Annotated in this window: 71 protein-coding genes and 2 pseudogenes (3 of these 73 only partly in view); 17 read left to right on the top strand and 56 right to left on the bottom strand. The window is 70.9% G+C overall.

Annotated features, from left to right (window positions below; translation table 11 throughout):
- Together E4N62_RS46935 and E4N62_RS49145 are read left to right on the top strand one after the other, a co-directional pair.
- Positions 1–145, top strand: a pseudogene (locus E4N62_RS46935) (ATP-dependent DNA ligase); its annotated part reaches 1,130 nt to the left of the window's first position; the annotation flags it as partial.
- A gap of 198 nt (positions 146–343) precedes the next feature.
- A complete protein-coding gene (locus E4N62_RS49145) occupies positions 344–589 on the top strand; it encodes a helix-turn-helix transcriptional regulator (RefSeq protein WP_308186432.1) in 246 nt (81 codons plus the stop codon).
- A gap of 287 nt (positions 590–876) precedes the next feature.
- On the opposite strand, the gene E4N62_RS46925 is transcribed toward E4N62_RS49145, so the two are convergent.
- The 11 genes from E4N62_RS46925 to E4N62_RS46875 all read right to left on the bottom strand — a co-directional run bounded on the left by E4N62_RS46925 (position 877) and on the right by E4N62_RS46875 (position 11,871).
- Positions 877–1,380, bottom strand: a complete 504-nt coding sequence (locus E4N62_RS46925) for a hypothetical protein (protein WP_230224584.1) — start codon at positions 1,378–1,380, stop codon at positions 877–879.
- A gap of 90 nt (positions 1,381–1,470) precedes the next feature.
- On the bottom strand, positions 1,471–2,718 hold the full coding sequence (locus E4N62_RS46920; RefSeq protein ID WP_230224581.1) for a helix-turn-helix transcriptional regulator: 1,248 nt from the start codon (positions 2,716–2,718) through the stop codon (positions 1,471–1,473).
- A 174-nt stretch (positions 2,719–2,892) separates the two neighbouring features.
- The gene (locus E4N62_RS46915; protein WP_230224579.1) at positions 2,893–3,147 is read right to left on the bottom strand and encodes a hypothetical protein; all 255 of its coding nucleotides are present in this window, start codon (positions 3,145–3,147) and stop codon (positions 2,893–2,895) included.
- Positions 3,144–3,509, bottom strand: a complete 366-nt coding sequence (locus tag E4N62_RS46910) for a hypothetical protein (RefSeq protein ID WP_230224577.1) — start codon at positions 3,507–3,509, stop codon at positions 3,144–3,146. Before E4N62_RS46910 ends, E4N62_RS46915 begins: the two co-directional genes overlap by 4 nt.
- Positions 3,510–3,512: 3 nt before the next feature.
- Positions 3,513–4,358, bottom strand: coding sequence for an N-acetylmuramoyl-L-alanine amidase (locus tag E4N62_RS46905; RefSeq protein ID WP_230224575.1), 846 nt, complete (start codon positions 4,356–4,358; stop codon positions 3,513–3,515).
- A gap of 152 nt (positions 4,359–4,510) precedes the next feature.
- Positions 4,511–4,990: a hypothetical protein gene (locus E4N62_RS46900; RefSeq protein ID WP_230224574.1), complete on the bottom strand. Its 480-nt coding sequence runs from the start codon at positions 4,988–4,990 to the stop codon at positions 4,511–4,513.
- 72 nt (positions 4,991–5,062) lie between these two features.
- On the bottom strand, positions 5,063–8,230 hold the full coding sequence (locus tag E4N62_RS46895; protein WP_230224573.1) for a hypothetical protein: 3,168 nt from the start codon (positions 8,228–8,230) through the stop codon (positions 5,063–5,065).
- A 13-nt stretch (positions 8,231–8,243) separates the two neighbouring features.
- Positions 8,244–10,529 (bottom strand): phage tail tape measure protein, encoded by a 2,286-nt coding sequence (locus tag E4N62_RS46890; protein WP_230224572.1) that lies wholly within the window; start codon positions 10,527–10,529, stop codon positions 8,244–8,246.
- 36 nt (positions 10,530–10,565) lie between these two features.
- The gene (locus E4N62_RS46885) at positions 10,566–10,757 is read right to left on the bottom strand and encodes a DUF5361 domain-containing protein (protein ID WP_268270611.1); all 192 of its coding nucleotides are present in this window, start codon (positions 10,755–10,757) and stop codon (positions 10,566–10,568) included.
- Positions 10,758–10,858: 101 nt separating this feature from the next.
- Complete coding sequence (locus tag E4N62_RS46880; protein ID WP_230224570.1) at positions 10,859–11,212, bottom strand: hypothetical protein; 354 nt, start codon at positions 11,210–11,212, stop codon at positions 10,859–10,861.
- A 95-nt stretch (positions 11,213–11,307) separates the two neighbouring features.
- Positions 11,308–11,871, bottom strand: a complete 564-nt coding sequence (locus tag E4N62_RS46875; RefSeq protein WP_230224568.1) for a hypothetical protein — start codon at positions 11,869–11,871, stop codon at positions 11,308–11,310.
- Positions 11,872–11,954: 83 nt separating this feature from the next.
- Between E4N62_RS46875 and E4N62_RS46870 the strand changes: the two genes are divergently transcribed.
- The gene (locus tag E4N62_RS46870) at positions 11,955–12,305 is read left to right on the top strand and encodes a hypothetical protein (protein ID WP_230224566.1); all 351 of its coding nucleotides are present in this window, start codon (positions 11,955–11,957) and stop codon (positions 12,303–12,305) included.
- Between the two features lie 34 nt (positions 12,306–12,339).
- On the opposite strand, the gene E4N62_RS46865 is transcribed toward E4N62_RS46870, so the two are convergent.
- The 26 genes from E4N62_RS46865 to E4N62_RS46740 form a co-directional block, all read right to left on the bottom strand.
- Positions 12,340–12,543 (bottom strand): hypothetical protein, encoded by a 204-nt coding sequence (locus E4N62_RS46865; RefSeq protein WP_230224564.1) that lies wholly within the window; start codon positions 12,541–12,543, stop codon positions 12,340–12,342.
- Between the two features lie 26 nt (positions 12,544–12,569).
- A complete protein-coding gene (locus E4N62_RS46860) occupies positions 12,570–12,866 on the bottom strand; it encodes a hypothetical protein (RefSeq protein WP_230224562.1) in 297 nt (98 codons plus the stop codon).
- Positions 12,867–12,876: 10 nt separating this feature from the next.
- The gene (locus E4N62_RS46855; protein WP_230224560.1) at positions 12,877–13,263 is read right to left on the bottom strand and encodes a hypothetical protein; all 387 of its coding nucleotides are present in this window, start codon (positions 13,261–13,263) and stop codon (positions 12,877–12,879) included.
- Complete coding sequence (locus tag E4N62_RS46850) at positions 13,260–13,415, bottom strand: hypothetical protein (protein ID WP_230224558.1); 156 nt, start codon at positions 13,413–13,415, stop codon at positions 13,260–13,262. The genes E4N62_RS46855 and E4N62_RS46850 overlap by 4 nt, the downstream gene beginning before the upstream one ends.
- A complete protein-coding gene (locus tag E4N62_RS46845; RefSeq protein ID WP_230224556.1) occupies positions 13,408–13,773 on the bottom strand; it encodes a hypothetical protein in 366 nt (121 codons plus the stop codon). The genes E4N62_RS46850 and E4N62_RS46845 overlap by 8 nt, the downstream gene beginning before the upstream one ends.
- A complete protein-coding gene (locus E4N62_RS46840) occupies positions 13,770–14,399 on the bottom strand; it encodes a hypothetical protein (RefSeq protein ID WP_230224555.1) in 630 nt (209 codons plus the stop codon). The genes E4N62_RS46845 and E4N62_RS46840 overlap by 4 nt, the downstream gene beginning before the upstream one ends.
- Entirely contained in the window at positions 14,392–15,078 is a 687-nt protein-coding gene (locus E4N62_RS46835; protein ID WP_230224554.1) for a hypothetical protein, read from the bottom strand. The genes E4N62_RS46840 and E4N62_RS46835 overlap by 8 nt, the downstream gene beginning before the upstream one ends.
- Entirely contained in the window at positions 15,075–15,722 is a 648-nt protein-coding gene (locus E4N62_RS46830; RefSeq protein WP_230224553.1) for a glycosyltransferase family A protein, read from the bottom strand. Before E4N62_RS46830 ends, E4N62_RS46835 begins: the two co-directional genes overlap by 4 nt.
- Before the next feature lie 8 nt (positions 15,723–15,730).
- Positions 15,731–16,285, bottom strand: a complete 555-nt coding sequence (locus E4N62_RS46825; RefSeq protein WP_230224552.1) for a bifunctional 2-polyprenyl-6-hydroxyphenol methylase/3-demethylubiquinol 3-O-methyltransferase UbiG — start codon at positions 16,283–16,285, stop codon at positions 15,731–15,733.
- Positions 16,212–16,748: a phosphotransferase gene (locus E4N62_RS46820; protein WP_230224551.1), complete on the bottom strand. Its 537-nt coding sequence runs from the start codon at positions 16,746–16,748 to the stop codon at positions 16,212–16,214. Before E4N62_RS46820 ends, E4N62_RS46825 begins: the two co-directional genes overlap by 74 nt.
- A complete protein-coding gene (locus E4N62_RS46815; protein ID WP_230224549.1) occupies positions 16,748–17,758 on the bottom strand; it encodes a DUF5309 family protein in 1,011 nt (336 codons plus the stop codon). Before E4N62_RS46815 ends, E4N62_RS46820 begins: the two co-directional genes overlap by 1 nt.
- Positions 17,759–17,807: 49 nt before the next feature.
- Positions 17,808–18,269 (bottom strand): hypothetical protein, encoded by a 462-nt coding sequence (locus E4N62_RS46810; protein WP_230224548.1) that lies wholly within the window; start codon positions 18,267–18,269, stop codon positions 17,808–17,810.
- 247 nt (positions 18,270–18,516) lie between these two features.
- Positions 18,517–19,272 carry a hypothetical protein gene (locus E4N62_RS46805; protein ID WP_230224547.1) on the bottom strand — a complete coding sequence of 252 codons (756 nt, stop codon included), beginning with the start codon at positions 19,270–19,272 and terminating at the stop codon, positions 18,517–18,519.
- On the bottom strand, positions 19,208–20,752 hold the full coding sequence (locus E4N62_RS46800) for a phage portal protein (protein ID WP_230224546.1): 1,545 nt from the start codon (positions 20,750–20,752) through the stop codon (positions 19,208–19,210). Before E4N62_RS46800 ends, E4N62_RS46805 begins: the two co-directional genes overlap by 65 nt.
- Position 20,753: 1 nt before the next feature.
- The gene (locus E4N62_RS46795) at positions 20,754–20,903 is read right to left on the bottom strand and encodes a hypothetical protein (protein ID WP_230224545.1); all 150 of its coding nucleotides are present in this window, start codon (positions 20,901–20,903) and stop codon (positions 20,754–20,756) included.
- A gap of 13 nt (positions 20,904–20,916) precedes the next feature.
- Positions 20,917–22,599: a Terminase gene (locus E4N62_RS46790; RefSeq protein WP_230224544.1), complete on the bottom strand. Its 1,683-nt coding sequence runs from the start codon at positions 22,597–22,599 to the stop codon at positions 20,917–20,919.
- Positions 22,589–23,128, bottom strand: a complete 540-nt coding sequence (locus tag E4N62_RS46785) for a hypothetical protein (protein WP_230224543.1) — start codon at positions 23,126–23,128, stop codon at positions 22,589–22,591. The genes E4N62_RS46790 and E4N62_RS46785 overlap by 11 nt, the downstream gene beginning before the upstream one ends.
- A gap of 14 nt (positions 23,129–23,142) precedes the next feature.
- Complete coding sequence (locus E4N62_RS46780; RefSeq protein ID WP_230224541.1) at positions 23,143–23,568, bottom strand: HNH endonuclease; 426 nt, start codon at positions 23,566–23,568, stop codon at positions 23,143–23,145.
- A gap of 308 nt (positions 23,569–23,876) precedes the next feature.
- On the bottom strand, positions 23,877–24,461 hold the full coding sequence (locus E4N62_RS46775) for a DNA primase (RefSeq protein WP_230224539.1): 585 nt from the start codon (positions 24,459–24,461) through the stop codon (positions 23,877–23,879).
- A gap of 272 nt (positions 24,462–24,733) precedes the next feature.
- Positions 24,734–25,174, bottom strand: a complete 441-nt coding sequence (locus E4N62_RS46770; RefSeq protein ID WP_230224537.1) for an HNH endonuclease — start codon at positions 25,172–25,174, stop codon at positions 24,734–24,736.
- Between the two features lie 20 nt (positions 25,175–25,194).
- Positions 25,195–25,995 (bottom strand): hypothetical protein, encoded by an 801-nt coding sequence (locus E4N62_RS46765; RefSeq protein WP_230224535.1) that lies wholly within the window; start codon positions 25,993–25,995, stop codon positions 25,195–25,197.
- 103 nt (positions 25,996–26,098) lie between these two features.
- The gene (locus E4N62_RS46760) at positions 26,099–26,350 is read right to left on the bottom strand and encodes a MerR family transcriptional regulator (protein WP_230224533.1); all 252 of its coding nucleotides are present in this window, start codon (positions 26,348–26,350) and stop codon (positions 26,099–26,101) included.
- 270 nt (positions 26,351–26,620) lie between these two features.
- Positions 26,621–26,950, bottom strand: a complete 330-nt coding sequence (locus tag E4N62_RS46755; RefSeq protein WP_230224531.1) for a hypothetical protein — start codon at positions 26,948–26,950, stop codon at positions 26,621–26,623.
- Positions 26,863–27,669, bottom strand: coding sequence for a hypothetical protein (locus E4N62_RS46750; protein WP_230224529.1), 807 nt, complete (start codon positions 27,667–27,669; stop codon positions 26,863–26,865). The genes E4N62_RS46755 and E4N62_RS46750 overlap by 88 nt, the downstream gene beginning before the upstream one ends.
- Positions 27,662–28,069: a hypothetical protein gene (locus tag E4N62_RS46745; RefSeq protein WP_230224527.1), complete on the bottom strand. Its 408-nt coding sequence runs from the start codon at positions 28,067–28,069 to the stop codon at positions 27,662–27,664. Before E4N62_RS46745 ends, E4N62_RS46750 begins: the two co-directional genes overlap by 8 nt.
- A gap of 75 nt (positions 28,070–28,144) precedes the next feature.
- Positions 28,145–28,420: a hypothetical protein gene (locus tag E4N62_RS46740; protein WP_230224524.1), complete on the bottom strand. Its 276-nt coding sequence runs from the start codon at positions 28,418–28,420 to the stop codon at positions 28,145–28,147.
- Between the two features lie 360 nt (positions 28,421–28,780).
- Here E4N62_RS46740 and E4N62_RS46735 point away from each other — a divergent pair, with 360 nt between their 5' ends.
- Positions 28,781–29,008, top strand: a complete 228-nt coding sequence (locus E4N62_RS46735) for a hypothetical protein (RefSeq protein ID WP_230224523.1) — start codon at positions 28,781–28,783, stop codon at positions 29,006–29,008.
- A gap of 57 nt (positions 29,009–29,065) precedes the next feature.
- Here the strand turns inward: E4N62_RS46735 and E4N62_RS46730 are convergent, their stop codons facing one another.
- From E4N62_RS46730 to E4N62_RS46660, 15 genes are all read right to left on the bottom strand, one after another.
- The gene (locus E4N62_RS46730) at positions 29,066–29,905 is read right to left on the bottom strand and encodes a hypothetical protein (RefSeq protein ID WP_230224522.1); all 840 of its coding nucleotides are present in this window, start codon (positions 29,903–29,905) and stop codon (positions 29,066–29,068) included.
- 83 nt (positions 29,906–29,988) lie between these two features.
- On the bottom strand, positions 29,989–31,398 hold the full coding sequence (locus E4N62_RS46725) for a hypothetical protein (protein WP_230224521.1): 1,410 nt from the start codon (positions 31,396–31,398) through the stop codon (positions 29,989–29,991).
- A gap of 29 nt (positions 31,399–31,427) precedes the next feature.
- Positions 31,428–31,643 (bottom strand): hypothetical protein, encoded by a 216-nt coding sequence (locus tag E4N62_RS46720; RefSeq protein WP_230224520.1) that lies wholly within the window; start codon positions 31,641–31,643, stop codon positions 31,428–31,430.
- Positions 31,644–31,657: 14 nt separating this feature from the next.
- Positions 31,658–32,056: a hypothetical protein gene (locus E4N62_RS46715; RefSeq protein WP_230224519.1), complete on the bottom strand. Its 399-nt coding sequence runs from the start codon at positions 32,054–32,056 to the stop codon at positions 31,658–31,660.
- Positions 32,057–32,260 (bottom strand): hypothetical protein, encoded by a 204-nt coding sequence (locus E4N62_RS46710; RefSeq protein WP_230224518.1) that lies wholly within the window; start codon positions 32,258–32,260, stop codon positions 32,057–32,059.
- 72 nt (positions 32,261–32,332) lie between these two features.
- On the bottom strand, positions 32,333–32,626 hold the full coding sequence (locus E4N62_RS46705) for a hypothetical protein (RefSeq protein ID WP_230224517.1): 294 nt from the start codon (positions 32,624–32,626) through the stop codon (positions 32,333–32,335).
- A 265-nt stretch (positions 32,627–32,891) separates the two neighbouring features.
- Positions 32,892–33,785 (bottom strand): hypothetical protein, encoded by an 894-nt coding sequence (locus E4N62_RS46700; RefSeq protein WP_230224515.1) that lies wholly within the window; start codon positions 33,783–33,785, stop codon positions 32,892–32,894.
- Positions 33,782–34,549, bottom strand: coding sequence for a hypothetical protein (locus E4N62_RS46695; protein WP_230224513.1), 768 nt, complete (start codon positions 34,547–34,549; stop codon positions 33,782–33,784). Before E4N62_RS46695 ends, E4N62_RS46700 begins: the two co-directional genes overlap by 4 nt.
- Positions 34,550–34,641: 92 nt before the next feature.
- The gene (locus E4N62_RS46690; RefSeq protein WP_230224511.1) at positions 34,642–34,947 is read right to left on the bottom strand and encodes a hypothetical protein; all 306 of its coding nucleotides are present in this window, start codon (positions 34,945–34,947) and stop codon (positions 34,642–34,644) included.
- Positions 34,944–35,156 carry a hypothetical protein gene (locus E4N62_RS46685; RefSeq protein ID WP_230224509.1) on the bottom strand — a complete coding sequence of 71 codons (213 nt, stop codon included), beginning with the start codon at positions 35,154–35,156 and terminating at the stop codon, positions 34,944–34,946. Before E4N62_RS46685 ends, E4N62_RS46690 begins: the two co-directional genes overlap by 4 nt.
- Positions 35,153–35,356, bottom strand: a complete 204-nt coding sequence (locus tag E4N62_RS46680; RefSeq protein ID WP_230224508.1) for a hypothetical protein — start codon at positions 35,354–35,356, stop codon at positions 35,153–35,155. The genes E4N62_RS46685 and E4N62_RS46680 overlap by 4 nt, the downstream gene beginning before the upstream one ends.
- A gap of 102 nt (positions 35,357–35,458) precedes the next feature.
- Entirely contained in the window at positions 35,459–35,878 is a 420-nt protein-coding gene (locus tag E4N62_RS46675; protein ID WP_230224506.1) for a hypothetical protein, read from the bottom strand.
- Between the two features lie 112 nt (positions 35,879–35,990).
- Positions 35,991–37,166 (bottom strand): hypothetical protein, encoded by a 1,176-nt coding sequence (locus E4N62_RS46670; protein ID WP_230224504.1) that lies wholly within the window; start codon positions 37,164–37,166, stop codon positions 35,991–35,993.
- Between the two features lie 92 nt (positions 37,167–37,258).
- Positions 37,259–37,447, bottom strand: a complete 189-nt coding sequence (locus E4N62_RS46665; RefSeq protein WP_230224503.1) for a hypothetical protein — start codon at positions 37,445–37,447, stop codon at positions 37,259–37,261.
- Positions 37,444–37,680 carry a helix-turn-helix domain-containing protein gene (locus E4N62_RS46660; protein WP_230224501.1) on the bottom strand — a complete coding sequence of 79 codons (237 nt, stop codon included), beginning with the start codon at positions 37,678–37,680 and terminating at the stop codon, positions 37,444–37,446. The genes E4N62_RS46665 and E4N62_RS46660 overlap by 4 nt, the downstream gene beginning before the upstream one ends.
- Positions 37,681–37,878: 198 nt before the next feature.
- Here E4N62_RS46660 and E4N62_RS46655 point away from each other — a divergent pair, with 198 nt between their 5' ends.
- Positions 37,879–38,724, top strand: a complete 846-nt coding sequence (locus E4N62_RS46655; RefSeq protein WP_230224499.1) for a helix-turn-helix transcriptional regulator — start codon at positions 37,879–37,881, stop codon at positions 38,722–38,724.
- Positions 38,725–38,919: 195 nt separating this feature from the next.
- On the top strand, positions 38,920–39,438 hold the full coding sequence (locus E4N62_RS46650; protein ID WP_230224497.1) for a hypothetical protein: 519 nt from the start codon (positions 38,920–38,922) through the stop codon (positions 39,436–39,438).
- Positions 39,439–39,448: 10 nt separating this feature from the next.
- Here the strand turns inward: E4N62_RS46650 and E4N62_RS46645 are convergent, their stop codons facing one another.
- Positions 39,449–41,026 (bottom strand): recombinase family protein, encoded by a 1,578-nt coding sequence (locus tag E4N62_RS46645; RefSeq protein WP_230224494.1) that lies wholly within the window; start codon positions 41,024–41,026, stop codon positions 39,449–39,451.
- Between the two features lie 44 nt (positions 41,027–41,070).
- Here E4N62_RS46645 and E4N62_RS46640 point away from each other — a divergent pair.
- The 4 genes and pseudogenes from E4N62_RS46640 to E4N62_RS46625 form a co-directional block, all read left to right on the top strand.
- Positions 41,071–41,337, top strand: a pseudogene (locus E4N62_RS46640) (ATP-dependent DNA ligase); the annotation flags it as partial.
- Complete coding sequence (locus tag E4N62_RS46635) at positions 41,334–41,801, top strand: NUDIX domain-containing protein (protein WP_230224492.1); 468 nt, start codon at positions 41,334–41,336, stop codon at positions 41,799–41,801. The pseudogene E4N62_RS46640 and the gene E4N62_RS46635, both read left to right, overlap by 4 nt.
- A 63-nt stretch (positions 41,802–41,864) precedes the next feature.
- Positions 41,865–43,250, top strand: a complete 1,386-nt coding sequence (locus E4N62_RS46630) for an NADP-dependent succinic semialdehyde dehydrogenase (protein ID WP_230224490.1) — start codon at positions 41,865–41,867, stop codon at positions 43,248–43,250.
- Positions 43,251–43,275: 25 nt separating this feature from the next.
- Positions 43,276–43,512: a DUF6213 family protein gene (locus E4N62_RS46625; protein WP_230224487.1), complete on the top strand. Its 237-nt coding sequence runs from the start codon at positions 43,276–43,278 to the stop codon at positions 43,510–43,512.
- On the opposite strand, the gene E4N62_RS46620 is transcribed toward E4N62_RS46625, so the two are convergent.
- Both E4N62_RS46620 and E4N62_RS46615 read right to left on the bottom strand, forming a co-directional pair.
- Positions 43,509–44,261 carry a transcriptional regulator gene (locus tag E4N62_RS46620; RefSeq protein ID WP_308186422.1) on the bottom strand — a complete coding sequence of 251 codons (753 nt, stop codon included), beginning with the start codon at positions 44,259–44,261 and terminating at the stop codon, positions 43,509–43,511. The two genes, E4N62_RS46625 and E4N62_RS46620, sit on opposite strands and share 4 nt — an antisense overlap.
- Before the next feature lie 153 nt (positions 44,262–44,414).
- Complete coding sequence (locus tag E4N62_RS46615) at positions 44,415–45,641, bottom strand: acyl-CoA dehydrogenase family protein (protein WP_230224485.1); 1,227 nt, start codon at positions 45,639–45,641, stop codon at positions 44,415–44,417.
- A gap of 173 nt (positions 45,642–45,814) precedes the next feature.
- Here E4N62_RS46615 and E4N62_RS46610 point away from each other — a divergent pair, with 173 nt between their 5' ends.
- Positions 45,815–46,459, top strand: coding sequence for a TetR family transcriptional regulator (locus tag E4N62_RS46610; protein WP_215451349.1), 645 nt, complete (start codon positions 45,815–45,817; stop codon positions 46,457–46,459).
- A 75-nt stretch (positions 46,460–46,534) separates the two neighbouring features.
- Here E4N62_RS46610 and def read toward each other — a convergent pair whose 3' ends face one another.
- On the bottom strand, positions 46,535–47,074 hold the full coding sequence (def, locus tag E4N62_RS46605; RefSeq protein ID WP_230224483.1) for a peptide deformylase: 540 nt from the start codon (positions 47,072–47,074) through the stop codon (positions 46,535–46,537).
- Between the two features lie 152 nt (positions 47,075–47,226).
- Between def and E4N62_RS46600 the strand changes: the two genes are divergently transcribed.
- The gene (locus tag E4N62_RS46600) at positions 47,227–48,465 is read left to right on the top strand and encodes a MurT ligase domain-containing protein (RefSeq protein WP_184896892.1); all 1,239 of its coding nucleotides are present in this window, start codon (positions 47,227–47,229) and stop codon (positions 48,463–48,465) included.
- A gap of 48 nt (positions 48,466–48,513) precedes the next feature.
- Positions 48,514–49,242 (top strand): type 1 glutamine amidotransferase, encoded by a 729-nt coding sequence (locus tag E4N62_RS46595; RefSeq protein ID WP_184896890.1) that lies wholly within the window; start codon positions 48,514–48,516, stop codon positions 49,240–49,242.
- Positions 49,243–49,487: 245 nt separating this feature from the next.
- A complete protein-coding gene (locus E4N62_RS46590) occupies positions 49,488–50,513 on the top strand; it encodes a 6-phosphofructokinase (RefSeq protein WP_230224481.1) in 1,026 nt (341 codons plus the stop codon).
- Between the two features lie 200 nt (positions 50,514–50,713).
- Entirely contained in the window at positions 50,714–51,658 is a 945-nt protein-coding gene (locus E4N62_RS46585; protein WP_230224480.1) for a cytochrome c oxidase assembly protein, read from the top strand.
- A gap of 207 nt (positions 51,659–51,865) precedes the next feature.
- Positions 51,866–53,369: the 5' portion of a PASTA domain-containing protein gene (locus tag E4N62_RS46580; protein WP_230224478.1), read on the top strand. The gene runs 59 nt beyond the window's last position; 1,504 of the gene's 1,563 nt are visible here — the first part of the coding sequence; the start codon lies at positions 51,866–51,868; its stop codon lies beyond the right edge, outside the window.
- Positions 53,365–53,369: the 5' end (the start) of a serine/threonine-protein kinase gene (locus E4N62_RS46575; protein ID WP_230224477.1), read on the top strand. It continues 1,942 nt past the right edge of the window; only the first 5 of its 1,947 coding nucleotides appear in the window; the start codon lies at positions 53,365–53,367; its stop codon lies beyond the right edge, outside the window. Before E4N62_RS46580 ends, E4N62_RS46575 begins: the two co-directional genes overlap by 64 nt.

Below are 53,369 nucleotides of genomic sequence, written 5' to 3'. Positions count from 1 at the left end.
GTGGTTGAAGGTCAAGCCCGTGCACACCCTGGACCTGGTGGTCCTGGCCGCCGAGTGGGGGCACGGCCGCCGCACGGGCCGGCTCTCCAACCTGCATCTCGGCGCCCGCACCGCCGACGGCTCCTTCGCCATGCTCGGCAAGACCTAAAAGGGTCTGTAGGTACGTATGCAAACGACAGCGCCCCCGATCCGAAGACCAGGGGCGCCGCAGCCCTCCCATCCGCCTGGCAGCAGGACAGGGAGGGCCGTCCGTGAGCGGTGCGTTCGCGTCGGCACCGCATCCATTCCATGATCACAAAAAGCTGAGCACATTCCGCCGACAAGCTATCGTGCCCGGTCAAGCGTGTACGGGGTGCGCGATCTACCTGAAGACGATTCGTGGTTCACCCAGCGTCAGGAGGCGGTAGGGAGGCGGGTCGTGGCCGAGCGGCTACGCCAGAACCTGACCCAGGAAGACCTGTTCCTCGCGGCCCGAGTGGACCGTCGCACTCTCCAGGCCCTTGAAGCCGGTCGCGGAAATCCCGTCCTCGCGACGCTGCACCGCATCGCGTACGTCCTCGACGTACCGCTGTCCGACCTCGTGCGGTGAGCCCGCCGCCGCGACGGGGGACGTCAGCGGCGGGCTCACCCAGGCCGCCCCCGACGGCACAGGGGCAGCCACCCGGACACCGGTGTCTCGCGGCCGGCGACCGGGGGTCTCAGGTCTACGTCCAGCGGGTTCCGGTGTACGGATGCCAGTGATCCCTGTACCGGGCCTCGTGCCCGAGCGGCTCGACGCAATGGACGTGCCGGCCGGGGTGCTCTGCCCAGCAGTAGCCGCCCAGGCCGCGCGGCGCGGACGGGGCCTCCGACGGGCGGCGCTTCTTCGCCTCCGGCTTAGGCACGGGCCGCCTCCGCCTGATCGGCCACCACAGCCCGACCCCGCAGTATCAGCTGCTGCACGGCCTCGGGCCGGCACAGGTCACCCTCGAACCGCGGTGGTGCCAGCCAGTACGTGCCCGGCGGCGTGACCCGGCTTATGTGCGGGACGCCCATGTACGTGCCCTCGCCGAGGCACGGAGCCTCCTCGTCGTTCTCCCAGACGACGCCGGCGTGCCACTGGATGAGCGGGTAGTACGGGAGGCCGACCGCGAGGGTGTCGCGGATGACCGGGCCCTGAAGGCGCTCGGTCAGTGTCTCGGCGACCGTGGTGAGGTTGCTGCTGCCGACGGCAGCGTGGACGAGGCGCTCGGGGAGGCGTACGACGCTGAAGCGAGCGCCGAGGGGGAGGAGGGCGACGCCCTGGTCGTTCCAGTCGGCGTGGGCCTGGTGGCGTTTCTCGGGCGGCAGTGATCGGGCGAGCCAGTCGGTGATGAACCTGTCGAGCATGGCTCTGTCCATGAGTGACCCCCTGGCCGTTGCGGTTTGTCCTGCTCAACCGACGGTAGAAGCCAGAGGGTCACTGAAGTACCACAGTCTGTAGTACCTGTGTCACACGACGCCGAGGCGGATACCCAACTCCATCAACTCACCCCGCCGCTTCGTACGGATCATCGTGCCCACCGTCTCCCGCACACCGGCATGCGCACGCGTCGCTTGAGGCGCCAGCCGCTCCGCCTTCAGGAACGCCCTCAGTGCTTCGTCGCGCTGCCCGTTGTAGAAGTAGGCACGCCCGAAGTCGATGTAGAAGTGGGAGTGCCGCTCCTCCGAGTAGTCCGGCGGGAGCTTCACCTTCTCCGCTTGGGCAACTGCGTCCTTGCCACGCCCCAGCTCGACGGGCAGGCTCACCGACCACAGGGCGGTGTTCGTGGGACCGAACTGCATCTGCCAGTGATTCTGATCCTCCCCGAGCTCCTCGGCCGCCTGCTTGGCGTAGCCGAGGTGGCGAACTGCGGTCGTTGGATCCTTCGCCCGTGCCGAGTTCAGGGACGCCTTCAGGTGGAATGCCCCCTTCAGCGAGACCGCCTCCGGGCCGGGCGACGGAATCGCCCCCAGCTCGGTCAGCGCGTCGTCGATGATGGCGCCAGCCTCGTCGTGCTCACCGATCGTGAGGAACTCGCCGGCGTCGTACCAGGACGCGGCGAGCGCGCGCAGTGGGTCGCCGGTTTCTCGGCTGGCCCAGACGACGCGTTCGGTGGCGAGGGTGGCGTCGCTGTTGTGGCCGAGTTTGTACAGGTACTGCATGGCGCACTCGTAGCCGGACGCCAGCAGCCCGTAGACCTGGCGACGCTGGTCTCCGTCAGTGAGTTCGGCGGCGACCTGCAGATCCCGCAACAGGGCGGGCAGGGCAGCGCCGGACTGCGTGAGATCGGCGGCCTGCCGGTAGCCGTTGGCCTCGGTGACACGGCGGCGTAGGCCCGTCAAGTCGACTGCTGCGGCTTCTGCTTCGGTGGGTCGTGCTGGCCGACCGTGGCGCATGAGCGCGCGGCGTACGGCGGCCACCGAGGCGACTGCGGTTTGCCCGTCGCGGTCGGCTTGGGCGGGCATGTACGGGGCTCCGGTGATTTCGGTGGGGTGGCAGTCGAGGGCTTGGGCGAAGGTGAGGACGACGGCTGCGCGGTCAAGGCTGCGGCGTCCCTGTTCGAAGTGGCGGATCGCGGAGAGGCTGTAGCCGGATTCGAGGGCGAGGCGCTCCTGTGTCCAACGGTGACGCTGGCGCAGTCGGGCGAGCCTCTGTCCGTTGGACTCTGCGATGGCGGTGGTGTGGGCCATACTGGTCTCCAGTTCCTTGCTCGACACTTGGAACGGTACGCCTCACGGCCGGTGGTGTGCGTGGGGAAGGCCCTTACGGATTGCGGTCCGCAGGGGTCTTCTCCGTTTCGTGGAGGTGGCCATGGGCGTCCGGGCATGACGAAACGCCCCCTGCACGGCCGCGTGGACCGTGCAGGGGGCGCAGGTTCGGCTTTGGTCGTTTCACTGGCTCATCGCCTGCCACACGGCCAGGCCTAGCGCGCACAGGGCTGTCACCGCAGCGAGCGACGGCAGCGGCCAACGCGCCCGTTCCAGCGCGTCCACCCGGGCCTTGACCTCAGCAATGTCCTGCTCGTACTGATTGCCACGCTGCACCAGCAACGCCAGCTGACCCTGCGTCGTCGCGTTGCCGACATCGACGGCACGGCGGAGCTCGGCCAGCTCCAGCGCGATCGACGTCGACTCCGGCGGCGTCATCTCGGCCCCCGCTCCTCGGCCGCCGCGTTGAGCCTGCGAACGAAGTCGCTGATGTCCTGGTCCATCGCGGCCTGGTCGAACTTCAGCCGGATCGGCGCCTCTACCGGCGTGACGTACTGCGGCGGCCGCGCCCACCCCAGCGCGATACCGGCGAGCAGCTGCAGCGGCCCCCACGACATCCGCTCAGCGAGCTCCTCCAGGAGCCGGAACACGGCGTAATACGCGGCCATCAGACCGACGGAGACCGCGCCGGCCGCCGTCTCACTGTCCACCGGGATACCCAGCCACCCCGTTGCTGTGAGGACCAGACCGGCCACGGCCGGCACGGCGAACCGCATGAAGCTGATGAACAGGTTCTGCATGACTCAGACCTCCTCGACGTCCAGGCGGACGGTCACGTTCTCGATGGCCCGGGTGATCCGCCCCACCAGCTCGTCAGGGTCGACCGCCGCGGTGTTCGCCGCGAGCGTCGCGACGGTACGGGCGAGCTCGGCGATCGTCGCGTGCTGCACGACCGCCTCCGCCTGCAGCGCCCGCACCCGCTTGCCGAGGTCGATCAGGATCGAGGCGGGCTTCCATTCCGTGTTGCCCTTCGCGCCCCACCCGGCGGGGACACCGACCACACCGTCGGTCTCCCACACCGCCCTGCACAGGTCCTTGGTCGTCCACGTCGCCATCGGGTCCTCCTCCTCGCTGTCGGTGGGGCGGGGTGCCCCTGCTTTCACCCAGGCGTAGACCGCGTCGCCCGGGCATGCTGTGGCGTAGCCGTCGCGGTGGCCGCCGAGCCACGTCCCGGCCGGGCCCTTGCTGCGGCAGTACTCGATCGCGTCCCGGCCACCGTGCAGCTGCTCGACGGTCGGCTTCGTCAGCCCTGACGAGCCGACCATCAGCAGCACCGCGTAGTCCTGCTCGTTCAGGCTGGTGTTGCCGTTCGCCGAGTTCCGGCGCGTCAGGCCCCGCCCCTCGTACACCCAGCCGTGCGTGCAGACGACGAAGCTGTAGCCGATGTCCGACCAGCCGTTGCCGTCCATGTGCGAGGCCTGCAGCTGGCGCACGTAGGCGGCGCACCCGGTGTGCGGCCGGTCGGCGTACGGGGTGCCGAGGTAGTGGATTTTGACGCCGCGGCGGGCGCGGCTGTACGGGGTGGCGCCGTTCGGGCGCAGGTAGTCGCGGGCGCCCCACTGCGCGCGCGTGACGAGCTTGATGGCCACGGGGCCTCCAGGGCATGACGAAGCCCCGCACCATGGGGTGGTTGCGGGGCTGGTGACATGAGGGCGGCCCCGGCGGAGAGTTGCCGGGGCCGTGTTCCCCAGCAGGACTCCTGCCGGGGCTTTCTCTCCGCTGCCGACTGTACGCCGCGCGGTCAGGCGATGCGCCGGTACACCAGCCTCGACTGGGCGCGGAAGATGGTCTGGTTGGCGTTGGAGGTCTGCTGGGCGAACTGCACGGTGCAGTTGCCGGCGGTGCCGCCCATGACGATCTGTCCCTCGTCCGAGGCGTAGAAGAAGTCGCCGGGTGCGCCGCCGTCCGCGCTGCCGCCACCGGCGATGATCTCCGTGCCTGTTCCCGGGGAGCGCATGATGACGGCCGCTCCGGTGTTCAGGCCGGCCACTGCGGCGGCTTCCCGGCTGATGGTGAAGCGGCGCGCGGCCGCCCCGGAGGGCACGGACCAGGCGAACTTCAGGTCCGGGGTGACGGTCGCGGAGTACGAGATCTGCAGCTGGTATTCGTAGGTGGCGTTCGCGACTCCGGGCAGGACCAGGTTCGTGCTGACCAGGGTGGTGCTGCTGGTCACGGTCTGGTCGGAGCCCTGCTCGACGAGGATTGTGTTGCGGGCGTTCATGCGCCCTGCGGTCATCCGCATCCCTGCAGGCCACTCGGGGAACGGCAGCGTCATCCGATGCTCCGATCTGTCTCATAGGGCGGTGATCGCCGGGACGGCCAGGCGCAGATCGTCTCCGGTCGCGTGGACCTTGGCGATGCCGTTGGCGGAGCGGGTCACGGTGAACGTCTGAGGGCTGGTGGTTCCGGAGACGGCGGTGACGGTGAGGTCCTCGCCGCCCACGCGGACGGTGAACGGGAACTCCTGCGGGAAGGTGGCGGTGGTGACCCACAGCGGGCCGTCGGTGACCGTGACGGACAGGCTGGTGTCGTCCACGTCAATGCCCGCGGCCAGTTGACTGCCGTCGGTGTCGACGCGGGTGGGGGCGATCCCGGTGAAGGAGAGGTCGTCGATGTGGACGGCGTCCTCACCGGAGGCGGCGCTGTTGTCCTTGGCGTACCGGAAGGTGACGGTGGACTTGCCGGTGACGTCGGCGATGGCCTGCGTCCACCCGGTGGTGCCCTGGGCGCGCAGGATCTGCACGCCGTCGACGAGGACCAGGAGCCGGTCGCCCTCGAAGCCGGGCCCTGAGTTCTCGCTCGATGTCCAGTACCAGAACCGCATCTCGACCGACCCGGCGGGGATCGTGACAATCCAGTCGGAGGTCTGGTTGTTGCCGATGGCCCCGGACCGCAACGACCAGACGCCGGTGTTGAAGTGCGCCTGCGACCGCGCCCACGGCAGGCTGCCGCCGTCGACGGCGGTGACCTCGTAGGTGGTGTCCTCGAAGTCCTCGTACACGGCGAGGCCGGCCACGATGTACGGCCCGAAGGGCACGCAGTTGCCCTGCACGGTCCACCGGGTCGGGGAGAGGGTCTGGGTGTAGCCCTCCAGGAGGAGATCGACGAGATCGGTGGGGTGCTGCGGGGGGAGGCCCGCGACCTGCAGGCGGTCGCCGGTGTCGGTGCGCAGCCAGGTGTCGATCAGGTGCGGGGCGATCGACAGGTCGAAGGAGACGGACGGATAGCGCATGCCGGGCCAGGTGCCCAGGTGCAGCCGCCATCCCGCCAGTGCGGGCAGCTGTGCGTCGCTGTACGCGTTGACGGTGGGGCTGTCGCGGTAGCGGCGTCTTTTGGTCACCGACGCCTCGTCGACGGCGCGTGCGGAGGAGCCGCCCTCGCGGGTGACGGTGATGTCGTTGCGGATGCGCTGGTCGTCCAGGACGGGCGCGAACGGGTTGGCGATCTCGTTGTTGCCCGCGTCGAGGACCAGGCGCGCTGCCTGGTTGTACAGGTCGGCGCGGGTGCGGTACAGCAGGCCGCGTGAGGAGCGGCGCTCGCCCATGCGGCCGCCGTCGAGGGCAGCGCACTCGCCGAGGAGGTCCAGGAACGGGGCGGGGCGCTGGGGGCCCATCGGCTCGCTGTCGTCGGGGTCGCCGACGACGGCGTAGGGGATGCCTTCCTCCTCGCACAGGCGGGCGAAGCGGTTGGCGGCGGTCTCTCCGGCCCATGCGTCGATGGCGCCGCTGTAGGCGCCGGTGAGGTCGATGGGGAAGGCGGAGATGTGGCCGAGCGCCATGCCGTCGAGGTCGGGGCTGTAGCCGTCGGGCGGGGAGGCGACGCCGGTGGGGCGCCCGACGGTGCCGGCGAAGGAGGCGCTGAAGGCTCCGGCGCCGCCGCCGATGTTGAACCAGCTGATGTCCCAGTTGACGTTGCCGCCGTTCTGGGTGGCCATGAACCGCACGAACAGCCAGTCGTTGTACAGGTTGGCGCCGGTGCCGATGTCCTGGGTGAAGACGGTGGCGCCGTCGGAGTCGAGGCCGAAGACGCGGGTGAGGTTGTTGCGCTGCTGGATGTACCACTCGGCGACGGTGCCGGTGGACAGGATCCGCATGAACGTGCGCAGCGTGGTGTTGGCGTTGTCGAGGCGGTAGATGTAGCGCACGGACCAGCTGCTCGGCGCTGTGGCGGGGGCCGGGATACGGCCGAGCATCTGGGCCAGGCTGCTGCCGGAGCTGGCGAGCACGGGCAGGGCGTTGCTGCTGGCGAGGGTGTCCACGCTGGCCCACTCGACCTGGGTGAGCTTGAGCGGGTTGACGCCCTCGACGGGGCTGGAGGCCTGCGTGGCGCTGGCGCCTTCTTCCATCGGCCAGTACGCCAGCGGCCCGAACGAGGGGACGCGGCGGCGCAGGGTGGATTCCAGGGCTTCTTCACCCTGCCCGAGGCGGCGCAGGATGCCGGAGGCGGTGACGGTCACCTGCGCTTCGCCCTCGTAGCCGCTGTCCTCGTCGGAGAGGTCCCCGTACGGCCAGACGGGTTCCCAGCTGTCGACGTGGCCGTTGAACTGGTGGTGCCAGTCGGTGATCTCCGCGCCGCCCGCCAGTGTCCAGGTCAGGCCGGCGCTGTCGGTGAAGGAGGTGGCGCCGGGGCTCTGGGCGGTGAAGTCGGGGTCGGCGACGAGGGTCCCGTCGATCCCGTCGTACAGGCGGAATGCGTGGTAGGCGCCCTGCGGGGCGGTGAATCCGACGCCGGGCACTTCGCCGACGGTGAGGGGCTGGTCGCTGTTGAACAGGGAAGTGGCGCCGGAGGGGGTGGAGGCGTCGCCGAGCTGGACCCAGGGGCCGTCGATGCTGTCGGCGGTGTAGTGGGTGACGACGCCGGTGGTGGTGTCGAGGGTGGAGCGCAGCGCGATCCGGCCGGAGGCGGGCACGGGAACGGGCACGGTGGAGATGTACTGGGGGATCGCGACGCCGTCGGGGGACCAGCGGAAGACCAGGGCCCTGGCGTCGCTGTAGAGCCACAGCCAGGACCGCTGGGGGGTGGTGACGGTGTACTTCCCGGCCAGTTCGATGATGTCGCCGGAGAACCAGTCGTCGAGCTCGATCTCGGCGCGCACGTCGACGGAGCCGGTGATGTCGATGGCCGCCGCGTCGGGGGTGCTCGCGCGGCCGGATCCTTCCAGGCCGAGGTAGGGCGGGCCTTGCACGGAGTACCGCAGCGGCACGCCGAGTTCGATGTCCGGGTAGTGGGCGCCGGCCGGGTTGTCGGGGGTGTAGTCGCCGGAGACGTTGTCCAGGACGAGGCTGATGCTGGTGGGTTCGGCCTGTCCGGCTTCGTTGGCGGTGCCGCGGGTGATGCTGATCTGCTGGGCGTGGATGGCGGCGGTGATGTTGGTCCACGACCAGGTGGTGGGGGATGCGTCGGCGTCGGCGCCGAACGCGGCCTGCAGCCGGTGCACGAGCCGGTCCTCGGGGAACGCCACCACATGCCTCCCTTTACGCTGCAGCGGGCTTCTTGAAGAACTTCTCCGCCGACCCGCCGGCCTCGGTACGGATCGCGGCGCGCAGCCATTCCACGAGGGCGCGGGGCATGCCGTGGGCGTCGAGGACGACCGTCGGTGCGGTGGCCGCGGCGGCGGTGCGGCTGCCCGCGCTGAGCTGCTGTTGCAGAGCCGTGCTCGGCAGGTGCTGCAGCTGGGCGCGCAGGTCCGGGGTCTGGTCGGTGATACCGGTCTGGAAGCCCTGGATGAGGGCGCGGCCGGAGTAGAGGGTGTAGCCGCGCCCGGAGAACGGGCCCCTTTTCGCGGGGCTGAAGGGGAAGTACTCGCGCGCCGCGCTGACCACGCTTGAGGCGGCCGACCGGACCTGTCCGATCTTGTTCTTGATGCCGGTGATGAACCCTTGGATCAGTGCCCGCCCGGACGCGGCGAGGACCTGGCCGATGTTGCCGAGCGCGGACTTCGCCCGTCCGGGCAGGCGCCGTACCCAGGTGAGCAGGTCGGTGGCCTTGCGGGAGGCGGCGTCCTTGAAGCGCTGCCAGGCGCGCGAGGACGTCGACGACAGGTTCCCGCCCAGGGCGCTCAGCGCGCTGACGGCCCGCCCGGGCAGGGCGCGCACCGAGCCGACGAACGACGTCCACTGACGGCCGACGGGGCCTGAGATGTACTTCGACCACAGCCCGCCGAACCAGCGGCCGACAGCGGTGCCCAGCACGGCGAGCACCGACGCGGCGGTGGTCGCTTTCTGCGAGACCCAGCCGGTGAACGCCTGCCACCACTTGGGCAGGTTGTCGTTGAGCTTGGACACCATCTCCTTGACGAACCCGACCATGATCACCGCCACGGCGGCGCTGAGCGCGGCGCCCACGGTGATCGGCAGGGCCACGATCGCCAGGAGGATCGCCGCGGTGATCAGTCCGATCTTCAGGACCTTCCCGGGGTTCGCCGCGATGTAGTCGGCGACCTTCCCCCCGAACGTCATCAGAGCCTCGATGCCCTTCGGCGCCCACTCGACGATCTTCTGCCCGATCTTCACGCCGAGGAGCCGCACGAATTCCGCCGCCCGGTCCGCCGCGCCCTCGGAGCCCTTCCCGGCCTGGTCCCAGATGCCGCCGAGTTCCTTGCCGATGACGCTGCCCGCGGTCGTGACAGCGGGGATCACCGTGCCGCCGAGGAACTCCACCAGGTTCTGCTGCATCGAGTTCTTGAACGCGGTCAGCTTCGCGCCGGCGTTGTCGCGCAGCCCGTCGCCGAGTTCGTCGGCGGCCCCCTTCGCGCCGTCCATGGCCTTGGACGCCTTGCCGACATCGAGGGCGAACAGGGCCGCGCCGAGATCCTCGCCGGGGCCGCCGAACAGGTCCTGAATGGCGACCTTCGCCGTCTGTGATCCGGGGCCCAGCTCCCGAATCTTCGCCAGGACCGACCCCATCGCCTCTTCGCCGCGCTTGCCCCCGGCAGACATGTCGGTGCCGATCTGCTTGGCGTCCAGGCCGAGCGACGTCAGGGCGGCTGCGGAAGCCTCGGAACCGGAAGTGACTTGGAGGGTCAGTTCCTTGAATGCGTCCGCGATCTTGTCGGTGTCCTTGCCCCAGCCGCCCTTGATGGCCTGTCGCATCAGGCCCAGCGCGGTCTGCCCGCTGATGCCCGCGGACTTGAAGATCGGCCCGTACTCGGTGAACGTCTCCATCAGGTCTTCGGAGGCCGGCCCGAGGCCGTTCATCCCGGCGGCGAGCAGGTCGAAGGCCTCGGTGCCGTTCTTCGCCAGCCCGTTCTTCATCATCGTGCCGGCGGCGTTCGCGGCCTGCTGCAGGTCGATGTCGAAGGTGTTCGCGAGATCGGCGGCGTTGGTGGCGATCGACTTGATCTGCTTGTTCGTCGCCCCCGCCGGGACCAGCCCAGACGACATCACGGCGCGGATGGTGTCGGCGCCCTGCTGGAAGTCGGTGACGATCGCCCCCGCGAACAGCTCGCCCGCGATCTCGCCGTACTTCTTGGCCTCCGCCGGTGTCGCGCCGAGCTGCGCGCGGAGCTTGCCGACGATGCGGCCCTGGTCCAGGGCCTCGGTGACACCGCCGATCAGCGCCGCCCCGGCCAGCAGCCCGGCCCCGAGCAGGGCGCCCTTGAAGGCCTGCCCGAACTTGCCGCCCGCCTGGTCCCCGGCCTGCTGCCCGGCGTCGTTCGCCGGGCCGCGCATGGCGTCGTTCATGGCCTGCTGGGCCTCCGGCCCGAACCCCCGCATGGAGGGCACGAGCCGGACGAACGCGACGCCGACCTCTTCGGCCACGACGCTCACCCCCTCTTCAGTTGTGTGGTGCTGAGATCAGGTGCGGGCGGGCCCGTAGCGGGCGAGGAGCGCCTGTACCTCGGCCGGGCTGCGGTCGGTGCGGCCCGTGCGGATGCCGGGCTTCGTCGCCAGCGGGCTGATTGGCTTGGGCCGGTTGCGGCCTTTCTGGCCGTCCTTGGTGCGCTGCCAGTTCGCCGTGCGCAGCTCGTCCACGGCCAGGTACAGCAGGTGCTCGGCCAGCTCGCGGCCGTCGCCGCCCAGGAGGCGGGCGGTGACGCTGGTGGGGTCGGCGCGCAGGGCTTCGTGCAGGACGGCGATCCGGCCGACGGTCAGCGTCTGCGGTTCGACCGGCGAGCCGCGGAGGAGGAGGTCCGCTGCGAGCGCTTCGCGGAGCTGCGGGGTGCAGATGACCTCGATCCCGCTTTTCCCGCGCGGTTGCCGTGCTCCACCCAGGCCTTGGACAGTTCTCCCTGCACGCCGACGGGCATGTCGTCGATGGCGTCGAGGGTGTCCTCATCCGCGATCTCCTCCAGCACGGAGTCATCGCCCTGGCGGAATCGGCGGGCCTGCTCGCCGGTGAGGGTGTTGACGTTGGGCAGTTCGTACTCCTCGCCGTCCAGGCCGGTGAAGACGAACGGTTCGGTGTTCTGCTCGGCGGCGACCTTGCGGGCGTCGAAGACCATGCGCGGATCCCTTCACGATGTGCGCGCGGATGGAGAAGAAGGGTGGGCGTTCCGGGGGCACTCCGCGCGAGATGCCCCCGGAACGCGATCAGGGGTCACGACCCGATGTCCTCGCCCCACGCCGCGGAGTTGGAGAACTTCGTCATGAGGTTGCCGTTGTCGTCCGGGTAGGCGGTGATCGTCACCGGATACATGACGGCCTCCCCGGACTGATAGGGGACCTCGCCGCGCTCGGTGAGTTCCCCGTTGCCGACGTAGAGGCGGATGATCTCCGCGCCGTCGACGACGTTGAGGACGAACGCGCGCGGATCACTGGTGGCGGGCTTGACGTCGATCTTCCACTCGCCGCCGTTCGCCTCCACCTGCGAGCCCGGGTAGAAGAGTTCGAGGTTGCTGCCCCTCGTCTGGATGAGGGTGCAGGCGATCGTGAGCGTGGACTCGGTGCGCGCCGCGCGGACGGTGGTGGCGTTCTGCCAGGCGATGATGTTGTCGACCGAGTCGTCCCAGTTCTCGGTCACGCCGTCCTCGGACACGTAGCCGTGCCCGAGGAACAGCGGGTCCAGCACGCTGACGGCGGTGGTGGGAGCGGCGGTTCCCCGGGGAGCCGACAGCAGCTCCCCGGTGATCGCCACCCGTACTTCATCGGCGGCCAGTGCCATGGCGGTTCTCCTTCGCGAGGGTCTGGGGGTTCACCCGGGCGCGCGGACCACCGGGAGACGAGAGAGGGCGGGTCAGGGGCGGGGTGGACGACGTCGTCCGCCCGCAGGTCCAGGGCGTAGGTCGCCCACGCCACCGGGGAGTTCGTTATGGGGTCGTCGTCCAGGCGCGGGGCGAGGAACTCCTGCACCCGGTAGCAGGGCACCCCGCCCAGCAGGCTGGTGCCCGACAGCGCCCACACGTGGGCGCGCACCAGCAGCGCCAGCGCCATCGCGGCCCGGTCGTCGGCGTCCCAGCACTTCACGTCCAGGCGGGCGGAGTCCCGCACCGGCAGCACGGCGGCGCCGCCGACCCGGCGCACCTGCACCAGCTGTGCGGGCCCGGGGTCGGGTCGGCGGGAGACGACGGGGACGGGGTCGACGAGGGGGTCAGGTAGGCGATCAGGAGGGCGTTGGCGTCGGGGAAGGCCATCAGAGGGCCTCGACTTCGATCGGCCCCAGGATCGTGTGGAGAGGCACCCACAGCAGCCGGTGCGGCTCCAGCTTGAGGATCAGACAGCCCTCCTCCACCCGGGGCGGCTCGATCACCTGCTTCCATCCGGACATGCCGGAGAACTTCGGCCACCGCACCCGAAACGGCGGCGCCGGCGGGCTGCTGCCCTGCTGCATCACCATCGGCCCTGCCCCCTTGTCTGTGCCGGTCAGCTCGCGGCCGACATCGCGGCCCGGAAGTAGCCGTGCTCGCGCTCCACCCGCAGCGAGCCCGGGTGCACGGCGATCGCGGTCGCGCCCGCACGCGACCGGCCGGTGTAGGAGTCGGCGACCATCCGCACCGGCTCCGGGGTACCGGACTGCGCGAGGGCCTGCTCGAACAGCGGGCCCGCCTGGTCGGCCACCGCGCGCGCCCGCCGTTCCAGGTCCGCCCGCACCCCCGGCGACTTCAGCAGGGCCTCGGCCCCGCGCGACTTGATCCGGAACCGCTCGATGGTGCCGGCCATAACGAGCCCCCTATCCGTTGACGATCTTCAGCGTGAGTTCGGTGTGATGCGGCGCCGTGGACGCGGCGGCCGCCATGGCGAGCGGGTTGTAGGCCGGGCCCGGGCGGCCGTCAAGTTCGAAGACCACCGCGCCCTCGGGATGCCCGGCCCACTCGATGCGGGCCCGTCTGGGGACGGGACTGTGGTTGGTGGCCATCAGCCACCGCTCCTCCAGCGGGTCCGCACCGACCTGGGTGACGAGGGTGCGCTGGTCCTGCTGCAGCCACGCCGCCACCGTCGTCCGGGCAGCCCCGGCGCCGTAGTCGTAGACGGTGTTGCCGTAGGAGTCCGTCGACGTTGCCGGGGCGACGATCACGACCTCGTGCGGCAGCAGCCTGTCCGGAAGCTGACTGCTCACCGTCGGCTCCTCGACAGACGGCGGGTCAGGTCCGCGATCGCCTTCTGCGCCCGCGCGGCCGCCGCCTGGTCGCCCTTGCGTAGCGCGGTGGCGAGCTTGGCCTGCTCACGCACCAGCTGGCGGCCCCAGCGGTCGGCCGCGCTGCTAACCACCGCTGCCACCTCCTCGGTGCGGGACCGCTCCCGGAGCATGGTCGAACCAGCGCAGCCGCGTGGGCCGCTCGCCCGGGCCGGCATGGGCCGGGCCGTGTTCGGGGTCGTGGTGGCCTGCCTGCAGCACGCAGCGCACCGTCCCGTACCCGTCAGCGTTGATGACGGCAGTGCAGTCGCCGTTGCCCGATTCGCGCAGCCCCACCGCCTCGGGCCACGTGCGTTCAATCTCGTCGGCCACCCGACGCAGCAGCGCGGCGAGAGACGCGTAGAACTCCGGCAGGGTGTCGGCCTGGACCTGGCCGACGGTCTCCGCCGACGAGCCGACCTTCAGCGCCACGTCCATGTGGACCGTGCTCATCCTGCCTCCACTTGGATGGTTCCGGCGCGGCGGGGACCGTACCGCTTGAGGGCTTTCTCGTCTTGGTCGTCCATGACGACGCGGGCGCCGGTGGCTCCGGCGCCCTGCTGCAGCTGGTAGTTGTAGGCGCCGATCCGCTCGGCGACCATGCCCGGGGTCATGGACGGTGAGAGCAGGGTGCGCAGCACCATGTCGCACACCACCTTGACGACGATGGCCGGGATCGTGGCGTCGCCGTGGTCGTAGTCGACCTGGTAGGTGTCGGGCTGGCACCGGTCGCGCCACGCGTCGGAGGCGAAGTCGGCGCTGTACGTGGCGTACGTCAGGTCTATCTTGTCGACGCCGTCGAACGACCAGCCCGACATCACCGCCGTGGCTGTCCCGTCGGGGGCGACGGCGGCCACCGAGTTCACGGCGGTCACCGGCCGCTGCGGCAGGCGCAGCAGCACACCGACCGGGCGGAGCACGATCACGTCGTCGGCCACCGCCTCGAAGTCCCGGCCGGTGTACTCCCGCACGAGGGCGGAGGCGTCGGCGAGGAGCGAGGGCGCGCGGGCCGCCTCCTCCTCGGTCAGGTCCCGGCCGAGGCGCGCCTCGACGTCCTCGACGGTGGCGAGGTCAGCCATGACTCACCTCCCTCGTGGCGCCGGCGAGCACGGCCCGCATGGCGTGCGGGTCGAGCCGCGCCCGGTGGTAGAGCTCCCACAGGGCGAGGCTCTCGTCAGATCCCCAGCGGCGCGTCAGGCGTGGCTGGGGCGGATGCCACAGGTGCCACATCGGGGCGGTACCCCGCCACGGCGTACCCGCGAGGCAGGCCAGGGCGATCGCCCAGGCCTCGTCTTCCTGCCCCCACCCGGTGAACCGGGCATCCAGCGGGATGCGCTCGTACGTAGCCCTCGGCAGCACGGTCATGCCACCGCCGGCGAACCCGGGATACGCCCGCTGCGCGAGGGGGCCTCCCAGGGGGGCGCCCTCGAGGACCGTGCGGGTGGACTCCGGGGCGAGCCGGTACACCCGGTGGTGAGGGATCGCCCAGGGGGCGCCTTCGGCGATGACGGTGACGGCCTGCAGGACGCCCTCGCACCACACGTCCGCGTCCGCCAGGACCAGTACGTCCCCCGTCGCGTCCGGCAGCGCGGCAGCGACGGCGGCCGCCTTGCACCACACTCCGTCGGGCGGGGTGCCGGTGACAATCTGCCAGCCGGGGAACCGTTCGTGCCAGCGGGCACGTGCCCACGCCCAGGCCGCCTCCCGCTCGGCGCCGTCGGGACGCCAGGGCACGATGACCGACACGGTCAGGGTCATGGCTCCCACCTCCTGCACAGTCGGCGCAGCTGCGCGTACGCGGCCTGCTTGTCGGCGGCCGTGATGGTGTGGGAGTGCGAGCCGGAATGCTGCCGGTAGACGAACCCGGCCCGCCGCGTCGGTACGAAACGCGCGCCGAGGTGAGCGAAGCCGACCCACAGAGCGGACTCGATCCAGTCGTTGACCGTGATGTAGGGGCGGCGTTCCCACAGGGTCCGCCGGTAGGGCGACGGAGAGAACGCCCCCAGCCGCCCGCGCAGGATCGTCCGCGCGCTGGCATGCGGGAACGTCACCTCGCGGCCGTCCCGCCACGCGCCGAGGGAGACGACGTCCGCCCGGTGGGCGACGGCGGCGGCGTCCGTGAGGGCGTGCGGGAGGAGGACGTCGTCGGCGTCGAGGTGCATCACCCACTCGGTCGGTGTCGAGGCGACCGCCGTATTGCGTACGGCGCCCATCCCCTCGTGCCCGGTGGCGACGACCTGCCAGGTGAGGCCGGAGGCGTCGAGGGCCTCGCGGGCGGCGCCGAGGTCGTCGGCGCCGGCGTCGACGACGGTCACCAGCTCGGGCCGTACGGCCTGCGCGGCGACGGAGGCGACCCAGCCGGGCAGCCACCGCCCGTAGGCGCCCCACACGGTGGTGACCACGCCGACCCTCAATCCAGGGCCCCGATCGCGTACAGCGGCCGGATCTTCTTGGACTTGTAGCCGTGGGACTTGGCGATGACCCGGGCGCCCTCGAGGGCGGCGACCGCTTCGGGGATCTCGGGGCAGTGCGCGACCGCCTTCGGGAGCACCTCGCTTGCGGAGGCGGTCTCGACGAACAGCAGCCTCGCCTTGTCCCGCAGACCGGCGAGGAGTTCCTCCCACCAGGGGACGTGGTGCAGCACCGACAGGCACAGGACCACGTCGAAGGCGGGCAGCGCGTAGAACTCCTCCTGAGTCAGCCGGTGGAACACGCCGGTGACCCGCTCGTCGGCGGCCTCGTCGAGCGCACCGGGCAGCCCCTTGTAGTCGTCGACCGCCGTACAGGTGGCGTCGAAGTCCTCGGCCAGGCGCAGGGAGAAGTACCCGTTGTAGGCGCCGAGATCGAGGACGGTGAAGCCCCGGGCCTCGCCGAGCTCCTGGGCGATGGCCTCATACCGCGGGGCGGCCCTGCGGATCCCGGTGCCGATCTCCTGGCCGTTCACCCATCTCGGTTGGTACTGCATCTGTCCTCCAGCGCATACGGATCGAGCTCTTCTGAGGCGAGCCCCACCACTGCGGGGTCATGCCTCCGTGGATGGCCGGCACCGGGACGCCGGAGGCATCCGGCCCGTGCAGGTCGTACGACAGCGGCGCCGGCCGCGCGAGGGCGGTCTCCCAGTCGATGAGCAGCGGCGCCCCGTCCTCGGCCTGGACGATGTTCCCGACGTGCACGTCCCGGTGATGCACCCCTTCGGCGTGCACCGCCTGCAGGAGTTCGCGGAGCGCTTCGGCGGGCTGCCACCAGGGCAGCGCGCGGGCGGTGGGCCTGGTCTGAAGCACGAGGGCGGCGCCGTCGACGTCGAGGAGACGAGGCGCCGCCCACGGCAGACGCTGGTACCAGCAGGCCTCGGCGGCCGCGGCCGCGGGACTGCCATAGCGTTTGACGGTGTGCGACCGGCCCACCGTCACGGCCGCACGCCGCCCCATCAGGAACCGGTGCCGTCGGCCAGGCCCGTGATCTTCCCGTGGGCCTTCTGGTTGCCGTACTTCAGGCCGACCTCGCCGTAGATCTGCGACCGCTCGGCGGCGCCGACCTTGGCCAGCGGCTCGACGAACAGGAACCCCTTGCCCGGCGTGAACAGAAACGTCGGCGCGCACTCGTCGAGCGAGACCACCGCCAGTTCGTCGGTGGGCATGTACCGGTTGAGCATGATGTTCAGCCGGCCGAAGTCCGTCTCGATCGTCGTCACGGACACGCCGCCGACCTCGCGGGACATCTCCTGGTAGTTCCGGTCGGTGATGAACGCCTTGGTCAGCTTGCGCTTCTGGTAGGCGTTGCACATGATCGTCGCTGTCTCGGAGACCATGATCCCGCCGGACTCCCACACCATCTGCAGGAGGTCCAGCAGGAGATAGCCGGGCTCCTCCGCGCCGCCGTTGTCGGAGTCGAGCTCGGCGCCGGCCGCGGCGATCACGTTGGTGGTGATGGCCGCGAGGATGCCGCGGGTCTTGCGGGGGGTGAGGTTGTCCGCCGGGTTCTGGAACGTGCCCGTGAGGAAGGACTGCTCGACGTCGCGGGCGATCTGGATGAGGTGCTGGCGGATTTGCCAGTCGGCCTCGTTCATCACCGGGTTCATCCCGGAGATACCCACCGAGCCGGGGTGGGTGGAGCCGGTGGAGTTGAACTGCCCGACGGCGGCGAGCTTGGTGTAGGAGATCTCCACCGCCTCCTGGTGGATCTCGACGACGTTGGTCACGTTGAACCGCGTACGGGCCTCCGCGGTCGGGGCGTCCGCCCCTTCGAGGCGCTGCCGGTCGTCCGCGGCCGCGCGCAGGTCGTAGCCCTGCCACTGAAACAGCGTCGCGGAGACGGACTCGCCGCCGGACAGTCCGCCGATCGACGACAGGAACGGGGTGTCGGTCGGGGTCTCGGCGAACAGCTCGCCGACGTAGTTCGGCAGGTCGAACGTGTCGCCCTGCCCGGTGATGCCTGGCATCGGTTACCTCCAGTCGTCGGGCAGGACGCACACATCCGCCTGCCATGGATCAGGTCTTGCTCTGCTGCAGCTCGATGAGCTGCTGTGTCTTCAGGCGCCGCGCCTCGGCCCACTTGCCGTCCTTCTCCGCGGCCTTGATCTGCTCGGCGAGGCTGAGTTCGGGCGGCGTCGGCATCGCGCCGGGCCGCAGCTTCTCCACGGGGGTGCGGCCCTTGCCGCTCCCGCTGCCCTTGCCGCCGCTGGTGTCGCCGGCGCCGAAAGACGTCAGGAGTTCGTCGGCGTCCGCCTCCAGCTCCTCCTTGGTCGCGCCGACGAGCCGCTTGGCCTGGGCCTGGGTCAGGCCCTTGGCCGAGGCGACCTCCAGGCGCAGCGCCTTCTGCTCGGCCTCGACGGCCCGCTTCTCGGCGGCGGTGAGCTTCTCCCCGAGCTTCTCGGTCTCGGTCTTCTTGGAGTCCTCCAGCTGCTTCGCCTTCGCCGCGAGCGGCTCCAGCTCCTTCAGCCGGGTCTCCATGTCCTTGCGTGCCTTCTCGGCCTCGCGCCGGGCCGCACGCTCTTCGTCCAGGGCCTTCTTGCCCGCGTCCCCAGATCCACGGCGCGGGGCCGGTGGCGTGGGCGGTGCGGGCGGGTGGTGCCGTCCGTCGCGGGCGGCGTGATCGTGCCGTTGTCGTCAGCCATCGCGGCCAACCTCTCGGTGGGTGGTGTGTCCGCCATCGCAGCGGACTCCCCGCGCGGGAGCGCGGAGACGATGTGGGGAGGGCTCAGCCCTCAGCGGGCTCGGCGCCCTCGGTGCGCTGGCCGCGCTGGCCGGCGATGTGCTTGCGCCACGCCTCGATCGCGGCCTTGCCGGTGTGCCCGGACGTCACCCGCGACCACTCCTCGGACAGCCGCCGCACCTCCGGCGGCTCCGGCTCGCGCCGGTACAGCAGCTCCGGCTTGCAGGAACACCGGTCGTGGGACTGGAAGCGACTCGACTCCTTGGAGTAGACGGCGCCCCTGCCGATCAGCATCAGGCAGAACGGACACGGCGAGCCGCTGCCGCCCACCCTGCGCCAGCCCTCGATCGCGTCGTTGTCGGTGAACGTCCGCATGGTCGTCTCGCGGTCGCCTTCGAGGACCAGCCGGGTGGCGGCGCCCTGCAGCTGGGAGGCCATCACCCGTGTCGCCTGCACCTCGGACCCGCTCGCGGCCATCTGCGTCTTGAACGCCACCGGCCCCGACACGCGCAGACTCGTGGCGATCTGCTGCGCGTTGGGCTCGACGACCGCCGCGGCGATCGTGACGCCCTCCAGGCGGGCGTGAGCGACGAGGTAGCCGCGGGCGAGACGGGCGAGCGCGGACTGCCCGGTGAGGATCTCCTGCTGGATCTGCGGGGAGACCTGCTCCCACCAGCTGTCGATGTCAGCGACGTCGGCGCGCAGCGCGCTGACGCGCAGCCGGCGGGCGAGCAGCTCAGCGACCCGCAGCACCTGCTGCTGGTACTCCCGGGTCAGGGCCTGCGCCTGCGGGCTCGGCACCGGGCACCACCTCCGCTTCCGTCTCCAGGCCCGGGACGACCGGGGCATCGGCGCCGGGCGCGGGTGCGGCGAGCAGCGCGGCCATGTCGCCGAGGCCGTCGCGGTCCTCGGCGAGCAGCTCCCACCGCTTGATGTCCGTCTCCGTCACCCCGGGGATCCGCTCCCACAGCGCGCGCGGCGGCACGTCGAGGAGCTGGGCGAGTTTGCCGAGCGCGTCGGCGACCTGGGCGAGCGAGCGCGGCGTGGTGTCCCGCCACACCACCTGGGCGCTGGTGTCCTCCCAGGTTTCTCCGTCGCCCATGGCCAGCCCGGCGAGGCGGAGCATCTGCTCGACGCTCTCACCGAAGGCGGTCTTGTGCTCGCCGATGTCGAGCTGGTGACCGGCCTCCAGCGCGGCCAGTGCCTCGGCGGAGACGTTGGAGACGGCGTTGCCGACGACCAGGGTGTGCGGCGGGATCTGCCGCGCTGAGGCGACGTACAGCAGCGTCTTGTCCCGGCTGTTGAGGTAGCCGTTGAGGTCGGCCTGGCTGAACTCACCGAACTTCGTGTCCGGGCTGTCGGACTGCCACACACGGTTCACGGCCGCGTTCCACGGCTCGACGGGGTTGCCGTTCTCGTCCTCGGCGATCGCCATGCCGGTGACCCACCGCTGTTTGAAAGCCTCGTACTGTTGCGTCATCAGCAGCCCGAACGTGGTCTGGTTCAGCTGCCGCTGCGCCGGGAGCATCGGTTCCACGATGCCGGTCGGCCCGTCGTCCAGGTCCTCGTACGACTCGCAGTACCTGACGATCGGGCACACCCCGAGCCCATGCTCCTTCACCTCCACCTTCGAGGTGTCGATGGTGATGCCCTCCATCGGCAGCGGGTCCGTCCACTGGCCGTTGGCCTGCGGATGCACCATCGCCGCAGGCACGTCCGTGGTGTACGTGAAGTGATCGTCGAGGACGGTGACCGCGGAGACCATCGTCACCGGCTGATCGGCGTCGATGACCGGGTGCGGCAGCCCGACAGTGATCCCGTACATCGGCCACTCGTCGTTGACCGCGTCCTCGTACAGGGCGGTCAGCCGACGCGGCGAGTACGGCGTGATGACGGGTACCGGGTCGCCTGGCATCACCACGGCGTAGGAATAGCCGTACGTCAGGGCCGCCCGGTACAGGCCGCTCTGGCGGGCATCCATCCGATTCGGTTGCCAGACGGCCTCCCACACCGGCGAGTTGTCGACGGTGCCGGAGGGCCGGTAGCCATCGACGAACAGGCCCTGCGCCACCGAGCTCACGAGCAAGGGCAGGATGTTGAAGCGGGCCTGGTCGACGAGCTTCCGGTACTCCACCGTCGCCGATGTCGGCACGTAGATGTCGCAGACCCGGTTCTTCAGGTACTCGCGGATCATGGTGATCCGGCCCGATTCCGCACGTCGCGCGGCCAGCAGCCACGGCAGGACCTTGCCCAGCTGCTGGGCGTCCATCGGCTCGGCCACGTCAGTCGCCCTCCTTGTCCCACAGCAGGGCAGCCACATGGAGCCACGTATCGGCGAGGCCTTCCAGGCGCTCCATCAGCATCAGGTTCGTCTCGCGTTCCGCGGCCTGCAGCAGCCGCACCGTGTTGCCGATTGCCTCGTCCGAGGTCATGCCGGCCACCTGCTCACCCCCATCCGACGACTCGTCCGGGCCGCTTCTTCGGGGCGGCCCTGTACTTGGCCCAGGCGGGCGAGGCGAGGAGCTGGCGGCGGACCATCCGCGCGCCGACCGCGCACACCGCGAGGTCGATCTTCTTCGGTGACTCGCGGTTCTCCTTCGAGATGCTCACGCCGTACTTGTTCGGGCGGCGGCGGGAGTTGAGGATGTGCCGCTGCAGCCGGGAGTCGCCGTCGTGGGTGAGGTCGCGTTCGCGGATGTCGATCTCCATGCGCCCGCAGGCCTCGGTGAACTCCCGTACGTGGCCGCGCATGTCCCATGCCACCGGGTGCGCGTAGCGGCCGAGGGTGGCCTGGATGAGCAGCTGCTCGCCGAAGTCGCTGCCCCAGTCGTCGATGTAGGACTCGAACTCGGCGACGTCGCCGAAGAAGGCGACCACGGTGCGTTCGTTCATGACGCGGCGCACGGTGGCGTCGACGTCCTGGCGGTCGACCTGCCAGTCCTTCCCGGCCGGTCCGAGTGGTTTCTCCCAGCAGCCGAGGACGAAGGTGTGGCCGGTCTCGACGTCGCAGCCGACCAGGCCGGTGGCGTCGTCGGACTTGGAGCCGTCGAAGAACATCACGATCGGCGCGTCCGCCGGCACCTCGCGGTCGGGTTCGGCGCACGCGGCCCACTCCGGTTTGGTCGTCCAGGCGTGCCGGGCCGCGGTGGGCTGGTTGAAGAAGTACCGGCGGGAGTCCTCGGGGTCTTTCTCGATGTTCCAGAACTCGTTCTCGATGATCCCGTCGAGGTCCAGAACGTCGGCGAACGGCCCGTACACCTCACGCAGCGCGGCGGTCAGCTCCTCGTGGCTCGTGAGGTCGACCTCGGCCGGCGCCTCGCGGTGGTCGAACAGCAGACGCGAGCCGCGGACCTTGCCCTCACGGATCATCTTCGCCCGCTCGTGCGTGCCCTCGGCCACCGAGCTGTCGCCGGGCTGGTACATCGTGGTCGTCTGCAGCGTCCACGGCTGGGCGTCTTTGCGCTTGCGGCAGTTGCGGTCGACGGTGACGTACATCCGTTTGAGCTCCGGCGTGGCGTACAGGTGCGTCTCGTCGAAGATCGTGCAGGTTTCCTTGCCGCCGTCCTTCGACGAGGAGGATGCCGTGGACGGGCGGATCTCCCCGCCGCCGGGCACGAACGTCCGCGTGATGCCCGCCGCACCGGACGGCAGGCCTTCGCCGAGCGGGCCCTCGGAGAGGTTGAAATAGATGTTGTCGTAGGTGTTGCCGGCCTGCTCCTCCTCGGTGGCCAGGCACCTGACGAACGGGTAGGTGACCCGGCGGCCCATCGGCTCCCCTGGCGTGTACTCGTAGCGGAAGCCCTGCCACTGGAACACCTCGCCGCCCTCGGCGAACCCGGCGAACCGGCACGGCCCGAACGCCTCGAACAACCCGATGAACGCCGCCAGCTCGCTCTTGGCGCGGCCCTTGCCCCGGGAGATGACGGCCGAGTCGTACAGCTTCCGCCCGGACGGGTTGAGGGCGTAGGCGTCGACGATGAACCCGCCGAACTCTCCGTCCAGCTCGACGGGGTCGCCCTGGACGTCGCCGGGGCCGTGGACACAGAAGTACTCGATCCACGCCCAGCCCAGCAGGCCGAGGGAGCGGTCCCGGTCGTGGCCCGGGGCGTGGATGAGTTCACGAGGCATCGGTCATCCGCCGTCGGCGCGCGGCGGTCATGTCCGTCACACCCTCCGGGGGCGTCCCGTCGAGGTTGCCCTGCTCGGCGGGGTCCTCGACGACCGTCCAGCGCAGCGCGGCCATGCCCTTGGGGGTGAGGCCGAGGCGGTCGTCGAGTTCGCGCATCTCGCGGCAGACCGCGAGGCGCCCGGAGGCCAGCGACGCGAGCCGCTGGAACAGTGCCTTGAGGTCGGCGGCTCCGGCGGCCTGGGCGTCGATGATGTCGAGGGCGTCGAGGGAGTGGACGGTGCCGATCGCGGCGAGGTCGTCCTCCAGCGACGCACGCCGGGCGATCATCACCTCGTGGCCGGGTGCCCAGGCGCAGGCCTGCGGCGTCGACCACGCCCACTTCCACCAGGCACGCCCGACCTTGCCGAGCCTGGCCCAGGTCGGCGGCCGCGGCGTGGGTGCGGTGCGGCCGCCGACCGGGAGCTTGGTCGTGGGGATCGTCGGAGCGTTGCGGCGCCGCTTGTTCTCAGCAGGCAGCGGTCCAGGCATCGTGCTACCTCCGTTCACCCGAAGAGCGCGCATTGCACGAAGGCATCAAGCGCGTCCTGCTTGCTCGAATTGCACCCGTAGTGCGCGCATTGCGCGTTCGCGTTGGAGTGCACACCACCAGCTGCGAGCGGGATGACGTGGTCGACGCTCGGGGCCAGACGGTGACGGGGGTCTACATCTCGCCGCACTTTCTTGCCGCATATCTGGCAGCGCCACCCGTCCCGCTCGAAGATGTACCGCGGGTCTACGTCCTCGACGTAGGCCTCACGCTTCCGGGCGCGCCGGTTCTTCGCGTAGACCTTTCGCTTCTCCCGGTAGCGGCTGCTGTACGCGACGCCGGTGCGGCTCTTCCACTCGGCGAAGAAGCGCCGCTGCCTGTCGTTGTGGTAGGCCCTCGTGCATGCGGGCTTCCCGCACTGCACTCGCTTCAGATTCACCATCGTGTCGCCGCAGTGGGGGCACTTATTCAAAGGCCGTAGAGCGCGGGCTTCCGCTCTCGTGGCTTCTTGTCGCTCGCGCCACTGAGTAACGCGCCCTTCTGCCAGGGCTTGGCGGTAGTTGCCTTTCGAACGACAGCGCGGCGAGCAGTACGTCGGCATCGGGCCGCGCTTCGGCTTGCGTAGTGGACCACCGCAGCAGAGGCAACTTTTCACTTGTTCCTTCTCCCGGGCATGCGAAAGGCCCCGAGCCGGGAGACTCAGGGCCTTTCTTCCCGCGCGGATCAGGCGCGGGCGTTTTCGGATTGGTGTTACGTCAGCGAGTCCAGAACCTCGGTGAGGTCGGCGAGCTGCAGCGGCGCCTGGTGGTAGCGGTGGCCGAGGGCGATGTAGCGGCCGGAGGAGTACGCCTCAATCGCGGCGCCATCCGGCCGGCGGATGCGGCGACCGCGCGCCAGACGGCCGCGGCCCCAGATGTGCAGGCCGGTCCCGGACAGTGAGACCTCGGTGTAGGTGGGCGGGCAGGCGGCCAGGATCTCGGCGGCCCACGGCGCCAGCTGCTCGCCGTCGAGGCAGTGGTCGAGGTCGAGGACCACGACGTCGTCGCCGTCGGCCAGGACGTAGCCGAGCCCGGCACCGTGCGGCGAGCGGACGGCGTCGGTGTGGCTCGCCCAGGTCGCCGGGTCGGTCGACGAGGCGGGCCGTCCGGTACCGGCGGTCAGCGGAACCTTGTCCGCGCTGCGCCGTACCCAGCGCTCGCGGCCTCGGAGCTCGACGGGGACGGCCGTACGGGTGCGGTGGGCGGCGACCCGGCAGCGGGTGCTGCAGAACCGGGCGCGGTGCGAGTGCCGCGCCCGCAGGTGCTCGCCACACTGCTCGCAGGTCCGGGTGTTCATGCCTCCATCCTACCGCAGCGTGTAACGGTAGAATAGTCGCTGAGCTGCGATGATGCTGCACACCCTGAGGAGTCGAGGGGCTGTGTGCCCGTCTGTCTGCAGGGGAGTCGGATCACCCCGGCGCCTCGGCGCCCAGCCGCGTGTACCCCCGCCGAGGGCCGGGACGGAGCTGGACTCCGGGACCCGTACGGATCGCGCCAAGCTATGCCGCACCGTGGGCCAAACCGGAGGGCGGAGGGGGTCACCCCCCACCCCTTCGACAAACATGCAGGTCAGAAGGGTGGAACGTCGGGATCGGATCGCTTGGGCTTCGCGGGTTGTGTGCTGATCAGGCCCGGATGCGGCGCGGCTGGCCGCTGTCGGCTGGGCAGCGGTCCGCGTGAGGCGCGGGCCTGGATGGCGGTCCGCTTGCGGTGGTGCGGCCCGCACAGGGTGCGGAGGTTGCCGGGGCTGTGGTCGTCGGGGTCGCCGATGTGGTCGGCGTCGGTGCCCTCGGCGGTGCAGCGTTCGCCGTCCTCGATCCATGTGCACTGGTGTGCGTCGCGGGCGAGGACTTGGGCGCGGAGGGTCTTCCAGCCCCGGGGGCGGGGTGTGGTGCGCCAGGCGGAGGGGCCTCTTTCCAGTGCTCGGCCGGGGAGGGGGTGGTCATTGGCATCTCCTCCCCGGCCGAAGGGGTGCGGCCCCGTACCTGGCTGGTGCGGGGCCGCGTGCATCTCAATGGGTAGCGAGGGGGTCAGACGTCGCAGAAGCCGATGCGCTTGAGGGCGGCGTTGATCTGCTTGCCCTGGGCTTCGGTGGTGGTGACGTCCTTGTAGGTGAAGCGCTGTGCGGCGAGCCAGTCGAGCCGGTTGGCTTCGCCGTTGATGGCGCTGCACTGGTTGCGTGCGGCGTCGACGGCCTTGTCCTCGTGGCGGACGGCGTCGGGGTTCACGGCCTCGATGGCGTCGAGGAGTTCCTGGCGCTTGGCGCCGGTGGGCTCGGGCGGGAGGCCGGCTGCTTTGGCGGCGGCGTCCCGGTCGGCTTCCTCTTTGGCCTCGTCCGCAGGGTCTACGGGGCAGGTGCGGTCCGGGTTCGTGGAGAACTCCGTGTCGCCGTCCTCGAGTCCGGTGGTTGCCGCGCCCATGCTGCCGACGGCCTTCTGTCCGTTGGCGAGGCGGTTGTCGACGTCGTCGGTACCGCCTGTCGAGCAGTTGATCACGACGTAGTAGCCGGCCTCTTCGGTCAGCTTGCCGGTGACGTCGTCGAAGACGGCCTTCAGGCTCTTGGTGCTGTCGACCTCGACGACGACGTTGCGCTTGTTGCCGCTGGTGTCCTGTTCGACGATCTCGTAGCGGGGCGCCTTCGCGGCGGCCTTGTCGCTCTTGTCGTTGCTGTCGCCGCCGGTGAGGGAGGTCAGGGCGCTGACGACGGTGGCCATGAAGACGATGCCGAGGCAGCCGATGCCGACGAGCGCCGCTGGGCGGGTCTTCTTCGGCGGTCTGGGCGGTTGCGGTACGGCCCATCCCGGCTGGTGCGGGTGTGGCTGGTGGCTCATGGGTTTCCCCCACGGGTTGCTGGTGTGAGGGGCCAGCATGCGCGGTTCGCAGGGGTGCGTGAGGGCGATGTGTCGGAGTTGTGACAGAGGCGGGCGCTGGCCTCTACGGGGTGCGCTGGGTGGCGCGTTCGGGGTGGAGGGCGATGTCGCGGGTGGCGAGTTCGGCGCGGGCGAGGTCGGCGAGGGCGTAGAGGGGCCGTTGGCGTTCGTCGAGGCCTGCGACGGGGAGGTGGCCGCGGCGGCGCCAGTTGCAGATGGCGGACCGGCTGACGCGGGCCGCGCCGGCGGAGACGCGGCGTCGCCACTCGGTCGCGAGCCGGGCGGCCTCGGTGCCGTTGTACAGCTGGTCGGCCATGCGCGGGCCTCCTTCGCCGTGCCGGTGGATGCGCCGCAGCCCCAGACCTGTTGGGGGGGTCTGGGGCTGCGGCTTTTCATGGTGGGGTGGCAGGGACCGCTCTTGAGGCTCGCGGTAGCCCGCCGGCTCTGCGGCCCGTAGGCCGGGGCCGGTCAACCCTTCCCTGAGCGCCACCCGAGTGGGAGTTCTGTGAGGAGGGCGCACGTGTGGTGCTGGCGCCATGTTCACACCGTGGCCGGTTTGTTGTCCAGCGACAACGTTCGCGTCGCGCTACGGCGAGGGTGCCTGTTTGGCGCCGGGGATGAGGGCGAGGGTCTCGGCGACGATGCTGTCGTGGCCCGCGCGGGCCTCGTCCTCGGTGTCGTAGCGCTGCTGCCGCTGGTCCTCGGGGCCGCCGAAGACCATGGTCTCGAAGAGCTGGGGGCCGAAGCTGGGGATGTCGATACCGCGCCAGACGGTGGAGATGCGGGCGGTGCGGTGTGGGCCGTCGGGGGCGGTGAGTTCGGTGAGGGCTATGCGGACGTAGCCCTGGTCGCCGAGTAGCCGGTTGGCGGTGTCGGCGTCGATGGGCTGTCGGTTTCGGTCGTACCAGAGCTGCATGTCGGGTCTTCCTTGCGGCCTTTGCTGATGAGGATCTGCAGGGCGGTGCGGTAGAGGGCGGGCAGGACGCGGCGGGCGTGGGCCTGGTACTCGTCGCGGGTGAGGAGGTTCCCGCAGACGACGCACTCGACGTAGTTGGCCCAGTCCTCGTCGACCAGGCCGAACGCGTCGCACGAGGGGCAGGGGGCGTCCTGGGCGTGGCGTTGGGGTTCGGTGTGGGTGATGCGGCGTACGCGGGTGAGGACGTCGGCGAGTTCCTGGTGGAAGAGGCCGGCCCAGTCGGCGGTGAGGGTCCAGGGGAGGTAGGCGATGTGCCAGGCGACCCAGGTGTGTCCGGGGCGTCGCCAGGGGGTTGGGGCGAGGCGGATGTGGGTGGCGAGTATCTCGGCCCAGCCGCGGAGCATGGTGTCGACGGGTATGGGGCCGTCCTGGTCGTGGCGGGCGTCGCCGTAGGGGTCGGTGAGGGTGGTGTTGGATCCGGCGCCGAGGAGGTTGAGGACGTCGCCGCGGGCGGGCAGGGGTGAGTGGGCGCGGCCGCCGTGGATGGTGCCGGTGGTGGGGCTGCGGTCGGGGTAGAGGCAGGCGCGCAAGTGCGGGAGTTGCCACTGCAGTTCGTGCAGCTGTGCAGTGAGGCGGCCGGTGCACCGGTGGCACAGGCGCCGGCTGCTCTTGGTGTCGCGGGAGCGTCCGCAGTCGGGCGTGGCGCAGCGGTCAGACACGGCCGGTCCCGCCGAGGCGTCGCTGTACGCCGGCCAGGACGGCGGGGTCCTGCAGGAGTTCGGGGATGGAGCGTTCCTCGCGGCCGTCGGCGACGTGCTCGTTGCCGAGGAGGATGTCGAGGAGCTTGTCGAACTCGGCGATCACCTTGGTGGACGACTTCTCCATCTCCTGCTTGGTCACCTCGCCGAGGGCCTCGACCTGCTTGGTGACTTCGGTGTCGATGACGGTCCTGACCGTGTCGGCGGCGAGGGTGGCGGCGAGTGCTTTGGCGGACGCGATGAGCTGGCGGGCCTCGCGGATCTCGTGGCGGAGGTCCTTGAGGGTGCCGCGGGCCTCACTGATCTCCCCTTGGAGCTGCTCGCGGAGTCGGGCCAGGTCCTCGGTGCTGGGCTGATTCATGATCGTTCTTTCCGGCCGGGGATGTCCGACCATGCCTACTGGCGGGTAAGGGATCTCGCTCGTACGCGCCTGCGGTTACCGCGCGCGTGATCGCAGGCGCGCGTGCGCGCGAGACGGGTCAGATCTGGGGGTGGCGGGCCATGACGGCTGGGTCGGGGTGCAGTCGGCGGTGCAGCCGGGTGGGCACCAGCCGTAGGCCTCGGGGTGGGTGTCCAGGGCGCGGAGGACGAGGGACGGGTCGGCGGCGACCAGGCCGGGGTGGTGGGCGATGAGCCAGAGGACGCGCTGGAGGGCGCGGCGGCGGTCGGTGTAGGCGTCGAGGAGGGCGTCCACGGTCTGTTGGGTGGGCATGGTCAGTGCCTCCTTGCGGTCATGACGGGCTCCCGAAGATCTGTTCGAATGCGGTGTCGGCGCGGCGGTGGGCTTCGCGGATGGTGCGGTCGGTGAGGTGGGCGCCGTTGACGCAGCGGGGTTCGTCGCAGGCGACGCGGACGCGGCCGTCGGGTTCGCGGCCGTGGTGGGCGCGGAAGGCGACGCGCCAGCCGCTGAGGGCTTTGCTGCGTGTCCAGATCGTGGGTTTCCCGCCGCCGTCGATGGGGCCGGTCCAGATGGTGTGGCCGTCTGTGGCCGGTCGGCTGTACTGGGCGAGGGTCTGTTCGGGGGTGCGGGGGCCGGTGTGGCCGGGGCAGCGGCCGGGGGCACGGGGATCTTGTGCTGCAGGCGGACGCCGGAGACGCGCTGGGCGCTGACGTGAAGCTGTTCGCGGATCTCGTTGTAGGTGGCGCGGCGCGGAGCATGGCGGCGATGGCGGCGTCGACCTCTGCGGCCTCGGGGCCGGGCGGCGGCCTGCGCGGCCGGGGGCAGGGGATGTTCAGGGCGCGGCGGGTGGCGGCGATGGTGGCCTGGCCGACGCCGAGGCGGGCGTGGATCAGCCGGTAGGTGGCGCCGGCGCGGAGCATGGCGGCGACGTCCTCGGGGGGCGGGCGGGTGGTGGCTTCACGGGGTGTCCTTCCGGATGCGGCGGTCGGTGAGGTGGGCGCCGGCGATGCAGTCGGGCTGGTCGCAGGTGCGGCGGGTCTGGCCCTCGGGGTCGCGGCCGTGGTGGCGGCGGAAGGCGATGGCGCGGGCGTTGTAGGTGCGGCCGGAGGCGATCAGGTCGAAGCTGCGGCCGCTGCGGGGGCCGGTCCACAGCAGGTGGCCGCCCTCGGTGGTGGCCCGGGTGTGCGTGGTGAAGGCCTCGTCGACGGTGTAGCGGCGGGGGTTCTCGCGCTTGCGGCTTGGGACGGGGATGCGGTGCTGCCTGCGCAGGCGGGAGATGCGGTTCAGGGCGAGCCGGAGCGTGCGGTGGATCTCCTTGTAGGTGGCGCCGGCGCGGAGCATGGTCACGGCCTGGTCGTCGAGGTCGGCCATTTCGGCCTTGCTGCGCCTGGTCCGCCCGATGGGCAGGGGGATGTTCAGGGCGAGGCGGGTGCGGTGGATCAGCGTGTCGGACACGTGCAGCTGGGTCCTGATCTCGGCGTAGGTGGCGCCGGCGCGGAGCATCGCGGCGACGTCCTCGCGGGGGCTCATCGCTGCCACCTGACGGGGCGTACGCCGACGCGCACTTTGGCCGAGGAGAGGCGGCGGGCGGCGGGCCGCTTGGGCGGCGGGTTGCTGCAGGTGGGGGCGTGGGTAGTGCAGGGCCTCGGAGCCCTCCAGGGTGGAGCGGTCCTTGGCGAGTTGGCGGACGTGGTAGCGGCCGACGGAGTCCTGGCGGACGGCCTGGTTGCCGTAGTCGGGGACGCGCTGGGCGTTGATCATCTGGGTGTTGCCGTTGGCGTTGAGGCAGAAGATCACGGCGTCTCCACAGTGTGGGCAGCGGCCGGGGCCGTTGCGGGGGTGGGGCGCGGGTTCTGGTAGGGCACAGGGGGTCTCCTCGGTCAGGCGGTGAGTGGGTGGTGGCAGAGGCGGCAGTTGGGGTGTCTGAGGGGTGGCCGGTAGGGGGCTCGGCAGCCGGGGCACTGGTGCAGTGCGGTGGAGGCCGCTGTGGTGGGTGGTGGGTGACCACGTGCGCGGCCGCGGTGCCGTTCGGGCGGGAGGGCGGCGCAGGCCTTGCAGGGGATGCCGCTGTGGCGGATAAGTCCGTCGACGCAATCGGCGAGGCCGCAGGGTGAAGCCCAGTCGGCGAGGGCGACGCCGAGGAGCCACCGGCCGGGGTCGGCGAGCAGGTTGGCGGCGCCGGTGCGTTGGCGGCGGTGGAGGAGTTGGTCGTGGAGGTCGTCCACGGGGACCTCGGCGTCGAGTTGGCGGCCGATGGCGCGGGCGGCGGTACGGATCACGAACTCGTTGATCCGGGGCAGGAGATCGGCGACGGGGGCGAGGACTTCCCAGACCCTCGGCGAGAGGCTCAGCCCGGGCCCGTCGTACGGGCGCGGGCTCGGCTCGGCGTGGAACGTCGCAGGCACAGCGGAGTTATCCACAGGTGAGGGCGCCCACTTACGGTCACCTCGCCTACGGCGGACACCCCCACCCGGGGGCGCATCGTTTCCAAGGTGAGTCAGTGCATGGTCTTCCTTATACGCGGGGGCCCCGCACTGAGCATCGGGACCCGCCCCGTACTGAGCATCGGGAGTCGACGGCGCGGGGGTTGCGGTCGTGGGCGGGGCGGTGGCCGGGTCGTGGACCAGGTGGACGGGGTCGTCGTGGACGGTGATCTGGTGGCGGCCGCGGTAGCCGGCGCGCTTGTCCTGGGTGATCCAGCCCGCTCCCTCGAGTTCGTCCAGGAGGCGGGCGGCGGTGCCCTCGTGCAGGGCCTCGCCGACGACGTGCTTGCCGCCGAAGTGGCGCAGCGCCTCACCGATCTCGGCGAGGGTGAGGTCACGGTGCTCGACGAACGTGGTGTAGCGCAGGAGGAGGTACAGGCGGTGCAGGGTGCCGCGCAGGGTGTCAGCGGCCCGTACGGGCGCGCTCACGTACCGCTCGTCGGCGTCGAGGGGGCGGGTGTCCCGCTCGTTGGTGAGGCCCTTGCCGGTGGCCCGGTGGGAGCGCTGACGGCGGGTGAGTTCCGCGATGCCGTCGGTCGGCGCGGGCCTCGACAACCGGGTGAGCGCCTTCTCGACGGCCGAGACGGACAGGCCGGTGAACTCCGCCAGCCTCGCCACCGAGGCCTCGCACATCCGGCCCCGGGAGAGCGCCTTGACCTTGCCGTAGATCTTCGTGTCGGCGTCCGCGTAGGAGACGGTGTCGACAACGACCCGCAGCGGGTAGCGCACCCACTGCCCGCGCCCCACGCCACCGGCCCCGCCACGGGTGTGGCGGGGCTCGGCGGGGGACGCGGGCAGACGGGCCATCTCTCAGATGCCGTCCGGACGGTGCGGGGTCAAGGCGGGGACTCCTCTTCGGGGTGGGGCACGGTGTACTCGGCGCCGCAGGGCGCCGTCTTGATGCCGGTGCTGACGTGCCGGTGGTAGGCGCCGCAGCCGCCCGATCCGACGCACTGGACTGAGTACTCGGTCTGGCCGGACGTCCTGATCGGCACCGTGGGCAGGTACGGCTCACCGCCGTACGCGGGTGGGTCGTCGGGCAGTAACGCCATCTGCCCCTCGACGCTCACCGTGGCCCGCCCGTATGGGCAGGCTCCGTACGGAACCTGTTGGGCAGGATCAAGAAGACGGGGCGCACCAGGTCCTTGTCCTCCCAGGTCTCGATGGGCGGCCGGGAGATGAAGTGGCAGCGTTCCAGGCGCTCCAGGGAGATCCGCACGAACTTGCCCTCGATGCCGGAGTCCTGGGCGAGGAGGCGGGCGTCCTGGCGGCCGCCGGGCGCGATCACCCCCTGGTCGTCGGCGTGGTGGGCGAGGATCAGGGCGATCAACCGGGCGCTGGTGTGCAGGTCGTCGGCCATCACCGCCCGCTCCCACACGGCCCGGTCATAGGCGGGTGCCGGGCGGGCCGGGCCGGGGCGGCCGGATGCCGTCGCGCGCGGCGTGGCTGCTGCTGTTCTGGTCATTCACGCGTCCTTCGGGGTCTCGTTGGTCGTCACTCGGGGGGTGGGGCTGTCGTGGCCGGCCAGGGCCCAGGGGCTGTGCCGGTCGCACCGCCACCCGCCCGGGTAGAAGCGGGAGTTGAGGGAGTGCGGGAGGGACGGGACCTCGCACGGCTGACGGCGGCCGCGCCGCCGGACAACCGCGGCAGCCAGGTCACGGATCGGCACGGTCTCCTCCTCAGTCAGTGGTCGGCCGGTGGCCGCCCGCCCCGGGAGTCGGGCGGGGCGGACGGCCGGCTTTCAGGTGTGACGGCAGGGCCGTACGCGGATCTGCACGTCGTAGCCCTGACCGCGCTGCAACTGCCCGGTGGCAAGGGCCTGGTGGTAGGCCGCAGCGAACGCCCGCAGGACGTCCTCGACGACGTAAGGGATCTGCAGGCCCACCCGGGCCAGCGCGACCAGGTCGCGCAACAGGCCCCGGCGGCGGGACAGATCCACTCGCAGCCACGGACTGCGCGCGCCCGGCAGCGGGATGCGGACCGCGCCGACCGTGTGGCCGACCGGCGCGGCCGCCACGACCACGCCCTCGACCACCGGCGCCGCCCTGTCGCCCGCCCGCCCACCGGATCGGCCACGGTGGCCGCCCGGTCGCCCAACCCGGTGGTCTGCTCGCCCACGCTGGTCGCCTGGGCGGCCGGGCGGGCGGTCTGCCCGACCACGGCGGGCGGCTGGGCGACCGCCGGGCTGGTCAGCATCTGGCGGACCTTGTACCGGGTGATGCCGAGCCGCTCGGCGATGACGCGCTGGCTCATCTTCTGGGCGGCGAGACGACGTGCCTCGCCCGCCTGGTCGACGGCGCTCACCGGTCACCGCCCGACGGCTCGTCGTCGGGCGCCCACGGGTCCGAGGGCTCTTCCTGCGGCGGCGCGCTCGGCTCGTCGTCGGCCTGGTCGTCCTCGTCGGGGCGTTCCAGGGGGCGGGAGGCGTGCCACAGGGCGCGGGCGAGGTCGCCGCGCAAGTACCGCAGCCACAGCTCCGTGTCCCCGTCTCCCGCATGGGCGGTGATCGCCATGCGGGCGGAGGTCCGGGCGCTTTCGACGGCCGCGCGCACATCGGCCAGCGGTTCGGGCAGGTCCATGTCGTGCGGCTCGTACGCCCAGGGCTCGATGTACCAGCGCAGCCGGGCGGGCTTGTCGTCCGGCTCGGCGTAGACCTGGCGCATACGGTCGATGAGTACCGCCGCGTGCTCGGGCGAGCAGGCGGTCAGCGTCTGGTGGGTGCGCGGGCGGGGCCCGCGGTCGACGTACACGAAGTCGTCGCCGCACGGGCACTCGTCGGCCGGGCCGTGCCCGCAGCCGAGGTCGACGGGTGCGCCGACCCAGTCCCGGACCAGACGGAACCCGACCACCCGGTAGCGGGTGGCCTTGGCGCACCGGGTGTCCAGGCCCGCGCAGGGCGGCCCGGCCTGGCACGTCTTGGCCCGGACGTACTCCTGGTGGTAGCAGGAGTCGCAGGTGCAGCCGCCCGCGCAGTTGCAGCCCAGCGGTTCACCGTCGTCGTCGGTGCCGGCGCACTGGCAGCCGTCGTACGGGTCGTAGTCCTCGTCGTCGTCCGCCTCCATCGCGGGGGCGTCGGCTTCGAGGGGGAGCAGGTTCGGGGACCAGGCGCGCAGCAGGGTGCGCAGCGCGGCGTCGATCTCCTCCCGCGACGGCACCGGCACCGCGGGCGTGACGGTCGTGGTGGGCTCGCTCACTTGACGTCCCCCTCGGCCGGGGTGGCGGCCGAGGCCGTCTGCTGGGCGGCGCGCTGCTCGGCGAGCCGTTTGCGGTGGGCGTCCTTCGTGTCGAGGAGGACGTACTGCAGGGCGCCCTCCAGGAGGAGGCCGTAGGCGTAGGCGGCGTCCGGGAGACCGCGGGCGTGGTCGCCGGCCTCGAACATCTCGCCCGCGTCGCGCTCGGTGACCTCGTGGTCGGGGCGGCCCGCGATCTCCTCGGAGACGTCGTGGGCCAGATGCGTGGACCGCAGCCGGTCGTACGCGGCCGCCAGCTTCTCCGCGCCCGCGTACGCCTCGACGCCCTCGACGCTGTAGCCGTGCGGGATGGGGGCGGGCCGCTCGTAGTGGTCGAGGGTGAACACCACCTGGCGGGGCTCCCCGCCCGCCTGCACCTGGGCGATCGCCCACGCCGCCCCCGACGCGAACAGCATCGCCGTGTGGCCGTACCAGCGCCTGGTGAGGGAGCGGTGCTCCTGATAGGCGCGCCGCAGCTCGCGGACCGCCCGTACGTGCGGGCGGTGGTTGCTGTAGGTCCGGCGGTGCAGGGGCACCGTGTCCGGGCCGGGCTCGTGGGTGGTGCGGCCCTCGTGCAGGACACCGCGTTCCCACCGCGTGTGGTCCTCGGCGAGGGAGGCCGCACGGTCGGCGAGCCGCCACTCACGGGCCGCTTCACCGAGCGCGCCGACGCTGTCGGTGAGGTGCTCGAACCAGGGTGCGTTCTCCGGCGCCAGGTTGTACGTCATCAGTGGGATCTCCACAGTCGTGGTTGGTGGGCCGGGCGGGCGGCACGGTTGTCAGGGCACGTGCCGCCCGCCCGGCGGTACAGGGGGACGGCTCAGGCCTGGTCGTCGGCCTGGGCGAAGTCCGGAAGCGTGCTGCGATGCGTCCCGCACAGGACACAGGTCGCGTCCTCGTCGCCGGTGATCTCGTGCGCGGTGGTGCCGGGGCAGTGGCCCTCGCATGCCAGCTGCAGGAACTCGCCGGTACCGGTGTGGCGGGCGCCGGTGCGGAAGCCGGCGTACGGCTCCGGGGTGCGGCCCTGGTAGCGGGCGTGGCGGGCGAAGATGAGGGAGCCGATCAGGACTGCGGCGGCGATGCAGCCGAGGAGGACCGCGATGAACAGGCTGGCGTCGAGGTTCACGTGCTCTCTCCGGTGGTGGTGGTCTGGCCGGTCCGGGCCAGGGCGGTGACGGGCACGGTGATCCGCAGCCCCTTGGCGCGCAGTGCCTCGGCCTGGGCGGCGGCGATGCGGTCGATGTCGTAGCGGGGCAGCAGCGGCATCTCCTCGGCGAGCTGGTCGGCGAGCACCTTCACCGCGGCGTCCGCGACCAGGCCGAGGCGCGGACTCACTCGCGCACCCCCGCCCGGGCCGGTCGGCACTCGACCTCATCGAGCCAGCCGGCGCGGCCGGTGCTGCCGCCCACGTAGAACCAGAAGAGGACGTTCCCGTCGCGGGTGGCCCGCGGCCGGGCGCCGACGGTCAGCCACACCCCCGAGGGCTGGCGAACCTGGTCGCCCGGGCGGAGGTCGAGGACGGGGCGGGTCACCATGCGATCAGCCCCCCGCCCGGCAGCCCGGGTGAACGCCGCCCACACGCGTGTGGGTGTCCTTCCCGTCCCCGCCCGCCGCGCGCGGGCCCTCCTCGATGGCGCTCACTGCGCGCCACCCGCCGTCTCGGCCTCGGCGGCGGCCTGGTCCTGCTCGGCACGCCACGCGCGGTACTCGTCGCCGGTCAGGGACCGCGTACCGGAGACCTTGACCTTGATGCCGTTCACGACGGCCTTGGCCGCAGCCCGCTCGTACCCGCTGCCGGCGATCGTCACGGTGGCCTCGACACCGAGGACCGCCGCGCAGGCGTGCGCGCCGTCGACGGAGTCGCAGTGGATCTCCAGCTCGGCGTGGACGTCGGGGCCGGCACTACTGGCGAGCGCCCAGACAGTGGGCAGCATGGTCTGGACGGGCAAGTCGGGGTGGTCGGTGCGCAGGCGGCGCGCGAGCTGACCGACCCTGAACGCGGCGGCCTCGAAGGCCTCCAGCTCCGCGAGCACGTTCCGGCTGGTGTCCTCGCTCATCGCGCACCGCCGATCCGGCGGATGCGGCGGCCGCTGTGGGCCTGGCTGTCGCAGAGGTAGACCGCGAGCAGGTAGAGCACCCACCCGCCGAACGTGCCGAGGATCAGCGTGATCACTGGGTCGCCCCCTGACCGCCGTTGCCGGCGGCGGTGCCCGGAGTGGGCACGAACGGGATGGTCTCGGGGGCGTCCTCGACGGCGTCGGTGTCGGCCTCCATGTCGGCGAGGCTGTCGTACGCGTCCGAGATGAACTCCTCGACGTTCCCTCCGTACAGCGGCCCGGGCGCCTGGCGGCGGGGATCGATCGCGGCGGCCCGGTCGGCGGCCGCGAGCTCGGCGCCCGCGGCGGTCATGGCCGCGCTCGCGCAGAGGGGGTTGCACCACCAGCGCGGGCCCTGCTCGCTGCCGGCGACGTCGACGCAGATCCAGCCCCACACCGTCGGGTCGGCGGTGTCGAGGTCGTCGGCGGACAGGCCGCAGCCGGGGGTGGCGCAGGCCTCCGCCGGGTGGATGGTGGCGAGGAACAGCTCGGCGAGGTCCCGGCGCTGGGCGTCGTCGAGTTCGAGGACCGCGCGGGCACCGAACGTGGTCTCGCACCCGACGAGGGTCTTCTCGCCCGGGCGGTCACCGGCGGGCGGGGCGACCATGCCGTCCCAGGTCAGCTTCAGGGGCCGGTCGTCGGTGGTCGCCTGCCGGCCGTCGAGCGCGCCCAGGACCGCGTCCACCGGCAGGTGGTAGTAGCCGGGGCGGCCGTCACACAGGCGGTGCACGGCCTTGCAGCCCTCCTGCAGGGGGGCGGTGGCCAGCCACCGCTCGTGGAACCAGTCGGCCGCCTCGGCGGCCTCGGCGGCGGCCTCCAGCTCGGCGCGCATCTCGGCACGCTCCTGCTCACGGGCAGCGGCCTCGATGTCCTTCGCACGCTTGGGGTCGAAGAGCAGGCCGCTGTCGTACTGGGCCTGCGCCCACTCGCGGGGGGTGCCCGCACCGTTGTTCATCGAGGCGCCGATCACACCGGCCGCGGCCTGTACCGGGTCGACCTCGCAGCCGTCCCCGCAGACGAGAACCTGCGCGCCGGAGCGGTAACGCTCCTGCCCACGGGGGACGAGGTCGCGGCGGTTGCCGCAGACGGCGCACATCGGGAACAACGGCTCCGGCGCCGTCGACACCAGCGGCGCGGGAACGGCGGGGGTCACGGCGGCCTGCATCGCCGGGACCTGACGCAGCGGCATCGCGGCCGGCATCGGGCCGGGCACATGGAAACCGAACGGGTGATGGGATGATGCGGTCAAGGTGATCCACTCCTGGGTTGGGTTTTGGGTGTGGATGTGCCGTAGGGGTCGTGCGCGGGTGGAGCCGGGCGCGGCCCCGAACTATGTGCTGGTCAGGCGGCCTTGGCGTGGGCGGCAGCCTCGTCCGTCGCCAGAGCCGCAGCGGCCGGGGCGAGGATCGGGCGCAGCCTGTCGATCAGCTCCTGCGGGATACCGACCGTGCTCACGGCCCGCCGAGCCTGGCCCTGCGCGTCCGCGATCTCAGCCGGGCTGAGCAGCCTGTGACGCTCCTCGCGCGTCACGCCGCACTCTCAGAGACGGTCGGCTCAGGCGGCATCAGATCGGCAATCTCGCAGCCCAAGACATCAGCGAGCTGCTTCAGCACACGCGGCGAGGCCCCCGTCACGCCGCGCTCCACCTGAGACATGTGGTTCTTCGAGATGCCCGCCTTGAGCGCCAACGTGGTCTGGTTCAGTCCGGCTTGGATCCGCTTACGGCGAACTCTCCCCGGATCCTGGTTCCTTCGGGGTTCCATGACTTGAGAGTACGGGCAGGTATCGCGAAGTACAAGCAAAGTACCGAACTTTACGGTACTTCACCGCACAGAGCAGAAGGGGGCGGGGTCGCTGACCTGGGAAAGTTCGCTAAAGTTCAGTGAAGTTCCGTTGGGGCCAGAGATGGAGTCGCCGTGACCACAACGCCACGCACCCCGGAGCCGCCAGCGGAGGGCGAATTGATCCGCGTCGCGCGCCTCGCGCGAGGCCTAAGCGCCGAAGACGCAGCAGCCCTCGCGCAGGTCAAGCTCGGCGCCGCACGATGGCGTCAGATCGAGCGCGGTTACAAGACCAGAGACGAGCCTGTACACGCTCCCCCCAGGACACTCGCCCACATGGCCCGCGTGGTGGGCGTGACGCCTGAACAACTGGAGGACGTAGGCCGCGGAGACGCCGCAGAGATCCTCCGGGAGATTCTGCGCGCGACGGGCTCCAGCACACCGGAAGCCGGGCCAGCGCTCTCACCGGACGAGGAACTGTTCCGACGCGTAGTGACCGCCGCGGCCAAGGAACTGAGAGTGAGGCCCGACGCCTCGGACGAGATCATGCGGCGAGTGCGCCGGGATCTCGAAGAGGCACAGCCGCCACTGGAGCCCCCCAGGAGAGCCCTCGCGGAGCCCGAACCTGAGGCTCCGGACCCGGCGACAGGGCGTACAGATCTGTCCGATCTAGTACGCGTGCACCGTGCCGAGACTGGGCTGAGCCTGGCGGAGGTCGCGGCCCGTGCGCTCGACCCCACCAGCGGAGAGCACGTGATCGAAGCGGATTGGCTGGGCCGCCTGGAGCGCGCCGAGCTGGGCCCGGCGGAGCATCCGGAGTATCCGCAGCTGGACGCGCTCGCCGACGTTCTGGGCCTCGACCCGGGCGCCGTTCAGGAGGCCGCCGGGGTGCAGTTCATGGACGTCCACACGGTCTGGAGCGACGACGGTCAGGTCAGGGCGGTCGTGACCGGGGAGCTGGACTCCGAGGACCTCGCGAAGGTGCACAACCTCATGCGCCTGTACGGCAGAGCCCCCAAGCGCTGATGGCGCAAAATTGCCTATAGCCCAACTGCCCGCACACATCAGTGCAGTTGAGAGCCCCTCACATGCGGCCCGTAATGAAGGTGTGGCCAAAAGTAATCGCCCTGTGCATGATGGGTCCCCCGCCTGGCAGCGAGGGACGCAAACCATAGGAAAGCGCTGCCTTCTTGAGGGCAGCGCCGCAGGGGGTGGACCGCAGTGTCCGACACGTCACGCAAGCAAGCGCTCTACAGACTGGCCGAGCCCGGGGAGATACCAAAGGGCCGTGCCATCCATGTGAAGGACCGGCCAGGCGGTCAGATCGAGTTCCTTCTCAGCCCGGACCACACAGAGCAACCCCTGTGCAACGAGTTCGACAGGGCCACCAAGCACAGCGTGGTTCACGGACTCTGGCGGCAGCGGTGGACCGACGACGGACGTCTGATGCGCCCGGCGCAGGGGCTCCGGCTGGCCGTCCTGCGCTGGGAGACCGTACCGCCGGACATGATGCCCACGGGGCGGCTGCTCGTGACCGTCGAGGACGAGGGCTGGTGCGTCCACCTCGTCGACGAGCGCTACTGCACCCGACAGCTTCAGGGCGAGATAAACGACCTGCTGCTGCGCCTGGCCGGAGACGGCCTGTGGGTCCAGGCCTGGCTCCGCCGCCGGCCGTTCCCGTCGGCGGCCGCGCCGGATCCGCTGCTCGCACCGCCGGTGATACCGATGGCGCTCGCGTAGCCGGACGGCCTTACGCCCGGCTTCCATCCACCGGCTTGAAGCCGGGCTCGCCGAAGAACGACATCCGCACGCGGCCTTCGAGGGACTTGACCCCCTGCGCCGGCGCTTTGAACACGCGGATCGTCACGACCTCTCTAAGGATCATCCGCTGAGTGGCCATCTCCAGGCTCGCCCAGATCCTGTCCGCGTCCCGGTTTCCGACCAGGCCTCGCAGGATCGGCGGGATCGTGGCCGCCTCGATCTGCCCCTTGAGCTTCTTCATCTGCGGGCTCAGCCCTCGCTCCAGGTCGGCGAGCGTCAGCGCGGACATCCGCGGCTGGCCGTCGTCGTCGAACTCGCGCGCGGCAGCGCGGGCCTCACGCAGCTGGTGCTCCATTCCCGTCAGCTTCCTACGGGCCCGCTTGATCGTGTCGGACTGGGCGCTCTGCTCGAAGGCCCGCTTCGCCTCGGCCGAGCTGAGCCAGGTCACCACCCCTTCCTCGACGTAGGCCTGGAAGCGGGCGGCGCTCAGCGTGACGTCGGTGCGGACGCACCGGTACTGCTCATGCCCCTTGCCGTCCTTCTTCCACCTGACGAGGGGGTCCTGGTCGCCGTGTTCGCCGCAGACCGGGATGCCCGACAGCAGGTGCTTCACGGACGTGTCATGCGACTTCCCGTACCGGCGCTGCTCGATGATGCGCTGCACAGCGTAGAAGCGGTCCTCAGGCACTATCGCCTTCCAGGTGGCGGTGCCTGTCTCCTCACCGTTGTTGATCTTCTTGCCCAGGAACGCCTTGTTCGTGAGCATCTTCGTGATGGCCTTCGCGCGCCACGGGTTGCCGAATCTGGTGAGCAGTCCCAGCTCGATCAAGGTCTGGGTGATCTCCTCTTCGGACCGCCCCTTGCGTTCCAGGCGGGTGCGCTGGGCCTGAGTCTGCTCAGCGACTTTGCGGGCTATCTCGTTGGCGCCTGTGCCCTTCTCAGCCAGTTCGAAGAGGTCGTTCACGAACTTCGCCTGCCGGGCGTGCGGCTCCTGGTTGAGGAGTTCACCCGTGCTCTGGTCGTAGACGCGGCGGTAGCCGGTCAGGACGGGTCCGTGCGGGCGTCCCTTGGCGGCGTTCCCGTTCAGCGTGCGGACGTTCCTGTCGCGGATGCCCTCGGCCTCGTCCTCGGCCGCGATGGCGTCCATGGCGGTTGCCTTGCGGTCCGCTCGCTTGGACAGGTCGTAGACGGTGCCGTTGTAGCAGAGCAGCACGTTCGCGGCGAAGCAGGCGTTCCGGAGCCGGACGTAGATCTCCAGGTCCCGGTAGTACCGCGAGGCCTCCCACGCGACCAGGATGCGGGGCTCGCCGGCCTCGATCCGCTGCAGCATCTCGTCGAACTCGTCGCGCGCCTTCCGGGCATGCCGGCTCGCCGAGATGCCGGTGTCCTTGAATTCGTGGAGGACCGGCCAGTCGTGCGCTTCGCACAGCGCGCGGCCGTTCATCAGCTGGTCGGAGACCGAACGGCCCTTCTTCTTCGGGTCGGCGGAGTTCCGCCCGTACAGGAAGGCCCCGAACGGGGCCCGGTCCGGATACACCAGGTGGAGGTACTCAGGGGCGATCGCCATGCCCGGGAGCTTAGCTCTAAGTTCGTACCTACAGACCCTTCTAGACCTTCAAGGGCATGACCGACGCGTTGCTGGCCTGGCAGACCGAGCGGCTGACGGAGCTGGCCGTGGAGCGGCACGGCTGGGGTGTGACCGTACGCCCCGAACTCGTCGTCGAGATCGCCTACGACGGCCTGCAGCGCTCCACCCGCTACCCGGCCGGTGTCACCCTGCGTTTCGCCCGCGTGATCCGCTATCGCGAGGACAAGACCCCCGCCGAAGCCGATACGGTCGAGACCCTGCTCGCCGCACACCCCGAGGTGACGCGTTGACCACCCCCAAGCGCAGTGCCGGCCTGCTGCTGCACCGCCGCACCGAGCACGGCGTCGAGGTACTGCTCGGCCATATGGGCGGCCCGTACTTCGCGCAGAAGGACGCGGGGGCGTGGAGCGTGCCCAAGGGCGAGTACGAACCGGACGAGCCCGCCTGGGACGCGGCCCGCCGGGAGTTCCAGGAGGAGCTGGGGCTGGCCCCGCCCGACGGGGAGGCCGTACCGCTGGGCGAGGTGCGGCAGAAGAACGGCAAGATCGTGACGGCCTGGGCGATCGAGGCGGACCTCGACCCGGCCACCGTCGTGCCGGGCACCTTCCGCATGGAGTGGCCGCCGAGGTCCGGCCGGCTCCAGGAGTTCCCGGAGCTGGACCGCGTGGAGTGGCTCAGCGTCGAACGGGCCCGGGCCGTGATCGTCCCGGCGCAGGCGGAGTTTCTCGACCGTCTTCTGGAGCACTCGGACTGAGTCGCGTTGCGGCGTGCTCCGTAGCGCGGGAAGGTCGAAGGACAGTCCACGCAGGAGGCCAGCATGCCCATCGCCACGGTCAACCCGGCGAACGGCGAGACCCTCAAGACGTACGACGCCCTGGGCGAGGAGGAGATCGAGCACCGCCTCGCCACCGCCGACGCCACCTTCCGCACCTACCGGACCACCTCCTTCGCGGAGCGCGCCCGGCTGCTGCGCCGGGCCGCCGACCTCCTCGACGAGGACGCCGAGGACGTCGCGCGGACGATGACCACGGAGATGGGCAAGCCCGTCAAGCAGGCCCGCGCCGAGGCCGCCAAGTGCGCGAAGGCGATGCGCTGGTACGCCGACCACGCCGAGGTGCTGCTCACCGACGTGGAGCCGTCCGACGCGGACGTGAAGGACTCGGGCGCCTCCCGGGTCCTGGTCCGCTACCGCCCGCTCGGCCCGGTGCTCGCCGTGATGCCGTGGAACTTCCCGCTCTGGCAGGTGATCCGGTTCGCCGCGCCCGCCCTGATGGCCGGCAACGTGGGCCTGCTGAAGCACGCCTCCAACGTCCCGCAGACCGCGCTCTACCTGGAGGACCTCTTCCGCCGGGCGGGCTTCCCCGAGGGCTGCTTCCAGACCCTGCTCGTCGGCTCGCGCGCCGTCGAGGACATCCTGCGCGACCCGCGTGTGAAGGCCGCGACCCTCACCGGCAGCGAGCCGGCCGGCCGGGCGGTCGCCTCGGTCGCCGGGGACGAGGTCAAGAAGACCGTCCTGGAACTGGGCGGCAGCGACCCGTACGTGGTGATGCCGTCCGCCGACGTCGAGGAGGCGGCCCGGATCGCGGTGACGGCCCGGGTGCAGAACACCGGCCAGTCGTGCATCGCCGCCAAGCGGTTCATCGTGCACGCCGACGTCTACGACGCCTTCGCCGAGCGGTTCGTCGAGGCCATGAAGGCGTTGAAGGTCGGCGACCCGCTGGACGAGGACACCGATGTCGGCCCGCTCTCCAGCGAGCGGGGCCGCAAGGACCTGGAGGAACTGGTCGACGAGGCCGTGGAGAGCGGGGCCACCGTGCTGTGCGGTGCCGAACGCCCCGACGGGCCGGGCTGGTTCTACCCGCCGACCGTCCTCGCCGACATCACCCCCGAGATGCGCGTCCACCAGGAGGAGACCTTCGGTCCCGTCGCCACGCTGTACCGGGTGGCCGACCTCGACGAAGCGATCGCGATCGCCAACGACACGCCCTTCGGGCTGAGCTCCAACGTGTGGACCCGGGACAGCGCCGAGGTCGACCGCTTCGTCCGGGACCTGGACGCCGGCGCGGTGTACGTCAACGGGATGACCGCCTCCCACCCGGCGTTCCCGTTCGGCGGGGTCAAGCGGTCGGGATACGGGCGCGAGCTGTCCGGACACGGAATCCGGGAGTTCTGCAACATCACCACCGTATGGCACGGGGCGTGAGCGTTCCGCGGCTACCATCCCCGTTGTGAACCGCGAAGTGACTCTGCCTCTGATCGTCGACGCCCGCGGGACCCTGCAGGTGTCTGCGGCCGATGTGAGCAAGCTGCTGCGGACGGTGGGCGGGCGCTGGCTGCACCTGGTGGAGGCGGGTGAGGAGCTCGACGAGGACACGGTGGCGGCTCTGACGATCGAGCTGGCGAAGCTCGCGGACCGGATCGACGTGGCGTGCATCGCGCACAGCAGCGGGGCCGCCTCCGGCTAGGGCCGCTTCGCCCACGCGCCGTAGCCCTCGCGACCGTGCGCGCCTGCGGGTACGTCGTGGCTTGTCGCGCAGTTCCCCGCGCCCCTTTCAGGGGCGCGCCAGTGTGGTCCAGAACATCGATTCGTAGCTCTGCAGCAGTCGCCCGTAGCGGTGGGCCGCCTCCTCGTCGATCCGCCCCGTGTCCACCCCCGCCTGTACCGCCCCTTCGCCCTCTCCTCCAGTTCCGGGGCCGGCTCGGCGAAGAAGTCGAAGAAGCCGCAGGCCTCGACGGTGAAGGCGTAGTGATCGCGGAGGGACTTGGCGATCGTCGCGCAATAGCCTCCCCAGGAGGCGAAGTTGGCGCTGAGCGCGAGCACGACGTCGGCCGGGACGGCACCGAGGGCGAGCCGGGCGACGTACGACGGGTAGGCCTGACAGCCCGGCAGCGGCTCGTACGCCGTCGCCCTCTCCTCATCCACCCCGCACGCCTGCGCGAGCGCGCCGAGCCGCCCGGCCGCCACCTCCTCCCCCTCCGCGAGCATCTCGAAGAAGGGGGCGCAGGCCGGATCCTCGACGGCCGACCGCTCGGCCAGATGGCGGAAGGAGAGCAGATCCGCGGCGATCACCAGCCGCTGCTCCATGGCGAGCACGGCGAGGGTGTCGAGATCGGCCGCACCGGAGGCGATCAGGGGCAGCAGCGGATTGGCATCGGGTCCCGGGGCGAGCCGCGCGGTCATTTCTTCCAGCACTTCACCGGCCGTACGCGTCATCAGGCACTCCTGTCGGGGGTACGTGTCGTCACCGCTGATGACAGCCCGAGCCCTGAAGGGGGCGCGGGGCCGTGTCGATATGCGGCTGCGCCGCGTGGGCGCGAGCAACCACGACGCTCCCGCAGTCCGACCGACACACGCACCCCCACGCCGCTACCGGATCGGCATTCCCGACAGGGTCCGGGCGATCACCAGCCGCTGCACCTCACTCGTACCCTCGAAGATGGTGTAGATAGCCGCGTCCCGGTGCATCCGCTCGACCGGGTACTCCCGCGTGTACCCGTTGCCGCCGAGGATCTGGATCGCCTGCGCGGTCACCTTCTTCGCCGTCTCGCTCGCGAACAGCTTCGACTGGGACCCCTCGGCCGCCGTGAACTGCTTGCCGTTGATCGCCATCCAGGACGCCCGCCACACCAGCAGCCGCGCCGCGTCGACGGAGGTCCGCATGTCCGCGAGCTGGAAGGCGACGCCCTGGTTGTCGATGATGGGCCGGCCGAACTGCTCACGGGTCTTGGCGTAGTCGAGGGCGACCTCGTACGCGGCACGGGCGGTGCCCACCGCCATGGCGCCCACGGCCGGGCGGGAGGCCTCGAACGTGGCCATCGCCGCGTTCTTCACCCGCTCGCCCCCGGCCTTGGCCCGCTCACGGGCCCGCGCCAGCCGCTCGTCGAGCTTCTCCTTGCCACCGAGGAGGCAGGAGCCGGGGACGCGGACGTCCTCCAGGACGACCTCGGCGGTGTGGGAGGCCCGGATGCCGTGCTTCTTGAACTTCTGGCCCTGGGACAGTCCGGGCGTGCTCGGCGGGACGATGAAGGACGCGTGGCCCTTGGAACCGAGCTCGGGGTCGACGACGGCGACCACGACGTGGACGTTGGCGATACCGCCGTTGGTCGCCCAGGTCTTGGTGCCGTTGAGGACCCACTCGTCCTTGGCCTCGTCGTAGACCGCGCGGGTGCGCATGGAGGCGACGTCGGAACCGGCGTCGGGCTCGGAGGAGCAGAACGCGGCGACCTTGACATCGTTCGCGTCACCGTACATCTGGGGGATCCAGGTGCCGACCTGCTCCTCGGTGCCGTTGGCGAGGACACCGACGGCGGCGAGGCCGGTGCCGACGATGGACAGGGCGATGCCCGCGTCGCCCCAGAACAGCTCCTCCATGGCCATGGGGATGCCGAGGCCGGTCGGATCGAAGTACTGCTGGGCGTAGAAGTCGAGGGAGTAGATGCCGACCTTGGCGGCCTCCTGTATCACCGGCCAGGGGGTCTCCTCGCGCTCGTCCCACTCGGCGGCCGCGGGGCGGATCACATCGGCGGCGAATCCGTGGAGCCAGTCGCGGACCTCTCGCTGTTCCTCGTTGAGTTCCATGGTGAACTCGGCCATGACGCGCCTCCAGCACTGCACTAAGATGTTACCTGCGGTAACTGGAGTCTGTTACCGGTCGGTAGGAAAAGTCAACTCCCGAGCAGTGCTCGGTAGCCCGTTCGAACGGGTCACGCCGATCAGTGTTAGTTTGCGCAAGGCGTCACCGTCATCAGCATGTGGGGGAGAGACTCATGGACACCACGCAGCGGACCGACCAGGAGCGGTCCGCCGACCGCCGTCGTCGCGAGCTGCTGGAGGCCGCGGACCGAGTCGTGCTCCGCGACGGCCCCGGAGCGTCGATGAACGCCATCGCCGCCGAAGCCGGCATCACCAAGCCGATTCTGTACCGCCACTTCGGCGACAAGGGCGGACTCTACGCCGCCCTCGCCCAGCGGCACACCGATGCGCTCCTCGATTCCCTGCGGGCCGCGCTGGACGCCCCCGCGGAGCGCCGTGAACGCGTCGAGGCGACCCTCGACACCTATCTGGCGGCCATCGAGGCCCGCCCCCAGGTGTACCGCTTCCTCATGCACCCCGCCGAGGGCGGCCAGCCCGGCGACCAGGGCTTCGACGTCGGCAAGCACTCGGCCCCCCTCCTGCGGCGCATGGGCGAGGAACTCGGCACGGTCATCGAGGACCGCCTCGACCTCGGTCCCGACAGCCGCCAGCTGGCACGTGTATGGGGCCACGGCATCGTCGGCATGATGCACGCCGCGGGCGACTGGTGGCTCGGCGAACGCCCACTCACCAGAGCGGAGTTGGTCCGCAGCCTCGCGGACCTCCTCTGGGGCCGCCTGGCAGCGGCGGGCGACAAGGTGGGCGGCCCGGGCTTCTAGAGGGTTCCATCCGCGCCCCTGAGGGGCGCGGGGAACCCCGCGAGAAGCCCCACCGGCCTGGACCCGCCGAGGAACTCACACCCCCCACGGCGCCCGCGCGGCCTTCCGCAACACCCGAGAACGCCGCCACCCCGACAGCCGGTCCACATACACCCGGCCCTCGAGGTGATCGCACTCGTGCTGCAGACACCGCGCGAAGAACCCGCTCCCCGACACCCGCACCCGGTCCCCGTCCACCGTGAACCCCTCGACCACGGCCTCGTCGTACCGCTCCACCCCCGCCTCCAGCCCGGGCAGCGACAGACAACCCTCGGGCCCCCGCAGTACGATCCCTCCGGTCGAGACGAGCCGGGGGTTCACCACATGGCCGAGATGACGCACGTCCTCGTCGTCCGGGCAGTCGTACACGAAGACCCGCAGCCCCCGGCCCACCTGGTTCGCGGCGAGCCCCACCCCCCGCGCGTCGTACATCGTCGCGAACATGTCCTCCACAAGCCGCACCAGTTCGGCCCCGAACTCCGTCACCTCTTCACAAGGCGCCTGCAATACGGGGTCCCCGAGCAGTGTCATGGGGAGAACGCGCCCTCGGGCGCCGGGAATCGAGCCGCTTCGCATGGCCGCAAGGGTACGTTCAGACCTGATATCGCCGGTCCGACCAGGGTTACGGCCCGGACGAGATTCGGGCGCGTGAGTGGATCTCGATAGTCTTTGGTCCACACGTTGCCGGGACTGGGCGCGGCGCTGTACGCAAGGAGGATCGAGAACTGATGGCAGGCAACTCGGACCCGCTCACGCCGCGGGCCAAGCTGGCCGTGACGGCGGGCAAGGCGGTCGCGGCGGCATCGCGTGCCGCTGGACGCGGTAGCGGATCTGTGATCGGCGGCCGGGTGGCACTGAAACTCGACCCCGACCTCCTCGCCAGGCTCGCGCAGAGCCTGGACGTCATCCTGGTCTCCGCCACCAACGGCAAGACCACCACGACCCGGCTGATCGCCGAGGCGCTGCGGGCCGCGGGCCCCGTCGTATCCAACGCGCTCGGCGCCAACATGCCCGCGGGCATCACCTCGGCGCTCGCCGGGAACTCGGACGCCAAGTTCGCGGTCATCGAGGTCGACGAGAAGTACCTGGCCGGTGTCGCGCGGGACACCGACCCCAAGTGCATCGCACTGCTCAACCTCTCCCGCGACCAGCTCGACCGTGCCGCCGAGACCCGCATGATGGCGGAGGCATGGCGGGAGGGCCTGGCCGGCACCAAGGCCGTCGTCGTGGCCAACTGCGACGACCCGCTGATCGTGTGGGCGGCCTCGTCCTCGCCGAACGTGGTCTGGGTCGCGGTCGGCCAGATGTGGAAGGACGACGCCTGGTCCTGCCCGTCCTGCGGTGGTGTGATGCAGCGCCCCGGCGACGACTGGTTCTGCGGCGAGTGCGGTTTCCGCCGCCCCACACCGAGCTGGGCGCTCTCCGGCGACCACGTCCTCGACCCGCACGGTTCGGCCTGGCCGATCCATCTGCAGCTGCCGGGTCGCGCCAACAAGGCCAACGCCGCCTCGTCGGCCGCCACCGCCGCCGTCTTCGGTGTGCCGCCGCAGGTCGCCCTGGAACGCATGTACCAGGTGCAGGCGGTCGCCGGACGGTACGACGTGGTGCAGTTCATGCAGCGGGATCTGCGGCTGCTGCTCGCCAAGAACCCGGCGGGCTGGCTGGAGACGTTCTCGCTGATCGACCCGCCGCCGTCGCCGGTGATCCTGTCGGTGAACGCGCGCGGCGCCGACGGCACCGACACCTCGTGGCTCTGGGACGTCGACTACACCCGGCTGACCGGCCACCCGATCTTCGTGCTCGGCGACCGCAAGCTGGACCTCGCGGTGCGTCTGGAAGTGGCGGGTCAGCACTTCCAGGTCTGCGACACCCTCGACCAGGCGGTGCAGATGTGCCCGCCGGGCCGGATCGAGGTCATCGCGAACTACACCGCGTTCCAGGACCTGCGCCGTCGCGTGGGCAACTGAGCACCCGGCCACGAACGACCATGAACGACTCTGAGGGGCACTGACTTCATGAGCGACAACAGTCTGCGGGTCGTCTGGGTCTACCCGGACCTGCTCAGCACCTACGGCGACCAGGGCAACGTCCTCGTCGTCGAGCGCCGCGCACGGCAGCGCGGCCTGGACGTGGCCCGGCTGGACGTGCGCAGCGACCAGCCGATCCCGACCTCCGGCGACATCTATCTGATCGGCGGCGGCGAGGACCGGCCGCAGCGGCTGGCGGCCGAGCGCCTGCGCCGTGACCGGCATCTGTACCAGGCGGTGAACAACGGCGCGATCGTCTTCGCCGTCTGCGCCGGCTACCAGATCCTCGGCCACGAGTTCGTCAACGACCTCGGCCAGCGCGAGCCGGGCCTCGGCCTGCTCGACGTGACCACGACCCGGGGCGAGGGCGAACGGTGCGTCGGCGACGTCCTCGCGGACATCGACCCGCGCCTCGGGCTGCCGCAGCTGACCGGGTTCGAGAACCACCAGGGCGTCACCCACCTCGGCCCCACCGCCCGCCCCCTCGCACAGGTCCGCCTCGGCAAGGGCAACGGCACGGGCGACGGCACGGAGGGCGCGTACAACGACACCGTCTTCGGCACGTACATGCACGGGCCGGTGCTGGCGCGGAACCCGCAGATCGCGGACCTGCTGCTGAAGCTGGCGCTGGACGTGAACGCGCTGCCGCCGACCGACGACCGCTGGTTCGAGGCGCTGCGCGACGAGCGGATCTCGGCGGCCCAGCAGCCCGCGTAGCGCGTCCGGGCGGGGGCCGGGGCCCTTGAGAAACGGTTCAGCACCGCTCGTGCGAAAGGCCCATCCGTAGGGGCTCCCGCTCACCTGTGAAAGCCCGTCTGACCAGGGCTCCGCTCACCTGTGCGGGGCCGTCCAGCAGGCGGACGCCCGCTACGGCCCCGCCCCCTGCCGCCGGTAGGGTGGCGGGGATTCCAGCCGGACAGCGTGGTCCGGTCCCCGGCCCACGTCGAGAAGGTATTCGGGCTATGCGTATTGGTGTCCTCACGTCCGGCGGCGACTGCCCGGGGCTGAACGCCGTCATCCGGTCCGTCGTGCACCGCGCCGTCGTCGACCACGGCGACGAGGTCATCGGTTTCCGGGACGGCTGGAAAGGTCTGCTGGACTGCGACTACCTCAAGCTCGACCTGGACGCGGTGTCCGGCATCCTGGCCCGCGGCGGCACGATCCTCGGTTCCTCCCGGGTGCAGCCCTCGCACCTGCGGGACGGGGTGGCGCGGGCGAAGGGCCACGTCGAGGAGCTCGGGCTCGACGCGATCATCCCCATCGGCGGTGAGGGCACGCTGAAGGCGGCCCGGCTGATGTCGGACAGCGGCCTGCCGGTCGTGGGCGTACCGAAGACCATCGACAACGACATCGCGGTCACGGACGTCACGTTCGGCTTCGACACGGCCGTGGGCGTCGCGACGGAGGCGCTGGACCGGCTGAAGACCACCGCCGAGTCCCACCAGCGCGTCCTGGTCGTGGAGGTCATGGGCCGCCACACCGGCTGGATCGCGCTCCACTCCGGCATGGCGGCCGGCGCGCACGCCATCGTCGTACCGGAACGGCCCTTCGACATCGAGGAGTTGGCCACGAAGGTCGCCGAGCGGTTCTCGGCGGGCAAGCGGTTCGCGATCGTCGTCGCCGCGGAGGGGGCGAAGCCGAAGGCCGGGTCGATGGACTTCGACGAGGGCGGCAAGGACATCTACGGCCACGAGCGGTTCGCCGGGATCGCGCGGCAGCTGTCGATCGAGCTGGAGCAGCGCCTCGGCAAGGAGGCGCGGCCGGTGATCCTCGGGCATGTGCAGCGGGGCGGTACGCCGACCGCGTACGACCGGGTGCTGGCGACGCGGTTCGGGTGGCACGCGGTGGAGGCCGTGCACCGGGGTGAGTTCGGGCACATGACCGCGCTGCGGGGGACCGACATCGTGATGGTGCCGCTCGCTGAGGCGGTGGAGACGTTGAAGACGGTACCGGAGGATCGGTACGCCGAGGCGGAGTGTGTGCTCTAGGGCGCCGATGAGAGCTCGGTCCAGCCGGTGATCGGCGGGGTGCGGGTCGTTCGTGGCTGATCGCGCCCACTCGGCGGAGCCGCATAGCGAAACAGCCCCGCGCCCCTTCCAGGCTTGCCCCCGGTCATGATCGTGACCGGGGGCGGTTCTAGTCTGGGGGCGGACAGACAGCACAACCCCCACGAAACAGGAGCCGGCGGATGGATCACAGCGGGCACGGGACGGGGCTTTTGCCCTTCACTCTCGGGCGAGGGCTCTCGTGGTCGGCGGATCCGTTCTTCCTGATCGCCTGTCTGGTGGGGCTCGCGCTCTACGCCTGGGGCGTCGTACGGCTCGTGCGGCGCGGGGACAAGTGGCCGGTGGGGCGGACGATCGCGTTCGTCGTGGGTGTGCTGCTGGTGATGCTGGTGACGTGCACCGGGCTGAACGACTACGGCATGGTCATGTTCAGCGTGCACATGGTGCAGCACATGGTGATCAGCATGCTGGCGCCGATCGTGCTGCTGCTGGGGGCGCCGATCACCCTGGCGCTGCGGGCGCTGCCGGTGGCGGGGAAGGGGCGGAAGGGGCCGCGCGAGCTGCTGCTGATGTTCCTGCACAGCTGGTACATGAAGATCGTCACGCATCCGGCGTTCACGATCCCGATGTTCATCGCGAGCCTCTACGGGCTGTACTTCACGCCGCTGTTCGACTTCCTGATGGGGTCGACGCCGGGGCACATCGTGATGATGACGCACTTCCTGCTGGTCGGACTGTTCTTCTTCTGGCCGATCATGGGCGTGGACCCGGGCCCGCACCGGCCCGGCTATCTGATGCGGATGCTGGAGCTGTTCGCGGGCATGCCGTTCCACGCCTTCTTCGGCATCGCACTGATGATGGCGTCCGCGCCGATGGTGAAGACGTACGAGAACCCGCCCGCCTCCCTCGGCATCGACGCCCTGTCCGACCAGAACGCGGCCGGCGGCATCGCCTGGGCCTTCAGCGAGATCCCCTCGGTCCTTGTGCTGCTGGCGCTGCTCTTCCAGTGGTACAACTCCGAGCAGCGGCAGGCCCGGCGCACGGACCGCGCGGCCGACCGGGACGGGGACAAGGAGCTGGAGGCGTACAACGCCTACCTCGCCTCACTCAACGCACGTGGTCGCTGAGTCACATTTCTTTTTCTTGCCAGATGTGCTCCCATTCTTTTCTTTGGCCACAGAACCGTGCCCCTTTCTATTTCTCTTGACGGAAAGGCTTTGCCCTTCAGTAGCATGATGCGTGAGCCTCGCATACGCTCTGCGAGGTGACGGGGGAAACCGCAAGGGGGAGCGGTCATGACAATTCGCGCACGCTTGCGAACATGTTTGCTATTGGTGGGCGTACTGGTCCTCGGCGGTTGCGGGGAGTCGGGCCCGTCACTGCTCGCGGTGACGGCGGTGGCCGCGGGGGTGCCGTCCCTCGCTCCTTTCTTCGACGAGGGCGAACGGCTCGGCCGGGACGAGCCGGACCTGCGGTCGCGGGCGCCGCACAGCGGCCTTCAGCAGGGCAGCACCCCCGGCCTGTACGGGGGCACACGGAAACCGAAGATCTGTGACGTCGGCAAGCTGGAGGATTTCCTCACCGCTCCCGAGAACAAGAAAAAGGCTCAGCAATGGGCCCGGATCGTCGGAGTCGGTGTCGACCGCATCCCGGATTATCTCGACGACCTCACACCCGTTCTGCTGCGTCACGACACCCTCGTGAAGAACCACGACTACAAAAAGGGCAGGGCCGTCCCCTTCGACGCGCTGCTGGAAGCCGGGATCGCGGTATTGGTGGACGACCAGGGGCTGCCGGCCGTCAAGTGCAGCTGCGGAAATCCGCTGCGCTCGTTCGCCGGGGACCCGGACCGCATCAAGGTGGAGTTCACGGGCGACAACAAGCGGTGGGAGAACTACGACCAGGCCGCGGTCGTGGTCGTCAAACCCGCGCCCGAGCAGCTGAAGGAGATCAAGCTCGTCGACGTCGAGGACCCGGACCGGGGCATCAGCCGCGAGATCGGCACCACGGGCGAGTCCGACACGACGTTCGACACCCGTGCGCGGCGGTCCGTGCCGAAGGTAGGGGGGATGACCTTCGGCGAGGCGAGCGCGGCCATGGCGGAGCGGGGCCTGGCGGTGACGGTCGCCGGAAACGGGATGCCGCCGAGCGACGCGCCGGTCACCGGGTCGAGCCCCGGGCCGGGCGCCCGGCTGGAGTTCGGCGCCCCGGTGGCACTGCACGTGGAGTGGCCGGGCGGGACTTCGGGAGACGGCACCGACGGATCCGCGTCCGAACCGGGCACGAACGGCGGCTCGGGTCCGAGCGGTGGCGCGACGACGGACGGTGGGTCGGACTCCGACGGCGGATCCTCGGGCACGGATCCGGGGCCGACAGAGCCCTCGGACACGGGAGGTTCGTCCTCGGACGGCTCGTCGTCGGGCGGATCGCCGACGGGAGAGTCGCCGACGGACGACAGGTCGTCGCCGACGGACCCGGGCACGACCCCTTCGGGCGGAGGCTCCCCCACGGACGACGTGTCGTCGCCCACGGGGCCCACCACTCCCCGCCCACGGACGAGACGCCCCTCACGCCGTCACCGGACCCCACCCCCACCTCCGTTCCCACGTCCACCGAACCCTCGACACCCCCGCCGACCACTCGCGACCCCGACCCGACTCCGCCGGAGGAGAGCGGCCCGCCCACCGACATCCCCACGAGCGCTCCCGATCCGACCGGTGACCCACCTTCCGACGTCCCCGGGAGTCCGGGGGATCCGAGCCATGCGGGGGCGCCGGGCGCCCCCGTGCAGGAACCGGCCCGGTTCATGTGGATCTGACCCTGGGAGTGACCGATGCA

This window comes from Streptomyces sp. MNU76 (genome assembly GCF_020982545.1).
Lineage (GTDB): Bacteria > Actinomycetota > Actinomycetes > Streptomycetales > Streptomycetaceae > Streptomyces.
This window is presented reverse-complemented; position numbering and strand designations above follow the sequence as displayed.

Coding starts and splice junctions, on each gene's coding strand:
- E4N62_RS46925 (WP_230224584.1), bottom strand. CDS start 1,380: ATGGACAGAGCCATGCTCGACAGGTTCATCACCGACTGGCTCGCCCGA.
- E4N62_RS46915 (WP_230224579.1), bottom strand. CDS start 3,147: ATGACGCCGCCGGAGTCGACGTCGATCGCGCTGGAGCTGGCCGAGCTC.
- E4N62_RS46910 (WP_230224577.1), bottom strand. CDS start 3,509: ATGCAGAACCTGTTCATCAGCTTCATGCGGTTCGCCGTGCCGGCCGTG.
- E4N62_RS46900 (WP_230224574.1), bottom strand. CDS start 4,990: ATGAACGCCCGCAACACAATCCTCGTCGAGCAGGGCTCCGACCAGACC.
- E4N62_RS46880 (WP_230224570.1), bottom strand. CDS start 11,212: ATGGTCTTCGACGCCCGCAAGGTCGCCGCCGAGCAGAACACCGAACCG.
- E4N62_RS46875 (WP_230224568.1), bottom strand. CDS start 11,871: ATGGCACTGGCCGCCGATGAAGTACGGGTGGCGATCACCGGGGAGCTG.
- E4N62_RS46865 (WP_230224564.1), bottom strand. CDS start 12,543: ATGGTGATGCAGCAGGGCAGCAGCCCGCCGGCGCCGCCGTTTCGGGTG.
- E4N62_RS46860 (WP_230224562.1), bottom strand. CDS start 12,866: ATGGCCGGCACCATCGAGCGGTTCCGGATCAAGTCGCGCGGGGCCGAG.
- E4N62_RS46845 (WP_230224556.1), bottom strand. CDS start 13,773: ATGAGCACGGTCCACATGGACGTGGCGCTGAAGGTCGGCTCGTCGGCG.
- E4N62_RS46840 (WP_230224555.1), bottom strand. CDS start 14,399: ATGGCTGACCTCGCCACCGTCGAGGACGTCGAGGCGCGCCTCGGCCGG.
- E4N62_RS46835 (WP_230224554.1), bottom strand. CDS start 15,078: ATGACCCTGACCGTGTCGGTCATCGTGCCCTGGCGTCCCGACGGCGCC.
- E4N62_RS46825 (WP_230224552.1), bottom strand. CDS start 16,285: ATGCAGTACCAACCGAGATGGGTGAACGGCCAGGAGATCGGCACCGGG.
- E4N62_RS46820 (WP_230224551.1), bottom strand. CDS start 16,748: ATGGGGCGGCGTGCGGCCGTGACGGTGGGCCGGTCGCACACCGTCAAA.
- E4N62_RS46815 (WP_230224549.1), bottom strand. CDS start 17,758: ATGCCAGGCATCACCGGGCAGGGCGACACGTTCGACCTGCCGAACTAC.
- E4N62_RS46810 (WP_230224548.1), bottom strand. CDS start 18,269: ATGGAGACCCGGCTGAAGGAGCTGGAGCCGCTCGCGGCGAAGGCGAAG.
- E4N62_RS46795 (WP_230224545.1), bottom strand. CDS start 20,903: ATGACCTCGGACGAGGCAATCGGCAACACGGTGCGGCTGCTGCAGGCC.
- E4N62_RS46790 (WP_230224544.1), bottom strand. CDS start 22,599: ATGCCTCGTGAACTCATCCACGCCCCGGGCCACGACCGGGACCGCTCC.
- E4N62_RS46785 (WP_230224543.1), bottom strand. CDS start 23,128: ATGCCTGGACCGCTGCCTGCTGAGAACAAGCGGCGCCGCAACGCTCCG.
- E4N62_RS46780 (WP_230224541.1), bottom strand. CDS start 23,568: ATGGTGAATCTGAAGCGAGTGCAGTGCGGGAAGCCCGCATGCACGAGG.
- E4N62_RS46775 (WP_230224539.1), bottom strand. CDS start 24,461: ATGAACACCCGGACCTGCGAGCAGTGTGGCGAGCACCTGCGGGCGCGG.
- E4N62_RS46770 (WP_230224537.1), bottom strand. CDS start 25,174: ATGCACGCGGCCCCGCACCAGCCAGGTACGGGGCCGCACCCCTTCGGC.
- E4N62_RS46765 (WP_230224535.1), bottom strand. CDS start 25,995: ATGAGCCACCAGCCACACCCGCACCAGCCGGGATGGGCCGTACCGCAA.
- E4N62_RS46760 (WP_230224533.1), bottom strand. CDS start 26,350: ATGGCCGACCAGCTGTACAACGGCACCGAGGCCGCCCGGCTCGCGACC.
- E4N62_RS46755 (WP_230224531.1), bottom strand. CDS start 26,950: ATGCAGCTCTGGTACGACCGAAACCGACAGCCCATCGACGCCGACACC.
- E4N62_RS46745 (WP_230224527.1), bottom strand. CDS start 28,069: ATGAATCAGCCCAGCACCGAGGACCTGGCCCGACTCCGCGAGCAGCTC.
- E4N62_RS46740 (WP_230224524.1), bottom strand. CDS start 28,420: ATGCCCACCCAACAGACCGTGGACGCCCTCCTCGACGCCTACACCGAC.
- E4N62_RS46725 (WP_230224521.1), bottom strand. CDS start 31,398: ATGGCCCGTCTGCCCGCGTCCCCCGCCGAGCCCCGCCACACCCGTGGC.
- E4N62_RS46720 (WP_230224520.1), bottom strand. CDS start 31,643: ATGGCGTTACTGCCCGACGACCCACCCGCGTACGGCGGTGAGCCGTAC.
- E4N62_RS46715 (WP_230224519.1), bottom strand. CDS start 32,056: ATGACCAGAACAGCAGCAGCCACGCCGCGCGCGACGGCATCCGGCCGC.
- E4N62_RS46695 (WP_230224513.1), bottom strand. CDS start 34,549: ATGACGTACAACCTGGCGCCGGAGAACGCACCCTGGTTCGAGCACCTC.
- E4N62_RS46680 (WP_230224508.1), bottom strand. CDS start 35,356: ATGGTGACCCGCCCCGTCCTCGACCTCCGCCCGGGCGACCAGGTTCGC.
- E4N62_RS46675 (WP_230224506.1), bottom strand. CDS start 35,878: ATGAGCGAGGACACCAGCCGGAACGTGCTCGCGGAGCTGGAGGCCTTC.
- E4N62_RS46660 (WP_230224501.1), bottom strand. CDS start 37,680: ATGGAACCCCGAAGGAACCAGGATCCGGGGAGAGTTCGCCGTAAGCGG.
- E4N62_RS46645 (WP_230224494.1), bottom strand. CDS start 41,026: ATGGCGATCGCCCCTGAGTACCTCCACCTGGTGTATCCGGACCGGGCC.
- E4N62_RS46630 (WP_230224490.1), top strand. CDS start 41,865: ATGCCCATCGCCACGGTCAACCCGGCGAACGGCGAGACCCTCAAGACG.
- E4N62_RS46620 (WP_308186422.1), bottom strand. CDS start 44,261: ATGACGCGTACGGCCGGTGAAGTGCTGGAAGAAATGACCGCGCGGCTC.
- E4N62_RS46615 (WP_230224485.1), bottom strand. CDS start 45,641: ATGGCCGAGTTCACCATGGAACTCAACGAGGAACAGCGAGAGGTCCGC.
- E4N62_RS46610 (WP_215451349.1), top strand. CDS start 45,815: ATGGACACCACGCAGCGGACCGACCAGGAGCGGTCCGCCGACCGCCGT.
- def (WP_230224483.1), bottom strand. CDS start 47,074: ATGCGAAGCGGCTCGATTCCCGGCGCCCGAGGGCGCGTTCTCCCCATG.
- E4N62_RS46600 (WP_184896892.1), top strand. CDS start 47,227: ATGGCAGGCAACTCGGACCCGCTCACGCCGCGGGCCAAGCTGGCCGTG.
- E4N62_RS46595 (WP_184896890.1), top strand. CDS start 48,514: ATGAGCGACAACAGTCTGCGGGTCGTCTGGGTCTACCCGGACCTGCTC.
- E4N62_RS46590 (WP_230224481.1), top strand. CDS start 49,488: ATGCGTATTGGTGTCCTCACGTCCGGCGGCGACTGCCCGGGGCTGAAC.
- E4N62_RS46585 (WP_230224480.1), top strand. CDS start 50,714: ATGGATCACAGCGGGCACGGGACGGGGCTTTTGCCCTTCACTCTCGGG.